Here is a 56,350-nt window from a genome sequence, read left to right as displayed (position 1 = left end):
GGCAAAGATAAATAACGAAACAACGTTCCGTTTTCGTGATGAACACATATTATCCCCTGACAACGGGGTTTTCAATTGCATTTAAAACAACGTTTCATTTTTTCTGCCTGTTTATGCCAGAAATGGAGTTTCGATCACGATAAATCTTTAAGACCCTCAATCTGGTTAATGAAAATGAGAAAGTGCGCTGTCAGTCACAAATAATGAAACAACGTTTTGATAATTTATCACCTAGTTTTCAACCTACATTACGCGTTCAAAGGAGTGCATTATGGCTAAAGGTATGCGGGTCAAGCTGAACTATGAGGTCAGCCGCGATCCGGATACAGGCGTGGAAGTCACCCGCCTGACCCCACCGGAAGTAACCTGTCATCGCAACTACTTTTACCAGAAGTGCTTCTTTAACGATGGCAGCCACCTGCTGTTCGCCGGGGAGTTCGACGGTCACTGGAACTATTACCTGTTGGATCTGAAAAACGCCGAAGCGGTACAGTTGACCGAAGGCGCGGGCGATAATACCTTTGGCGGGTTCCTCTCTCCGGACGATAAATCCCTCTACTATGTGAAGAACGATCGCACCCTGCTGGAGGTGGATTTACAGACGCTGGCAGAGCGCGAAGTGTACCGCGTTCCGGAAGAGTGGGTCGGCTACGGCACCTGGGTCGCGAACAGCGACTGCACCAAACTGGTGGGTATTGAGATTGCCAGATGTGACTGGACGCCACTCAACGACTGGAAAATTTTCCACGACTTCTTCCACAAAGGGCCGCACTGCCGCCTGCTGCGCGTTGATCTGAAAACGGGTGAAAGCACCACCATTCATGACGAGAAGATCTGGCTGGGACATCCGATTTATCGCCCGTTCGATGACAATACCGTGGCCTTCTGTCATGAAGGGCCGCACGACCTGGTCGACGCCCGCATGTGGCTGGTCAACGAAGATGGCAGCAACGTGCGGAAAGTGAAAACGCACGCGGAAGGTGAAAGCTGTACACATGAATTTTGGGTGCCCGACGGGTCCGCGCTGATCTACGTCTCTTATCTGAAAGGTCAGCAAGGGCGTACCATCTCCCGCTTCAACCCGGACACCGGCGTGAATGAAGCGGTAATGAACATGCCCGCCTGTTCACATCTGATGAGCAACGTTGACGGCAGCATGCTGGTTGGCGACGGTTCCGGTACGCCTGTTGACGTGAAAGACACCGGCGGCTACACCATTGATAACGATCCTTATCTGTATGCCTTTGACGTGGCGAAGAAAGCTTATTACCGCATCGCCCGTCATGACACCTCATGGGCTACGGTGGCGAACAGCCGCCAGGTAACCCACCCGCATCCGTCCTTCACGCCGGACGAAAAAGCGGTGCTGTACAGTTCCGATAAAGACGGCAAACCGGCCCTCTATATCGCGAAACTCCCCGAGCAACCTGAAATGTTGCATGCCTGAATGAGTTAGTGTTTCTGTAACTGGCCTTGCCCTCCGATTCGGAGGGCTTTTTTTTGGGTGATTGCGCGGCGCTTTTTGCCGGGTGGCGCTTCGCTTACCCGGCCTACGAAAAAATGGATTGGAAAGAATGTGTAGGCCGGGTAAGCGTTAGCGCCACCCGGCGGTTTTTAGCGAAGGAACTGAATTATCAGAAGGAGTACGCCACACCTAAACGGAAACGGGTCTGGCGTTCGTCCGTGTCTTTAACCCCCACGTTCCCCACCTCCACATACGGTGCCCAGTTTTTATCCCATTTGTAGGCCAGCTTGGCGTTATATTCGTTGGAATAATCTTTATTATTATTTCGGGCCACGCCTTCAGAACTTTTCGCGTAAACATAGTTCAGCTCGGTACGCCAGTCACCTAATACCCAACCGACCCACGCATCGCCACGGTTAACTTTATCATCGTCCTTATTTGAGCTTGACGGGTAGCGAGTATATTCGTAACGGTAACGCGCAGCCACGTAGAAGCCATTATCGAAGCTATATTGCACATGCAGATTCGGTTTATAAATGGTGCGACTGTCTGTGCTTTCAATCGTAAACGCAGGGGTCAGGGCGATATTGTCTGTCGCTTTCCAGCGCCAGCTAATCTGATCTTCGTGACCGTTCCCCACTACATCCGCGAATGGCTGATCTGCCTTGTCCCCGCCTGATTTCCACTTCGCCTCGACTGAAAAACCGAAGCCATTATCAAAGCGGTGCGAGACGGCAACACGGTCGGCATTCGAGCCGCTGTCAATATATTCGTGACGCAGATCGACGGTAACGGCGCTAGCCGCAAAAGAGGCACTAATAAGGGAAGCAAGGAGCAGAGATTTCTTAAACATGAAAAAACCCTCAATTAAAATAACGTTTCGTTTTTATGAAACTTGAGTTTATTTTTTATGCACCGTTATTTTAGTGACAAGGATCGAAATTATTTGTTTCATTTTTTTTGGCAAAGATCGACGTGAACCCCATCAACAAAAAAAGGGCATTAACCGTAAATTTCAGGGGGAAGATCACATTAAGCACTTCACAAAGCAAATAATTAACCGCGCAATAATTATTGCGGGCTTCAGAAAGAACGCAGAAGTGTTAAAAAAGGATTCTGCGGACACAAAAAAACCTCCCGTGGGAGGTTTTCTGTGCACAGAGAGGGGAAACTACCGTTCGATAGCCAGGGCCACCCCCTGCCCTCCGCCAATACAGAGCGTTGCGATCCCTTTTCGGGCGTTACGCTTTTTCATTTCGTGGACCAGCGACACCAGAATGCGGCAGCCGGAGGCGCCAATGGGATGACCCAGCGCAATTGCACCGCCGTTGACGTTGACCCGCAGCGGATCCCATTCCAGCATTTTCCCGACCGAGATCGCCTGTGCAGCAAAGGCTTCGTTGACCTCAATCAGATCCACATCGCTCAGCTCCCAGCCCGCCCGCTCCAGGCAGCGGCGCGTGGCATAGACCGGGGCGATCCCCATTAACGCAGGATCAACACCCACGCTGGCAAACGCTTTGATGCGCGCCAGCACCGGCAGCGCCAGCTCCTGGGCTTTGCTTTCACTCATCATCATCACCGCCGCCGCACCGTCGTTAATGGATGAGGCGTTGCCTGCCGTTACAGAACCGAGCGTTTCAAAGGCCGGATCGAGTTTTGCCAGCCCTTCTGCGCTGGCATCGGTGCGCGGCTGCTCGTCGGTATCGACGATGAGCGCTTCGCCGTTCTGGCGCTGGGTACTGACCGGGACAATTTCATCGCGAAAACGCCCGGAGTCGATCGCTGCACGCGCTTTTTGCTGTGAGCTGAGGGCATATGCATCCTGAAGCTCGCGGCTGATACCGTATTCCCGCGCCAGGTTTTCCGCCGTTACGCCCATATGGTAGTCGTTGAAGGCGTCCCACAGCCCGTCGTGAACCAGACTGTCAAGCAGCTGACTGTTCCCGAGCTGCGCGCCGGTCCGGCTGTCGGTCAGGACGTGCGGGGCGCGGCTCATATTCTCCTGCCCGCCGGCAATAACCACGTCCGCTTCACCGCACTGGATGGCCTGCGTCGCAAGATGGAGCGCTTTCAAACCTGAACCACAGACGTCGTTGATGGTAATTGCCGAAACGGTATTGGGCAGGCCCCCCTTCAGCGCTGCCTGGCGCGCAGGGTTTTGTCCCGCGCCAGCGGTCAGCACCTGGCCAAGTATCACCTCATCAATTTCATGTGCGGCAATCCCGCTGCGTTCCACCAGCGCTCTTACCACCACGCTGCCGAGATCAACCGCAGAGTGACGCGCAAGCGCTCCCTGAAAACAGCCGATAGCCGTACGTAACGCACCCACTATAACGACATCTTTCATCACGACCTCTGTGCAAAATGACATGACGATAGTAGAGGATTGTTATCAACAATTGACGCAAATGTTTAAAATTAGTGAGTTTAGTCACAGGATTATCGTGCGTCCTGCAAGTACTGGCGCAGCCAGCTTCCGGCGACGCCGGGCGGGGTTCGTTTGTTCCATACCAGATCGATGGCAATCGACCTCGGCCAGCCCGGCACGTTCAGCTGCACCAGCGATTTCGACGCGGCAAATTCGTCGACCAGCGCGCAGGGTAACGCGCACCAGCCAAAGCCCTGTACCGCCATACTCAGCAGTAACAGGTAATTCGGCGCAGACCAGACCGGCCCGCGCGCAAGGGGCGCTTCCCGTTCAAGATAGGTACTCAGCCGCAGCTCGCGCCAGCCATGCAGCTCGTCCGCCTGCGTCTCATGTTGCCCTGCCAGAGGATGTCCGGCAGAAACGTAAATAGCCATCCTTGTCTGCATAGGCAGACGGGTCGCGCCAATATCGGTCGGGTAGCTGTCGCGCGCTTCCGTCAGGCCAATTTGCGCCCGCTCCTTTTGCAGCAGATCGATCACGTCCTCCTCTTCACCAATCAGGCACTCAAATTCCGTGTGCGGAAAACGCTGGTCGAACTGGCTCATCATCTGTTCCAGCACGGCCGGGTTAAGCGTATCGGAGAGAACAAAGGTAAAACGCGCCTCCGTTTGCGCGGTTAAAGATACGGCCAGCTCATCCAGGCGCGCGCTGGCGGCGAGTATCGACTGGACATAGCCCAGCACCTGTTCACCCTGGGCGGTCAACACCGGGTGACGCGCCGAGCGATCGAACAGCTCAAAGCCAAGGTCAGCTTCAAGGTTGGCGATGGAGGTGCTGATGGTGGACTGGCTTTTACGCAGCCGCCGTGCCGCAGCAGAAAACGAACCTGCGGCGACAGTTTCAACAAACGCGGTCAGTGCTTCGGGAGAATAACGCATGATGTATCTACTTTATCGATGGATACCATCTTTTATATATCACCTTAAACGATAAGAATAGACCGCATCAACGCCCATACTGGCGTCAATATGAGGTAAATATGCAACATCAGGATGCACTCCAACGTAAATTGCCGGAGCGGATCTTCCATGCCGTCTGTTTTGAAGGCATTGCTACGGCGATCCTCGCCCCGACGGCCGCGTGGCTAATGCAGCGCTCGGTGGTTGAAATGGGGGGTCTCACCATAATTCTGGCGACCACGGCAATGCTCTGGAACATTATCTATAACTTTGGCTTCGACCGTTTCTGGCCCGTCCAGCGGGTGAAGCGCACGGCGAAAGTGCGCGCCCTGCATGCGCTGGGTTTTGAATGCGGTTTTATTGTGATTGGCGTAACCATCGTTGCCGCCGTGCTGGGCGTGACGCTGCTCCAGGCCTTTACGCTGGAAATTGGTTTCTTCCTGTTCTTCCTGCCGTACACCATGCTCTACAATTGGGCGTACGACACCCTGCGGGAGAAAATCATCAAGCGCCGCCAGCAACGCCGCGCCCTGGCAAGCGAATAACCTTCCGGCCGGAGACCTGCTCCGGCCCACCCCTGCGAAGCAACGGCGACCTCAACGCATAATTATGGTAAATTGCACTCCTTTTTGTTCGTTTTATAGTTGATACGTTGCTCTAATGTCGAAAATTTGGTCAAAAGAAGAGACTCTCTGGAGTTTCGCCCTCTACGGCACTGCCGTGGGCGCAGGAACCCTGTTCTTGCCCATTCAGCTCGGCTCTGCTGGCGCGATTGTCCTGCTGATCACCGCCCTTGTGGCGTATCCCTTAACCTACTGGCCGCATAAAGCGCTGGCGCAATTTATTCTGTCGTCGAAGACGAAAGGCAACGAAGGGATCACTGGTGCCGTTTCCCATTACTACGGCAAAAAGATCGGCAACCTCATTACCACGCTCTATTTTGTGGCTTTCTTTGTGGTGGTTCTGATTTACGCGGTGGCGATAACTAACTCACTCACTGAACAGCTGGCGAAACGGATGACGGTGGATACCGGCATGCGGATGCTGGTGAGTTTTGGCGTGGTGCTGATTCTGAATCTGATCTTCCTGATGGGGCGGCACATCACCATTAAGGTGATGGGTTTCCTTGTTTTTCCGCTGATCGCCTATTTCCTGTTTGTCTCGCTGTATCTGACGGGCAGCTGGCAGCCGTCGCTTCTGACGAGCCAGATGGCCTTCGACCAGCATACGTTGCACCAGGTGTGGATTTCGATCCCGGTGATGGTTTTCGCTTTTAGCCATACTCCGATCATCTCGACTTTCGCCGTGGACCGTCGCGAGAAATACGGTGAAGAGGCGATGGGTAAATGCAAAAAAATCATGAAAGTGGCGTATCTGATCATCTGCCTCAGCGTGCTGTTCTTTGTGTTCAGCTGCCTGCTTTCGATTCCACCGTCGTATATCGTGGCGGCAAAAGAGGAAGGGGTGACGATCCTGTCCGCGCTGTCGATGATGCCTTCGTCCCCGGCATGGCTGGGCATTTCCGGCATTATCGTGGCAATTATAGCGATGTCGAAATCGTTCCTCGGCACCTATTTTGGCGTGATTGAAGGGGCAACGGAAATTGTGAAATCGTCTCTGAATCAGGTGGGTGTGAAAAAAAGTCGCGCCTTTAACCGCGCGGTTTCGATTCTCGGCGTGTCGCTGATTACCTTTGCGGTCTGCTGCATCAACCCGAATGCGATCTCGATGATTTACGCCATCAGCGGTCCGCTTATCGCCATGATCCTGTTCATCATGCCGACGCTGTCGACGTACCTGATCCCGTCGTTAAAACCGTACCGCTCCATCGGTAACCTGCTGACGCTGATTGTGGGTGTGCTGTGTGTGTCGGTGATGTTTGTCGGTTGAGTGTGCTGCCCGGCGCAATGCCGGGCATCTGTTTTACGCCCGAATATCGTCATACTCCCGCGTATTATCAAACTCATGCTTCGCAAACGGACACAGCGGGATAATTTTACGGTTCTCCCCGCGCATCTTCTCTACCACCTTCGCCACCAGCTGTTTACCCACACCCTGCCCTTTCAGGCTTGGATCTACATCGGTGTGCTCAATGATGCTCAGATGCTCGCCGGTTGGGACAAAGACAATCTCCGCTACCTGATTGCCTTCGGCGTCGTTGACGTAAAACTTGTTATGGCCTTCAAGAATTTCCATGGTTCATCACTTATTTTTGGCGGTACTTCAGCGCACCGCTCGGGCAGGTATCAATTACGCGCACAACCGTTTCTGCATCTACTTCATCCGGCGCGATCCATGGTTTACGCTTCAGGTCGAACAGCGCCGCGCTGCCGCGCACGCAGTTGCCCGAGTGTTTGCAGATCCCGGTATTGAAGTAAACATCAATTTTCTCACCGGTGTAGGCCCGGTACCCCGCATCCAGTAGCTCCTGATCCATGATATTGCCTCTGTAATTATTGTGGTGACAAAAGAAGCATACCCTCAGCCGATCCGCCTGACCACGTCAAAAACGAGGTTTGGCCACCCTCTTTTCAACACGTTATTTCGCCAGACACTTAAGATTATTCCGAATACAGAAGCACCCGTTGCGACGATATATTTTTGCGTTGTGTCAACTCTTGTAATAATTCACGCCACGTTCACATTATGATTATTAGCTAAGCGAACTCCCAACATCCAGATTTATTTCTCCCTAACCAGTGGATTTACCGTCCGTTTTTAAAGTTCGTAACGAAGCGGTATTTCCTGAACACCTGCAAAACTACCGCAAAACAACCCAGACATGAAATTTGACTCTTCTCACATAACGACTAATGTTAATTCCTGAACGACAACTGATACGAATTACTTATCGTATCTCCTGACATAAACGCAACATGAGGGTTGATATATGGCAGAGCAACATCGTGGTGGTTCCGGTAATTTCGCTGAAGACCGTGAAAAGGCATCAGAAGCTGGACGTAAAGGCGGCCAGCACAGCGGCGGTAATTTCAAAAACGATCCGCAACGCGCATCTGAAGCGGGTAAGAAAGGGGGCCAGAACAGTCACGGCGGAGGCCGTAAATCTGATAACTCCTGATCTTATTTAAAGCTCTTATAAATATACCGAGAGCATGCTGCGGGCCCGTCGGCTCGCAGTACCTTCCCTTTATTTCACTGGAGCGAAAATATGAATATGAAAACTGTTGAAGATGTATTTATTCACCTGTTATCCGACACCTACAGCGCTGAGAAGCAGCTGACCCGCGCTCTAAGCAAGTTAGCTCGCGCCGCATCCAGCGAGAAGTTGAGTGCCGCGTTCACGGCCCACCTCGAAGAGACTCAGGGACAAATCGAGCGTATCGATCAGATTATTGAGCAGGAATCCGGCCTCAAACTGAAGCGCATGAAATGCGTTGCGATGGAAGGCTTAATTGAAGAAGCCAACGAAGTTATTGAGAGCACTGAAAAAAATGAAGTGCGTGACGCTGCATTAATTGCCGCAGCACAAAAAGTCGAGCATTACGAGATTGCCAGCTACGGCACCCTGGCCACCCTGGCTGAACAATTAGGCTATAAAAAAGCCGTTAAACTTCTTGCCGAAACGCTGGAAGAAGAAAAAGAAACCGATCTCAAATTAACCGATCTGGCTGTCGGCAATATTAATCAAAAAGCCCAGAAAGGATAAATATTAATTTGATGAGCATCAGCAACAAAAATTAACCAGATAATAAATCACAGGAGTTAATTATGAATCATGTAGAACACTACCATGATTGGCTACGCGATGCCCATGCGATGGAAAAGCAAGCCGAATCCATGCTGGAATCTATGGCCAGCCGTATTGATAATTATCCCGACTTACGTGCACGAATTGAACAACACGTTAATGAGACTAAACACCAAATTACCGTGCTGGAAGAAATTCTCGACCGCAATGATATTTCCCGTTCGGTCATAAAAGATTCCATGAGCAAAATGGCGGCGCTCGGCCAGTCCATTGGCGGCATGTTCCCTTCCGACGAAATTGTTAAAGGCTCCATCAGCGGCTACGTTTTTGAGCAGTTTGAAATTGCCTGCTACACCTCTCTGCTGGCTGCGGCCAAACAAGCGGGCGATACCGCCTCCATTCCTGCCATTGAGTCCATTCTGGAAGAAGAGCGCCAGATGGCTGACTGGCTGCTCCAGCATATTCCACAGACGACGGAACAGTTCCTGCTGCGCTCCGATGCGGACGGTGTTGAAGCGAAAAAATAACGAAAGAGGGAGAAACTATGTTTCGACACGTAAAACAGCTGCAATACACGGTACGCGTAGCCGAACCGAATCCGGGCCTGGCCAATCTTCTGCTTGAGCAGTTTGGCGGGCCACAGGGCGAACTTGCCGCGGCATGTCGTTACTTTACGCAAGGATTGAGCGACGACGATCCCGGTCGTAAAGATATGCTGATGGATATCGCGACCGAGGAATTAAGTCACCTGGAAATTATCGGCACCCTGGTGGGTATGCTGAATAAGGGTGCGAAAGGTGAACTGGCGGAAGGCGTTGAAAATGAAGCGGAATTGTACCGCTCCATGACCGAGAACGGCAACGACAGTCATATCACCTCCCTGCTCTACGGCGGTGGTACTCCACTGACCAACTCCGGGGGCGTACCATGGACGGCGGCGTATGTGGATACTATTGGCGAGCCCACCGCCGATCTGCGCTCTAACATTGCGGCCGAGGCGCGCGCCAAAATTATCTACGAACGGCTTATTAACGTAACGGACGATCCGGGTGTTAAAGATGCGCTGGCGTTTTTAATGACGCGTGAGGCAGCACACCAGCTCTCATTTGAGAAGGCGCTCCAGTCGATCCGTAACAATTTCCCACCGGGTAAATTGCCGCCAATCGAAGAGTACACCAACAAGTACTACAATATGTCTGAGGGGGGAGAAGTTCGCGGCAGCTGGAACAGCGATAAGCACTTCGACTACGTGGAATCTCCTCAGCCAGCGGTCGATGGCGGTGACGGCGGCGCAAGCGTAACGCTCACGACAGAGCAGGAAACGCTGGTCAAAGCGATGTGCGCACGTACGAAATCCGACCCTAACGCCGATCCGCTTACCGGTGCCGAGCTTGGCGCAGGTAAGAAAAAACCGTAACCGGTTTTGCCAGGCAGCCTGAGGCTGTCTGGCAATGCCTTGTGCGCTATCAGTTCCAGAGGTACGGAGCATGTTCGAGCTTGATGCGTTTCATCTGGCCAGGATACAGTTCGCCTTTACCGTCTCTTTTCATATTCTCTTCCCGGCGATCACCATCGGGCTTGCGAGCTATCTGGTGGTTCTCGAAGGCATGTGGCTTCGCACAAAAAATGATGTCTGGCGCTCGCTATACCATTTCTGGCTAAAAATTTTCGCCGTCAACTTTGGTATGGGCGTGGTTTCCGGGCTGGTGATGGCTTACCAGTTTGGGACTAACTGGAGCGGCTTTTCCCAGTTCGCGGGCAGCATAACCGGCCCTTTGCTCACCTATGAAGTCTTAACCGCCTTCTTCCTCGAAGCCGGATTCCTGGGTGTGATGCTGTTCGGCTGGAACAAGGTTGGCCCCGGCCTGCACTTCTTTGCCACCTGCATGGTGGCGCTGGGCACGCTGATGTCCACCTTCTGGATCCTCGCCTCTAACAGCTGGATGCACACCCCGCAGGGCTTCAGTATTCAGAACGGTCAGGTCATTCCCGAAGACTGGCTGGCCATTATCTTTAACCCCTCATTCCCTTACCGCCTGATCCATATGTCCATCGCCGCCTTCCTGTGCAGCGCCTTGTTTGTGGGCGCGTCCGGGGCATGGCATCTGCTGCGCGGTAACGATACGCCCGCGATCCGCAAGATGTTCTCCATGGCCATGTGGATGGCGCTGCTGGTCGCGCCCATTCAGGCCGTGGTTGGGGATATGCACGGGCTGAATACGCTTGAGCACCAGCCTGCCAAAATCGCCGCGATTGAAGGCCACTGGGAAAACCCGCCCGGCGAGGCCACCCCGCTGCTGTTGTTTGGCGTACCGGATATGGAAGAGGAACGCACCAAATACGGGCTTGAAATTCCCGCGCTCGGCAGCCTGATCCTGACGCACAGTCTGGATAAACAGGTCCCGGCGCTGAAGGATTTCCCGAAAGAGGACCGCCCTAACTCGCTCATCGTCTTCTGGTCCTTCCGCATTATGGTCGGCATGGGGCTGCTGATGATTACCCTTGGCGTACTGAGCGTCTGGCTGCGCTATCGCCGTCGACTCTATCACTCACGGCCATTCCACTGGTTTGCCCTCTGTATGGGGCCTGCCGGATTACTCGCGCTGCTCGCCGGGTGGGTCACCACCGAAGTGGGCCGCCAGCCGTGGGTCGTTTACGGCTATCTGCGCACGATAGATGCGGTGTCTCTGCACAGCACGTTGCAGATGAGCATCAGCCTGCTGGCCTTTATCGTGGTCTACTGTTCGGTATTTGGCGTGGGATATGTGTATCTCGCCCGGTTGATTAACAAAGGTCCGCAGCCTGTGGGCACGCTAACGTCTAATACATCGGGCACCCCTGCCCGTCCGCTGTCCGCCGCCGAGTCTGTTCCGGAAGAGGAGAAGATCTGATGGGCGTCGATATCCCGGTCATCTGGTTTGCCATTATTGTCTTCGCCACGCTGATGTACATCATCATGGACGGTTTCGATCTCGGTATCGGCATGCTGTTCAGCTTTGTGGGTGATGCCAAAGAGCGCGACGTGATGGTGAACAGCGTCGCCCCGGTCTGGGACGGAAATGAAACCTGGCTGGTTCTCGGCGGCGCAGGGTTGTTCGGCGCGTTTCCGCTGGCCTACGCGGTAATAATCGATGCCCTGACCATCCCGCTGACGGCCATGCTGATCGGGCTTATTTTCCGCGGCGTGGCATTTGAGTTTCGCTTTAAGGCGACCCCTTCCCACCGCAAATTCTGGGACTATTCTTTTGCTGGCGGTTCCCTGCTCGCAACCTTCAGCCAGGGGATCGTGGTTGGCGCGATGATCAACGGCTTTGACGTGGAAGGGCGTCGCTTTGTGGGCTCCTCGCTGGACTGGTTCACCCCGTTTAACCTGTTCTGCGGGCTGGGCTTAATTGTCGCCTATACCCTGCTGGCCACCACGTGGCTGATCATGAAAAGCGAAGGCGCGCTGCAAAACCGGATGCGCGAGCTGACCCGCCACGTTCTGCTGGCGCTGATTGCCGTCATTGCGGTGGTAAGTATCTGGACCCCGCTCGGCTGGCAGTTTGTCGCCGAGCGCTGGTTTACTCTGCCTAACTTCTTCTGGTTCCTGCCGGTTCCGGTTCTGGTGGCGGTATTCAGCCTGTGGATCTGGCGGCTGACGCGTAATCCCGACAGCCATGCCCGTCCGTTCCTGTTAACGCTGGGCCTGATCTTCCTCGGCTTTAGCGGCCTGGGCATCAGCCTGTGGCCACACATTATTCCGCCGCACATCACCTTGTGGGAAGCCGCCGCGCCGCCTGCCAGCCAGCTGTTTATGCTGATCGGCACGCTGTTAATCATCCCGGTGATCCTGGTTTATACCGCCTGGAGCTACTACGTCTTCCGGGGCAAAGTGTCTGATACCGAAGGTTATCACTAAGGATTACTATGGCAGGCTGGCATACACGCGCCATTATTTACCAGATAGATACTGCCCTGTTTTACGATCTGAACGGCGATGGCTGTGGCGACATCGCCGGGATCGCCGCGAAGCTACGCTACATCCGCCGGATGGGCGCGACGGTTATCTGGATCACTCCGTTTTACCTCACGCCTTTTCTCGATGAAGGCTATGACGTGAGCGACCATTTGCAGGTCGATCCCCGCTTCGGCAAGCTCAACGATATCATCGCCTTTATTGAACAGGCGCGGGAGCTGGGGATGCAGGTCATTATTGAGCTGCTGATCCAGCATACCTCGGATGCGCATCCCTGGTTTCAACAGGCCCGCCGCAACCCTCAGTCACCCTATCGTGACTATTACCTGTGGTCCGACACGGACGACGACGATACGCCGCCGATGTTCCCCGGCGTGGAGAAGAGTATCTGGACATGGGACGACGAGGCGGGGCAATACTATCGGCATATGTTTTATCACCACGAGCCGGATCTCAATCTGGCCTCCCCTGCGGTGCTGAAGGAGGTTGAGAACATCATCATCTTCTGGCTAAAGCTCGGGGTGTCGGGCTTTCGCCTGGATGCGGCGTCGCACCTGACAAAACAGGCCGGACGTGGGGATGAAAAACGCGGCCTGTGGATCCTGGAGCATCTGCGCCGTCTTATCGAGCAGCGTAACCCGGATGCGATCCTGCTCGGCGAAGTCGACGTGGAGGTCGAGGCCTACAAAGATTATTTTGGTCAGAACGACCGGCTCAACCTGGTGCTGAATTTCTGGCTCAATAAGTACTTCTACGTCAGCCTTGCGGAGAAAAGCGCACGACCGCTGCGCAACGCGGTAAAGAAGATGATTGTGCCGCCTGACTCCTGCTGCTTCGCCAACTGGCTGCGCAATCATGATGAGCTGGATCTGGAAGGGATAGGAAAAAAAGCGAAGCAGACCGTCATTGATGCCTTTGCCCCTGACAAAGAAATGAGTGTGTATCAGCGAGGTATCCGCCGCCGTCTGGCGCCGATGCTTAATGGCGATCGTAAGCGGCTGGCCTTTTGCCATGCGGTCTTGTTTTCGCTGCCGGGCGTACCGGTCATGCGCTACGGGGATGAGATTGGCATGGGAGATGATTTGGAACTGGAGGAGCGTTACGCCGTACGCACCCCGATGCAGTGGGCCGGATCGCAAGGCGGCGGTTTCTCAGACGCCGACCCGGAAACTTTTATCGCCCCGATGATTGACCGCGGCCCGTACCGCTATCAAAAAATCAACGTGGCGGATTCGCTGTTGCACCGCAACTCACTCCTGCACTGCATTATCGATATCGCCAATACGCGCTCGGAGTTCCCTGAGATCGGCGTCGCGCCGTTTCGTCTTATTAATATCGACAGCGATGCGGTGCTGGGGATCTATTACGAAACCGACACGCGCAGCATTCTGACCTTCGTTAACTTCAGCGATAAGCCCGTTAATTTTACTGCCAGAGGGATCCGGCATGCGACCTGGACCGCCTGCCTGGCGGACAAACGCTACAACGACGCGCTGGTGTGCGGCAAAACCGTCGCGCTTAACCTCAGCGGCTATGGCTACCGCTGGTTCTGGACCGATCGTACCGCACTGCGCTGATTATCGTCTCCGCGAGAGCAGAAGACGCGCCACGATCGCACCCGTGACGGCGAGGGAGCCGAGCAGCACTTTCCCCGGCATGCCGGAGGTAACGGTGGTGGCGCGCTCTTTTGCTTCGTCGGTGAAGTGCCCGTGGATTTTATGCAGATCGTTAACCGGCTGATCCAGATAGTCCTGACGGTCATCCGCATTTAGCGTATCGGTCATCTGCCCTTCCCAGGCCTTTTTAACCATCAGCCGATCCAGAAAGCCGGGGAAAAGGAATTGCCCGACAATCGACTGGACGGTGCTGCTGCCCACCCACAGTTCCCGCACCGGTTTCTGGGCCACCTTAAAAATAGCGCTGGCAGCCACTTCCGGCTGAAACACGGGAGGAACCGGGCGCATCGCCCAGGCAAATTTATTCCTCGCCCACTCGAACTGCGGCGTGTTGAGGCCCGGCATCTGTACCATTGCGATCTGCACCCGGCTGTTTTCATGCATCAGCTCGGTGCGCACGGCGTCGGTAAACCCGCGGATCGCGGCCTTCGCCCCACAGTAGGCTGACTGCAAGGGAATGGAGCGGTAGGCCAGCGCGGAGCCAACCTGAATAATCGTTCCGCGATCGCGTGGGGTCATTAACTCCAGCGCGGCGCGGGTACCGTTAACATAGCCCAGATAGGTCACCTCGGTGACGCGGCGAAACTCCTCAGGCGACATGGTGCGAAACGGCGCCAGCATCCCGCCCATGGCGTTATTCACCCACACATCGATGGCCCCAAGCCGGTATTCAATCTCGTTAGCAGCATCGGTCACCGCCTTGCTGTCCGCCACGTCGGCCTGAACGGCACAGGCGTTGATCCCGAAACGGCGCAACTCCTCTTCTGTGGAGCGCAGACTCTGCTCATCGCGGGCAATGATGCCCACATCGTAGCCCGCTTTGGCAAAGTGCAGCGCCGTGGCCTTCCCCACGCCCGCCGTACCGCCGGTAATAACGATGACAGCCATAGCCTTTCCCCTTGTTTCAGACGTTATCCCAGCCGGAGAGTATTTCGATCAGTTCAGACAGGGAATAACGCACCGCTTTATCCACCACATCCTGACATTCACCGGAAAACAGCACGGTGCGGGTTTCCGTCTGTCCGCGAATATTCCAGCCGAAGCAGACCGTACCGGCTGCGGTGCCATCGTCTCCGCCTTCCGGTCCCGCATAGCCGCTGATGGCAAGGCCAATATCCGCCTCGGCGATTTCGCGAATTTTAGCGGCCATCTCGGTCACCGTTTGTTCACTGACGGCGGTGAAGCGCTCAATGGTTTCGTGCCGCACGCCGAGGATCCTCTCCTTCGCCGCATCGCTGAACACCACCATGCCAACGTCATAAAATTCCGCCGTGTTCTCTTCGGCACAAAGCGCAACCGCGAGATTGCCGCCGGTACAGGACTCTGCGGTAGTTAACCGCAAACCTCTGTCCGTAAGCTGAGTGGCGAGCTTTTTCGTCAGCTCGCTGATGGTGCTGTTACTGTCGTGAATAAGATTGCTCATCGCGTTGCCCTTAATTTTCGTCAGGAATAATAGAAATATGACCATTACGCTCAAGAATAGCGTATTTTATCTTCTTCAATTCTGTAATACCGTGATTCTGGCGGGCTGATACCAATATATCATCACAGGATACATCGACCTTTTTCAGTTTATCGGCAAGGGGGACACCGTTCTCCACCAATATCACCGGCGTGCCATCAAGAATATTCTCAACAGTGGAAAAATATTTTTTCAGGAGGCCAAATATAATATCCACCACCACCAGCGTTGTTATTGTAATCATCGCACCGGTGATGGAAAAATCTTCGCCAAGCAGCGCCTGCTGTGTCGCCTCACTGATAATTAAGAGCAAAATAAGGTCAAAACTGGTCATTTGTAGCAGGGCGCGCCGCCCGGCAACTTTAAACACAATGACCAGAAACAGGTAAATTGCCAGGGCACGAAAAACCATGTCCATATTCGACTCCTAGGGGTAAATAAACTGCCAGAAACGGATATCTGGCTCGTTGTTTACGCGGATGCTGTTTGTCCACTTCCCTGCTTTTGACGGCGTGATGAATAATAGAACGGTAAATTTATCGGTCTGTTGTAAACGATCGTAGACGAGAAACAGGGTATTCCCCCGGCTGTACATGCTGTCCGGTTGTGGCCAGACGCTGCCGGGCTCATACGCGTCGCTGCTTTCGCTGGTCAGGCTGAGGGTATATTTCCCCTCAGACGTCACCGGAAACGTCAGCGCCATCCGCGATTCGGTCTGGCGGCGACCGAAGCGCTCATAGCTCAGGGCCAGGGTTTTTGCATCGTTTGTTTTCTCCACGTCGCTGACCACACCGCTTGAAAACAGCCCGGCAATTGCCGCCACGATAATAGCTAACAGCACAATAAAACCCACCTGACGAAATGCGTACTCAAACGTCAGTAAACGATAACTCTCTTTTATCCCAGGCACTTTTTCATTTTTTGGTTCCATGGCAGTCGTCACCGTTTCGCTTAATTGCCGAAATTTTTGATTTCTCTGTGAAAATGCTTTTAAGACTTATCACATTTGCCACATAAAGAAATAGCAACAATACTTCATAAGTCAAGACATCCAAAATGAAGGATATCAGATGAAATTATCAGTGATTTCAGCTTTGTTAATATTAATTATCCCTACTGCCTGGGCAGATAATAACGGCGGGTTACAAAAGGGTGACGCGCCGCCACCGCCGCATGCGTTGGACAGCGGTTATCGTGGTACCGATGATGCGCGCATTATGACCATTACTCAGGCGAAAGAGATGCATGATGGCGCCTCTATTTCACTGCGCGGCAATCTTATTGATGGCAATGGCGATAAATACGTATTCCAGGATAAAACCGGGAAAATCGACGTTATTATCCCGAAAGCCGTATTTGACGACAGAACCGTGGAACCTGACAACATGATCAGTATTAGCGGCTCGCTCGATAAAAAATCATCCCCACCCGTAGTCCGGGTCAGCCACTTGCAAAAATAATTCAGCGAAGCGTTAACGCTGTAACTATCCATCAAATCTCACCCCTAACAAGGAGTTAGCTATGAGTGATAATGAACAACGTACGAACGCTTACCCAACGCCACCTTTCCCGAAGCAACCCCAGACGCCGCCGGGCCTGTCCTCAGAAATGGAACCCGTACCCGACCACGGCGAGAAGAGCTACAAAGGGCATGGACGTCTTGCCGGTAAGAAGGCGCTAATTACCGGGGGCGATTCCGGCATCGGACGCGCGGTAGCCATTGCCTATGCCCGCGAAGGGGCAGATGTCGCCATTAACTATTTGCCGGAAGAGGAAGAAGACGCAGCGGAAGTCATCGCCCTGATTAAAGCGGAAGGACGGAACGCCGTCGCGCTTCCGGGCGATGTGCGCGACGAAACTTTTTGTCAGAACCTGGTGGAGCAGGCCGTCTCAAAACTGGGCGGGCTGGATATCCTGGTGAATAACGCAGGCCGCCAGCAGTATCGTGAGTCGCTGGAAGAACTGACTACGGAAGATTTTGACGCGACCTTTAAGACCAACGTCTATGCGCCTTTCTGGATCACAAAGGCGGCGTTGCGCCACATGAAAGCTCCCGCTTCCATCATTAACACCTCCTCCGTTCAGGCGGTAAAACCGAGCGCCGTACTGCTTGACTATGCGCAGACCAAAGCCTGTCTCGCGGTGTTTACCAAAGCGCTGGCGAAACAGCTGGGTCCGAAAGGGATCCGCGTGAACGCGGTAGCGCCCGGACCTTACTGGACCGTGCTCCAGCCCAGCGGTGGGCAGCCACAGGAGAAAGTGAAACATTTTGGCAAGAGTACCCCTCTGGGACGCCCGGGACAGCCCGTGGAGATCGCACCGCTGTATGTCACTCTGGCCTCGGATGAGTGTTCATACACCTCCGGGCAGGTCTGGTGTTCAGACGGCGGCGACGGCGTCATTTGACGAAAAAGGCTGCGAAAGCAGCCTTTTTTACTTTTAAGGGGTGACGACAGGAAACCAGAAGCTGAAGCTCTCCATGCAGCGCAGCATTTCGTTCACCTTCGCGGCGTTGCCGACGATCGTCACCTCTCCTGCCTGTTGCGCCTTTTTCAGCGTGGTTTCCTTAAGGATGATTTTGTTCAGCGTTTCGCGGCTGAGCGTAATGGTTGCATCCGGATCTTCTGCCTGAGCGTTGGCGCTATGGTTCAGCACGCCATTCTCCAGCTCCAGCTTGTGCCTGCCGCCCTCGCGGCCTAAATCAACGTTAAAAATGCCTCTGGCATTCGCCGCTCTGACGCCGTTAAGGTGAACGCCGAAGTAGTCAAAAATCATCTCAGTTGACATGGCACGGACCGCATCCGGGCTGGCGTTTTTGGGCGTCGGCTTTATCTTCACGCCGTTACGCAACTCTTGCGCACCGGTGAGGTAGGCGTTACGCCACGGCCCTGACTCCGCATGGTATCCCAGCTGTTCAAACGCATCGGCTACCAGTTCGCGCGCCGCCTTATTATTCGGATCGGCAAAAACGACTTTACTGACCACCTGAGCCACCCAGCGATAATTCCCCCGGGCATAATCAACCCGGGCTTTTTCAAGGATCGCGCGGGCTCCGCCCATGTAATCGACATACTTTTTCGCCGCCTCGACCGGAGGCAGTTCATCGAGCGTCGCCGGATTGCCGTCGAACCAGCCAAGATAGTAGACATAGGTGGCTTTGACGTTGTTGCTTACCGAGCCGTAATAGCCACGGCCTGCCCAGGATTTAGCCAGTCCGTAAGGCAGGGCGAAATTTGCGGCTATTTCATCCCTCGTCAGCCCCTTATTCGCCAGTCTGAGCGTCTGGTCGTTGATATAGCGGTAGATATCACGCTGGCTTTTCATCAGCTTCACCACTTTTTTGTTACCCCACGTGGGCCAGCGGTGCTGCGCGATAATGATTTCCGCTTTATCACCCCAACGATCGAGAGCGTTATTGATGTACTTTGACCATGCCAGCGGATCGTGTATTTTCGCCCCGCGCAGCGAGTAGGTATTGTGCAGGGTGTGAGTGACGTTCTCTGCTGCTTGAATCAGCTTTTTCTCTTCCACATACCAGAGCATTTCAGACGGCGCTTCCGACCCCGGCGCCAGCATAAAATCATAGGTGAGACCGTCGATGATCTCTTTCTGCCCGTCTTTGGTAATGGCGTGAGTGGGCGCGATAAGCGTGACCGTCCCCGCTGAGGTGGTCGTCCCCAGACCCGCTCCTATCTGACCTTTTACATTGGCCTTTAACAGGTTTCCGTAGATATAACTGGCACGGCGGCTGATGGCATTTCCGGCCATGATATTTTCCGATACCGCCTCTTCCATAAAACCTGCTGGAGCATAGACTTTCACTTTGCCGGTCATCACTCCCGCTTCATCGACTACGCCACGCACGCCACCATAATGATCGACATGACTATGGGTATAAATAACGGCAACAACCGGGCGTTTGCCGCGATGCTTAACGTAAAGATCCATGCCCGCTTTGGCCGTTTCCGCAGACACCAGCGGATCGATAACCGTGATCCCCTCTTTGCCCTCTATAATCGTCATATTCGACAGATCGAGGTTGCGGATCTGGTAGACGCCTTCCGTGACCTCAAACAGACCGCCAATATTATTCAGCTGCGCCTGACGCCACAGGCTCGGGTTGACGGTATCCGGCGCTTTTTGCCCTTCTTTGATAAAAGCGTATTTCTGGGGGTTCCAGATAACGGCGCCTTTTTCGTCTTTAATCACCGCGGCTGGCAGCGGGGCAATAAAGCCTTTGTGCGCATTTCGGAAATCGGTCTTATCAAAGAAGGGCAGTTGACCATAAAGTGCATCATTCATCTCTTTCGTATGGGCAGTGGCTCCCTTCCCTTCCTTTTGTGCCAGGACAGGCAATGAGGTCAACGAGACTAATAGCAGACCAGCAACGGCCATCGCACTAACGAGAGTTTTAAATTTCATACTTCCTCGAGGAGTTATATTTACGCTGGCGGTACATGGGGGGAAAGGAGGCTATCACCAGGCTTATCTTTAACCTATGAAATTAACGTTTATAAATAAATAAGTTAATTCTTTCGTCGCTGCGGCCTTCAGGGATAATGCTGAGTCCAGTTATTTCCCCGGAGTGATTCGATGAAGAGCCTGCCGTTCTTTTTCGCTGTATTAACCCTCAGCACATTAACAGCCTGTAGTTCTCCCCAACCAGACAATGTTGAAAAAATTAATCATCTGCAAATTCCACTGGTGTTGCCGGGGGAAAAACCGCCGCAGGTACAGATATCGCATATCGCGTCTCTTTATCAGGAAAATAAACAGCAGATCGAGACCCTAACGCGCAGCGTAAAATCACAGTATCTACAGGACACCACCGCAAAAGAAATTTTTGTTGCGGACAGTGCCGTTCAACGCGTCTATGCCTCGCTGACCAAGCTGGAACAGCTAGATATGGTTAATCAGCAATATCTGAAAGATAATAATGTCACGGGTCTGCAAAATATTCATATCGTTCTTGAACCGTTATTCACCAGCTGAAAACAAAAAACCCGGCAACTTAAGCAGCCGGGTTTTTATTAATGGGCATATCACGGGCATCAGTCGTACTGACCAAAGCGATAGCTAAGCCCTGCGGTGACGGAACTCAGGTCGCTGCTCACGCCGATCTGGTTAACATTGCCCACGTTGCTTACCCACTGATACTCCAGGCGGCCCGCCCAGTTTTTATTGAAGGCGTATTCAGTACCCACGGCAGCAAGCGGGCGCACACCGGTTTCAAAACGATTGTGGCCACTTACATCGGATTCAGCGCGATAGCCCATTGCACCGGCACGGCCGTAAATATCCCAGTCATTGGCCAGGGCATAACTGGCCTTCAGAGACAGTTGCAGGCCCTGAGTTTTCATTTGCGCCCCTGCGCCATGCTGGCCTTTAATCTGCATGTTGCCTAAATAATCATAACCGCCTTCTACCGCAAGCCATGGGGTAATCTGATAACCCGTATAAACACCCCCGCCGACATTATCATGGTCAAAATCGAAGTGGTCGGAATGCGTGTTCTCAAACGCTTTTGAACCCATATTGGTATCAAAATAGTGAGACCAGCCGAATTTCGCCCCGCTATACCAGGTGCCCGCATCCGCGGCGGCGAAGGCGGAAGTGGCGGTAAATACATTAGCCACAATTAATGCGATAACTGTCTTTTTCATAAAAATACCGTTTACTTGATAAAGTTAAATCTGAGAAAGCAAACGATATAGAAAATTAACGGCAGCGTTAATTCCATTTCTGTTTAATTTTAAACTTCCGCTAGAATGATTCGGGTAAATGTCTGACTTCAAGCAGGTATCCGCCGCGCTTAAAGGAGATATATTCTCCCTGCTTAAGGGCGGATAATACATTGAGTATACTGCTGCGAGAGAGCAGTGTACGATCCTGAATATATTCCAGAATCGTGGTACGCAGACGCGTCTCTTCCGGGAGCAAAATCATTTCCTGAAGGTGGTTACGAATAACGGAATAGGTACGCTGCTGGAGTACCTGTGCATCACGAAATATTAAATAGGCCGTATGGTATGAAAGCAGCGCGGCGACATCCTCCCAGACGCCCTCGGCGCGAAACAACTCAGCCGCCTTGTCCGCATCGAGACGTAAAATAGTCGACTCCCTTTCCGCACGGAGAAGATGCCCCTGCGTAGGCTGGATCATCTCTGCAATACCAAACAAATGCGGCTCGTAAACGGTCACTACCACCAGTCCATCCGAAGCCCGCAGCAGGGATAACTCCCCTTCCAGAAAGAGGTACATCTGCTGTTTCCCCTTCCGTAACCAGGTGAGTCGCTTACGCGGAACAACGTGCACTTTCTCCGCTATCGGCTCAAGGATAGCGGTCAGTCGTTCGATGGATTTTTCGGGTCGAACAGGCGGTAAAATATGCATGGTACAACCTTCTGACATTCAATATCTGCCATTATAGACCATATATTTTAAGCGGTTAGCCGATCAAAACTGATAGCTGTAGTTGACGCTGGCAAACCAAAGATAAGGATGGTCGTAACTTCCGGCAAACGCCACCGGCGATTTCACATGCGACGACTGCATATGAAGATACGACACGGCAATACCAATATTGCTGGCCGGGGTGATCTGATACTGGGCCCCCGTGCCAAATCGCCACTCATCGCCGGTAGGTAAGGTTAAGGCCACATCGCTCTGGCTTTCATACGGCGAGCTGTCGAACGCCACACCGGCATTCAGTCGCCACTGAGGCGTTGGACGATACTGCACGCCCACCGCACCGTGCCACGTGTCCTTCAGGCGGCTGACGTTGTTCAGCTGCTGGTCCCCGACGACGATTTGCGGCGCGCCGAACTGGCTCCAGTCCTGCCAGCCGAGATCGCCCATAACCGACCACCGCGGGTTAATATCATGCACCAGACTGAGCATGATTTGCTGCGGCGCGCTGATCTGTGCCGACAACGGCAGGTCGTAGGTGCCGTTCTGTAGACGCGCGTTGCCGTCAATATTGAAGCTGAAGTCCGTTTCGCTGTTCCAGGTAATACCGGCTCGGGTCTGGTCAGTTAGCTGCATCAGCAGCCCAAGCCGATAGCTCATGGCCAGGTCTTCATCGCGTCGCTGGTAGTCATCATCGTTAACGCTGCGAGTCAGCGAGAAGTAACCGTAGTTAACGTTGGCGGACGCGCCAATCGAAAGACGGTCGTTAAGCTTATAGGCCAGCGAGGGGCTGAGCGTCATGGCTACCATGGTACTCTTTTTAATCAACCTGTCGCCCGCCCAGCTGCCGTAGTCGATCCCCAGGCCGTAATTACCGTAAAGCCCGATCCCGGCATAAAGATCATCGTTTATCTTCTGGCTATAAAAGGCGCTGGCATTCGGGATGGTTTTCATCACATCGCCGGGGCTTTGATGGGCATCGTTATCCAGCTGGTTGTCGATGGAGCCATCCATAACCTGTAACCCACCGGTGACCATATGATCCGGTAAGCGCGTCATGCCAGCCGGGTTGGTCATGATTGTCGAGGCGTCCTTCGCACGAGCCGCCTGCCCTGCTCCGGCAAGCGCGGTATCTTCGGTGCCGGCTTCATAAAAATAGAGGGCGCTGGCATGGGCACTGGAGACAGCTAATACGCCAGCGCACAGGAGGAGTCGTGTTTTCATCTGTGGTCCGGGAAATAAAAAATTTGCCGACAGATATAACAGGGGCGATTGATTACGTAAAAAGAAAGAGGGTTTAATTTTAAATTATGCGCGGTTCAGCCCCTCTTAATATCTCTGACAATTCAGCGACGTCCGGAATACGACGCCGCTACGTCCTGCACCTGTAATACGCTCAGGTACAGGACGATAAAATCCAGCAACTTTTATACATGTTTATTAGGACTTACTTATAATGCTCCAGATTGGTTTCCGGGCCCGTTCTGGCAATTTCCTGAGCTTTGCCGAAACTTTCAATCAGGCACTTATATTCCGGACAGACATGCTCTGCCAGGATCTCAGCAAAGCGAGAACCTTCCTCGCGGTTCCAGGTTCTCATTAATTCAGCGACAATGGCAAACGTATCGGTAGGGATCGCCCCCGCCTGAGCCACGCGCGCGATGGTGGTATCGGTCGCGATTTTGGACCAGTTCCCCGAGGCATCCACAACACAGTAAACCTTATACCCCTCGTGGACAGCGCTAACCGCAGGGAACGCCATGCAGACGCTGGTGAGCGTGCCGGCAATAATCAGGGTCTTTCTGCCCGTCTTTTCCACTTCCTTCACAAACGCCGGATTATCCCAGGTATTAATCTGCCCGGTGCGTGGAACATACACGGCATGGGGTGCATATTTGTGAATTTCCGGGATGAGCGGGCCATTGGGACCGTCAGGAACAGAGGCCGTGGTGATCACCGGGATATTTAAAAGCGTGGCAACTTTGGCTATCGCTGTCACATAATTACGAAGGTCTGGTACAGGCACATCACGTACCGTGTTGAATAAGCCACTCTGATGGTCGATGAGTAAAATTACAGCGTCATCAGTATCAATCATACCGTTTGTAGCAGCCATATTTCTTTCCTCATGATTTCTTTTACATTGCCGTCAACTCTCCCGGCTCCGCGATTTTACATGCACATGGTCAGGGTATAATGCATTGATAAATCATAATGAATAGTAGTTCGATCCGGTCTGAATACCGCATCATTTCAGGACAATTTCTGGCACGGTACGCTGAGCCATCGACGCTGACGGAAAGCCCTCGTGAGGAGAAAAAATCTTTACAATGCCGTTATGCGGCCATTCGTATTCGTTCGGCTGAAGGCAAGCGTTACTCACTACTGGGATCGCCCTTATCCTCCCGCATGGATTCGATAAACTCCCGTTGCTCCTCTGTGAGTTCAAGCTCATCCAGCAAGCGATCTAACTCTTCTTCAGGTGATTCCTTTTGGTTCTTTCTCTTCCCGGTAGCCATACTCACCCTTGAGTTATTAGGATTAATCTCAGGGTATCCAGGGTACAGGAAATGTGCAACTTAGCGTGTTATGCCATGGGTGATTCCTTGTTTAACAAAAGAAGGCTTTTTACTACGAAAAGAGAGCTTTGTGCCTGTTGCAATAAAGCGAGGCAAATTGCAGCGTAAGCAAAGCGGTGTGACGCAGTGGCAACACCAGAATATTTCATGCAGATCCAGTGAAATTATTAGGCGGTTAATCGTTCCACTCAGCGGATCTATAATAGAGCCGGGGATATTTTAAGCAGGAGGAAGTAAACTGGGAGGATAAAGAGACGGGACACCCACGGGGGTGGGTTGTGAAAGTATTTCCTATGGTCTTCGACCTTATTGCACCTAAAATGACCAGACACATTTTGGGAAGGAGTCTTTAATGGATATTGCGTTGCTTAACAGGGGCTGGAACAGAACATGGTCAGATACCATGGGTGAATCTAGAGGCCCGGAAACTCGTCGAAACAGCAAACCGGCTGTCAGCATTCTATTTGCAAGATGGTCTTACACGTATCAAGTTTGTCGAAGAGATAAAACAGGTTGTAGATAAAGAATTTGAAACAGCACGACGAGCTAAAACCGATGAAGAATGCATTGCATGCATCAAAAATCTGCGTGCTGAAACAGATAATCTACACGAACAAGAACGCCTGTTAAGAACCAGAGCCGCACAGCTTTACGCGAAGGTCGAGTTTGTTAAGGAAAATAATAAAATCGTCGGTTATGTTATATCCGCCGTAAACGTGGTGCTATCAGGCGTGGTTCTCTTTGGTGGCTTTATGATGTTATCCACTATGGGGCCGATTGGTATGCTGGCTGGGGCAGTCCTGATTGCCGATGGAATGAACGGATTAACGAAAGAAGTGCTCAACTTTGATCAGCCAGAAGGACATAAACCCTCGCAAGGTATCATTGCTGACTCCGCGATGCATACGGCCCAGTTCATGGGATTTAATCCTAACACGGGCTTGGCTCTCTATAATGGTGTTACTCTCGGTGCCAGTGTGTACAGCATTGTAGGACTCGCTCGAAAAACTGGAGCCTGGAGATTATTTCGCTGGCTTCCACACGATTACTATCGCAAAGTCAGCACAATGAGCACTCCTAAGCTAACAATGAAGATTGTCGGTTATGGTGTTAAAGCAAAAGTGATTTTCGATCTATTGACAACCGAAAATGGAACCAGTTAATCCTTGATAGTTTTTCGGTAACGCCAGGATTTATAGGAAATTACCGGCGGCTGCGCGAAGGACATAATGGCAACCCCAAAGATCATCGCCAGCCCCCATGCAACTGCTCTATCAGGTGAGCTGAAGACGATAAGTAGCAGTAGGATTAAGGCACACACAGCCACCACTCCCGCCAAGGTAACAAATCGCCTAGCGAGGTCATTTATGGCCTCTCCAAGCGTTCCTCCATATTTTTCAATGTTGCTTTTTATCTTCTGCAATTCGGGCTGCGTAAACCCTGAACGTAACAAAGCCTCATCAGTCACTTTCATATCGTCTCGTCCCTTATCTCCCAGAAGTGTTTTCCCAATCGCTGATTGTGCAAGCAATCATACTGATGAACTTTACAGCAATCCACATGATGTTTGTCCAATGAATCAGATTTCAGACAATAGAAGCCATAAAGCCCCGTTGGTGATACAGCAACAAGTGGAGCCGTTAGGCGACAACATCAGACTGTCAGAGGGATCACACCTTATCAGGATAACCGTGTACCCTTGCGGGAGCGTGGCTGAAACGCTGATAGATCCTACATGTCGTTTGTAGGTACGTTATCACCATAAACCTGTTTTCGGGAGTTATGCCAGATATGCGGCTTTTAGTTCGTTGTTGTGCTGTCGCGGTAAGAAACTGGAACCACCGCCAGCGTGGATGATATGTTTCCTTGTACTACAGACCCTGTCACGCGACGCCAGATACGGGCATAGAACATTGGGTAGTTTTAGTTGTACCTGCTAAAGCGGAGCAAAGTAACTAACTGATAAATTATAACTTGTTAATTTATGAGGAGACTGGAGCGGGCGAAGGGAATCGAACCCTCGTATAGAGCTTGGGAAGCTCTCGTTCTACCATTGAACTACGCCCGCTTTGAGGTGCGTAAGGCATTATAGACCTTACGCCTCTTCATACAAGCCTTTACCCCACTAAGTGGCGATTAAATAATCACTTAGCATTTCGGCTTACTGCCCTGCGCCGGAAGATAACGCTGCGGATCGATGGCTGTGGCCTTATAGCGGATCTGGAAGTGCAGCTTCACCGTATCCGTCCCGGTACTGCCCATGGTCGCAATCTTCTGCCCCGCCTTCACGTTCTGCCCGTTATTGACCAGCATCGTGTCGTTATGCGCATAAGCAGTAATGTAGTCCTCACCATGCTTAATCATGATCAGGTTACCGTATCCACGAAGCTGGTTACCGACATAGACCACCTTCCCGGCCCCTGAAGCGTAAACCGGCGTGCCGCGTGCGGCAGCGATATCAATACCTTTATTGCCACCTTCCGAGAGCGAGTACGGCGCAACCACTTTTCCGCTTGCAGGCCAGATCCAGCAGCGCTGACCGACCGGCGGCCAGGATGATTTAGGCACCTGATAGGATGGCGTGACTTTGGCTGTTTTACGCGTTGAGGACTTTTTCCCTGAGGAAGAACCGCCGTTAACCTTGAGCTTCTGCCCTACCTCAATAGTATACGGTGGAGAAATATTATTCAGGCGCGCCAGCTCCTTCACGCTGGTTCCCGTGGCGCGTGAGATGCGGTAGAGCGTGTCCCCGCGCTTAACGGTATAGACTGCACCGGAATAACTGCCCATATCCGAAGATTTACTCCCCGAGCATCCTGCTACAAGTAGCGTCAGCGTCAGGCAGAAAACGGCAATGATCGGGTTTCTCGTCAGGCTTCCTGCAAACAAAACAGCTCCTCGGTCAGCGTGAATGGCGCACTATGATAGCAGCCCAAACTGATGCGGGTCATGCCCTTTTCCGCTCTGTGGGCCAAACCGTGCGCATAAGAATGCAGTATAATAATTCCGCTGATGGTGCTGAACCATTAAGCATTTTGGCACTGGAGCATCAATGAGTATTCAAGAACACGTTATTTTGGTAAATGACCAGGGAAAAGTGATTGGCACTCAGGAGAAGTACGCCGCGCACACGTCACACACCCCGCTACACCTGGCCTTCTCTTCATGGCTGTTTAACGCTAACGGAGAATGTCTGATCACCCGTCGCGCCTTAAGTAAAAAAGCCTGGCCCGGCGTATGGACCAACTCCGTTTGCGGTCATCCACAGGCCGACGAAGCGACAGAGCAGGCGATTATCCGCCGCTGCCGCTTTGAAGTCGGCGCCGAAATCACAGACATCACCCCCATTGCCCCGGAGTTCCGCTACCGTGAAGCCGACCCGTCAGGGATCGTTGAAAACGAAATCTGCCCGGTCTATGCCGCCCGCGTAACGAATACCCTCGCAATCAATGACGATGAAGTGATGGAATATCAGTGGGTGGAGCTGGACGCGCTATTCCGCGCGCTGGACGCCACACCGTGGGCATTTAGCCCGTGGATGGTGCAAGAAGCGAACACTGCGCGTGAAAAACTCAGCGCCTTCGCGGCGCAATAAAAAAGCCCCGGCGATAAACGCACGGGGCTTTTTTTACGTCTTAACGGCTTATTTCACCGGACGCATCGCCGGGAACAGGATCACGTCGCGGATGGTGTGGCTGTTGGTGAACAGCATCACCATACGGTCGATACCAATACCCAGGCCAGCCGTCGGCGGCAGGCCGTGCTCCAGCGCGGTCACGTAGTCTTCGTCGAAGAACATCGCTTCGTCATCGCCTGCCGCTTTCGCGTTAACCTGATCCTGGAAGCGCTGCGCCTGATCTTCTGCATCGTTCAGCTCGCTAAAGCCGTTACCGATTTCGCGGCCCCCGATGAAGAATTCGAAGCGGTCAGTGATTTCCGGGTTCTCGTCATTACGACGCGCCAGCGGAGACACTTCCGCCGGGTATTCGGTGATGAAGGTAGGCTGAATCAGGTGCGCTTCGGCCACTTCTTCGAAGATCTCGGTCACGATACGGCCCAGGCCCCAGCTCTTCTCAACCTTAATACCGATGCTTTCAGCGATCGCTTTCGCAGAGTCGAAGTTATCCAGATCCGCCATATTGGTTTCAGGACGGTATTTCTTGATCGCTTCGCGCATGGTCAGTTTTTCGAACGGCTTGCCGAAGTCGAACACCTCTTCACCGTAAGGTACCTGGGTGGTGCCCAGAATGTCCTGCGCCAGGGTGCGGAACAGGGATTCGGTCAGCTCGATCAAATCTTTGTAATCCGCATAGGCCATATAGAGTTCCATCATGGTGAACTCGGGGTTATGACGTACGGAGATACCTTCGTTACGGAAGTTACGGTTGATCTCGAACACGCGGTCAAAACCGCCGACCACCAGACGCTTCAGGTACAGTTCCGGCGCGATACGCAGGTACATGTCCAGGTCCAGGGCGTTGTGATGGGTGATGAACGGACGAGCGGAGGCTCCACCTGGGATCACCTGCATCATCGGGGTTTCTACTTCCATAAAGTCGCGGTTAACCATGAACTGGCGAATGCCGGCCATGATCTGGGAGCGAATTTTGAAGGTCTTACGGGATTCATCGTTAGAGATGAGATCCAGGTAACGCTGACGATAGCGCGCTTCCTGATCCTGCAAACCGTGGAACTTGTCCGGCAGCGGGCGCAGGGCTTTGGTCAGAAGACGCAGCTCGGTGCAGTGGATAGACAGTTCACCGGTCTTGGTTTTGAACAGTTTACCTTTAGCGCCCAGGATGTCGCCCAGGTCCCACTTCTTGAACTGCTCGTTGTAGATGCCTTCCGGCAGGTCGTCACGAGAGACGTACAGCTGAATGCGGCCGCCAACGTCCTGTAAGGTCACGAAGGACGCTTTACCCATGATACGACGGGTCATCATGCGGCCCGCCACGGACACTTCAACGTTCAGCGCTTCCAGCTCTTCGTTCTCTTTACCGTCGAAGTCTGCGTGCAGTTGGTCTGAGGTGTGGTCACGACGAAAATCGTTCGGGAACGGCACGCCCTGCTCGCGCAGCGCTGCCAGCTTCTCGCGGCGGGTTTTCAGTTCGTTGTTAAGATCGACTACCGCGTCAGCGCCCTGTGCTTGTTGTTCAGACATGTTGGTTCCTCATAACCCTGCTTTCAAACTTGCTTCGATAAATTGGTCCAGGCTGCCGTCCAGCACCGCCTGCGTGTTACGGGTTTCAACCCCGGTGCGCAGGTCTTTGATGCGGGAGTCATCAAGGACGTAAGAACGGATCTGGCTGCCCCAGCCGATATCGGACTTGTTGTCTTCCATCGCCTGCTTCTCAGCATTTTTCTTCTGCATCTCCAGCTCATAAAGCTTCGCTTTCATCTGCTTCATGGCCTGGTCTTTGTTCTTATGCTGGGAACGGTCGTTCTGGCACTGTGTTACCAGCCCGGTTGGAATGTGGGTAATACGCACCGCAGATTCCGTACGGTTAACGTGCTGACCACCCGCGCCGGATGCGCGGTAAACGTCGATACGCAGGTCCGCCGGGTTGATGTCGATATCGATATCTTCATCCACTTCCGGGTAGACAAACGCGGAGCTGAAGGAGGTGTGACGACGGCCGCCGGAATCGAACGGGCTCTTACGCACCAGGCGGTGAACGCCGGTTTCAGTACGTAGCCAGCCGTAGGCGTAATCGCCAATAATCTTGATGGTGACGGATTTGATACCCGCCACTTCACCTTCGGATTCTTCGATAATCTCGGTTTTGAAACCGCGCGCTTCCGCCCAGCGCAGGTACATGCGCATCAGCATGCTCGCCCAGTCCTGTGCTTCGGTACCGCCAGAACCTGCCTGAATATCGAGATAGCAGTCAGCGCTATCGTATTCGCCGGAGAACATGCGACGGAATTCCAGCTGCGCCAGCTTCTCTTCCAGCACGTCGAGCTCTGCCACGGCTTCGTTAAAGGTTTCTTCGTCGTCGGCTTCGACAGCCAGCTCCAGCAGCCCAGAAACATCTTCCAGACCCTGCGCCATTTGATCCAGCGTATCTACGATGGCTTCGAGGGAAGAACGCTCTTTACCCAGCGCCTGCGCGCGCTCAGGTTCGTTCCAGACGTCCGGCTGTTCCAGCTCGGCGTTTACTTCTTCGAGACGCTCTTTCTTGGCATCGTAGTCAAAGATACCCCCTAAGAACGTCAGAGCGCTCCGTGAGGTCCTGAATGCGGTTTTTTACCGGATTAATTTCAAACATGGTCTGTTTTCTTTTATGAGCTTGTCAAAATGCGGTGATAAGAGCGGGATTGTACCGAATCCACGCCCTTTTTTATAGAGATTACTGACGCTAAATTGGCCAGATATTGTCGATGATGAGCTGAAGGGAGCGGTTACCGCGGAACTCGTTAATATCCAGCTTATAGGCCAGCTCAACCTCGCGCACGCCGTTGTCCGGCCAGATGGAGGTATCAACGTTAAAGGCGATGCCGTCGAGCAGCGGTCCGCCGCTGACCGGTTCCACCATCACTTTGAGATGGCGTTCGCCCACGATGCGCTGTTGCAGCAAACGAAAACGTCCGTCGAAAAGCGGCTCCGGGAACATCTGCCCCCACGGGCCGGCATCGCGCAGCATCTGCGCCACCTCCATGGTCATTTCAGCCGGTGAAAGCTCACCGTCAGAAACCACTTCACCCTGCAACAGAGCCGGATCGATCCACTCGGTGACCAGTTCGCCAAACAGACGCTGGAACTCGTCGAACTTCGCCTCTTCCAGCGACAGGCCTGCCGCCATCGCGTGACCGCCGAACTTAATCATCAGGTTCGGATGCAGCGTATCCAGACGCTCCAGCGCATCGCGCATATGCAGCCCCTGAATGGAACGACCGGAGCCTTTCAGCGTGCCGTCCCCGGCGGGGGCGAACGCGATCACCGGGCGGTGGAAACGCTCTTTAATACGCGACGCCAGAATGCCCACCACGCCCTGGTGCCATTCGGGGTGATACATCGCCAGCCCGCCCGGCAGGGTGTCACCGCTGCGCTCCAGCTTTTCGCACAGGGTCAGTGCTTCGGCCTGCATCCCCTGCTCAATCTCTTTACGGGTCTGGTTGAGTGCGTCCAGCTCACTGGCCAGCACGCGCGCTTCGCCGATGTTGTCACACAGCAGCAGCGCGACGCCAACCGACATATCGTCCAGCCGCCCCGCCGCGTTCAGGCGCGGGCCGAGGGCAAAACCCAAATCGCTTGCCGCGAGCTTCAGCGGATCGCGGTTGGCAATTTCCAGCAGCGCCTTAATCCCCGGACGGCATTTACCTGCCCGAATGCGGCTTAAGCCCTGCCAGGTGAGAATACGGTTATTGGTATCGAGCGGTACCACGTCCGCCACGGTTCCCAGCGCCACCAGATCGAGATACTCCGCGAGGTTCGGCACGGCAATCCCGCGCGATTCGAACCAGCCCTTATCACGCAGCAACGTGCGTAACGCCAGCATCAGATAAAACGCCACCCCTACTCCGGCCAGCGATTTCGACGGGAAATCGCAGTCGCGCAGGTTCGGGTTAATGATGGCTTCGGCGGCAGGCAGGGTTTCTCCTGGCAGGTGGTGATCGGTGACCAGTACCGGGATCCCCAGCGCATGGGCATGATCGACCCCCGCATGAGAAGAGATCCCGTTATCCACGGTCATGATCATCTGTGCGCCACGGGCATGGGCCTGATCGACCACTTCCGGGCTGAGGCCGTAGCCGTCTTCAAACCGGTTCGGCACCAGGTAAGTCACGTTATCACAGCCCAGCGCACGCAGGCTGAGCACGCTCAGCGCGGTACTGGTTGCGCCGTCGGCATCGAAATCGCCCACCACGACAATCCGCGTGCCTTCCCGGAACGCGTTGTAGAGCATTTCAGTCGCTTGTTCGATGCCACTCAGCGCTTGCCAGGGCAGCATGCCTTTGACGCTGCGCTCAAGATCGCTTGCCGTACGCACGCCACGGCTGGCGTACAGCCGCTTTAGCAGCAGCGGAAGCGTGTCTGGTAAATCCGCGGTTTCACCCGCATCGCGGCGGCGCAGTTTTATCGGGGCTTTCACGCGAATTATTTACCACCCATCTGTTTCTGGTGCTCGTCGAGGAACGCTTTCATCTCTTTTGGCCCCTGGTAGCCCGGCACCACATAGCCGTTACTCAGCACAATGGCTGGCGTACCGCTCACGCCAAACTGTACGCCCAGCGCGTAATGGTTAGCGATGTCGATATCGCAGGACGCGGGCTTCACGCCTTTGCCGTTCATCGCGTCATCAAAGGCCTTGTTGCGGTCTTTCGCACACCAGATCGCTTTCATATCCTGCTCAGGCTGGCTCTGCACGCCAGCACGTGGGAAAGCCAGGTAACGCACGGTAATGCCCAGCGCGTTGTAGTCTTTCATCTCTTCATGCAGCTTGTGGCAGTAGCCGCAGGTGATGTCGGTGAAGACGGTAATAACGTGCTTTTCCTGCGCCGCTTTGTAGACAATCATCTCTTTTTCGAGCGCGTTCAGGTTTTTCATCAGCAGCTGGTTGGTGACGTTCACCGGCTGCGCGCCGCTCACGTCGTACATGGGTCCCTGAATGATGTGCTTACCGTCTTCGGTCACGTACAGCACGCCGCTGTTGGTCAGCACCGTTTTCATGCCAGCCACCGGCGCTGGCTGGATCTCGCTGCTGGCGACGCCGAGTTTCGTCAGAGACTGTTTAATGGCGGCATCATCCGCATGGGCAAAACCGGAAACCGAAGCTGCCAGCAGGGTGAACAGCGCTAAAGACTTTTTCATATATGTTCCTGTAACAATTCGTCGGCACTCACGCGCGAGGGTGGTGCTGTTGGTGTAGCTGCCGCAGGCGTTCCGTCGCGACATGGGTGTATATTTGCGTCGTTGAAAGATCGCTGTGTCCAAGCAACATCTGCACCACGCGTAAATCAGCGCCGTGGTTTAACAGATGCGTCGCGAAGGCGTGACGCAAAACGTGCGGCGACAGCTTCTCACTGTCAATACCCGCCAGTGTGGCGTAATGTTTAATGCGATGCCAGAACGTTTGTCGCGTCATCTGCTGCGCGCGCTGGCTCGGGAACAATACATCTATGGAGACGCCGTTCAGCAGCCACGGACGCCCGTGTTCCAGATACGTCTCCAGCCAGTAGACCGCCTCTTCACCCAGCGGCACCAGCCGTTCTTTGTTCCCTTTACCGATAACGCGCACCACGCCCTGACGCAGGCTGATATCGCTCATCGTCAGGCCCACCAGCTCGGAAACGCGCAAGCCCGTGGCATACAATAGTTCAAGCATGGCTTTATCGCGTAACTCCAGCGGAAGGTCAACTGCGGGCGACTGTAATAATCTCTCAACTTGTGCTTCGCTGAGATCTTTTGGCAGCCGCTGAGGCAGTTTAGGCGATGCCAGCAGTGCGCTGGGGTCATCCGCGCGGATCTTCTCGCGGTACAGGTGCTGGAACAGGCGGCGCATGGCGCTCAGCAGACGCGCGGAGCTGGTGGCTTTGTACCCCCCTTCCATCCGCTCAGCCAGCAACCCTTGCAGGTCATCGCTTTGCGCGCTTTCAAGCGTCAGCCCCCGATGCGCCAGCCACTCGACCAGCAGCGTGAGATCCCGACGATAGGCGCTGAGCGTATTTTCAGCGAGGTTTTTCTCCAGCCACAGCGCGTCGAGAAACTGTTCGATGAGTGCGAGATCCTTTTCCACATCAGCCCCTTTGGTTCTGCAATCTGGCCATTATGCCTGATTGCCATCGGTTTCTGGTACACTACGCGCAAAGTCATAGCAAGAATTGAGATAGTTACGCGATGAATATTGGTCTGTTCTATGGTTCCAGCACCTGCTACACCGAAATGGCGGCGGAGAAAATTCGTGACATCATTGGCCCGGAACTGGTGACGTTGCATAACCTGAAAGATGACGCGGTTGCCTTGATGGAGCAGTACGATGTGCTGATTCTGGGTATCCCTACCTGGGACTTTGGTGAGATTCAGGAAGACTGGGAAGCCATCTGGGATCAGCTCGATTCGGTCAATTTTGAAGGCAAAATCATTGCGATGTACGGCATGGGCGACCAGCTGGGCTACGGGGAGTGGTTCCTCGACGCGCTCGGCATGCTGCATGACAAACTGGCGCCAAAGGGCGCGACGTTTATCGGCTACTGGCCTACGGAAGGCTATGAGTTCACCAGCCCAAAACCCGTCATTGCCGACGGCCAGCTGTTTGTCGGGCTCGCGCTGGATGAAACCAACCAGTACGATCTCAGCGACGAGCGCCTCCAGACCTGGTGCGAACAAATTCTGGGTGAGATGGCCGAGCAGTTTAGCTGATTTATTCCTGCGTTGGCTGTTGCACGATTAGCCGGCGCAGATCCCGCCACTCCGCGGGATCCATACTGTCTGCGGCCAGCCACAGGTGCTGGCGACGGTTATCCTCGACCCGACGCAGCCGTAGCATCATCCCGGTGTTGAGCATCCACGGCGTCCCTATCATTTCCCACTCTTTTCCCTGCCAGCGCAGGCGAGAATCCATCAGCAGCTTAATTTCACCCTGACGGGCGTTGATTCGACGCTGGCTGCGCACGCTATCAAACACCACAAACGACAGCAAAAGCAGCCACAGAGGGGTATAGCTTAGCGGCCACGGCACCAATAACACCATTGCCGCGACCAGACCGTGGAGCAGTAAGGACATCCACTGTGAGCGCCACGAGACGCGAAGATCAGATTGCCACAGGACCACGTTCCTGATTCCGTGTTTGAATTAATTGCACCATCCGTTGCAACTCGGTGTCGGCGGGCTTGCCGTGATTCATCAGCCAGTTGAATAAATCCGGATCGTCAGACTCAAGCAGACGGACAAACAGGCGCTTATCGTCATCGCTTAAGCTGTCGTACTCATACTCGAAGAAAGGCATGATGGAGATATCAAGTTCACGCATGCCGCGACGGCACGCCCAGTGAATACGGGCCTTGTTGTTAATATCCATGTTCTGTTTCCTGCATTACGTTTGGCACAGTCGGTATCCCGTTTGGTATTCATTATTGCTCTCCGGGAACACCTGCTAGTGTAACGTGTTTTTGACCGTTTCTTTACTGGAATATTGCGAACCTCGAGCAGGCTTCCTGAATAATCCTTATAAAGACAGCGGATTACACTATTTTGCGTAGCGCCACGCATAACCGCGTAATGGCACGAATGGCCTGCTGAAAGCGCTTGCATTGAATACAGTCTCTTTTACCATTAGGTATTATCAAAGCGTTAAGCAATTCAGGACATCACTATGGCATTTACACCATTTTCTCCTCGCCAGCCCGCCGCCTCTGCGCGTCTGCCGCTGACGCTGATTACTCTTGATGACTGGGCACTGGCGACACTGACCGGTGCGGACAGCGAAAAATACCTGCAAGGCCAGGTCACGGCGGACGTGGCGCAGTTGACTGAGCACCAGCATCTGCTGGCCGCGCATTGCGATCCAAAAGGCAAAATGTGGAGCAACCTGCGTCTGTTCCGCCGTCAGGACGGATTCGCCTTTATTGAGCGCCGCAGCCTGCGTGACGCCCAGCTTAAAGAGCTAAAAAAATACGCGGTCTTTTCTAAAGTCACCATCGCCCCGGACGATGAACACGTTCTGCTGGGGGTCGCGGGTTTCCAGGCGCGTGCAGCGCTGAAAAACCTGTTTGCCGAGCTACCGGATGCTGAAAAACAGCTGGTCAGCGAGGGAGCGACCTCCATTCTGTGGTTCGAACACCCGGCGGAGCGCTTCCTGCTGGTAACCGACGAAGCAACGGCGGAACGCGTCACTGACGCCCTGCGCGGTGAAGCACAGCTCAACAACAGCCAGCAGTGGCTGGCGCTGAACATCGAAGCGGGCCTGCCGGTCATTGACGCGGCAAACAGCGCGCAGTTTATCCCGCAGGCGACAAACATCCAGGCGCTGGGTGGTATCAGCTTTAAGAAGGGCTGCTACACCGGTCAGGAAATGGTGGCGCGTGCGAAATTCCGCGGCGCGAACAAACGCGCCCTGTGGACGCTGGCTGGTCACGCCAGCCGTGTGCCGGAAGCGGGTGAAGATCTTGAAATGAAGATGGGCGAAAACTGGCGCCGTACCGGCACCGTGTTAGCCGCCGTCCAGCTCGATGATGGCCGCCTGCTGGTGCAGGTTGTCATGAATAATGATATGGAGCCCGACAGCGTGTTCCGCGTGCGTGATGATGCAAACACGCTCAGCATTGAGCCGCTGCCGTATTCACTGGAAGATTGATGCTGTATCGCCCGGTGTTGATATTCACCCTCTCCCTGTGGGAGAGGGTCGGGGTGAGGGCATCAGACCGCACCTTACAAAAAAACTACACCTGCCCAACATACAGATAAATTGCCAGGAAGTGACACACGCTGCCGCCCAGCACAAAGCCGTGCCAGATGGCATGGTTGTACGGAATACGCTTGCAGACGTAGAAAATCACGCCCAGCGAGTAGACCACACCGCCCACCGCCAGAAGCGTCACGCCCCCCACCGCCAGCTTAATGGCTAACTGATACACCACAATCAGCGACAGCCAGCCCATTGTCAGATAGGTAACCAGCGACAACACTTTAAACCGGTGCGCAATGGTCAGCTTAAACAGGATCCCCAGCAGCGCCAGGCTCCAGATCACAATCATCAGGCCACGCGACAGCGGTGAGTTGAGCCCCACCAGCAAAAACGGCGTATAGGTACCCGCAATAAGAAGATAGATAGCGCAGTGGTCAAATTTCTTGAGCCATATCTTCGCCCGTTGATGCGGAATCGCGTGATACAGCGTTGAGGCAAGGAAAAGCAGGATCATACTCCCGCCATACAGGCTGTAGCTGGTAATGGCCATCGCGCTGGCGTTGGTATCCACTGCCTGTACCAGCAATAACACTAAGCCGACAATCCCAAAAACCAGGCCAATGCCATGGCTTATACTGTTGGCTACTTCCTCAGCCAGCGAATATCCCTGTGCGATTAATGGTCTGCTCACCATACTTAACTCCGGGAAAACAAAAGATGATTATTCATCGCCAGTCTATGCTAACTGAGAATGATTCCAGTGAACACCTGTTAGCTAAAATAAATCTATAATCAAGATTTATCCTTATAAATCAGTGTAATGAAAAATAAATCCACCGCACAGGTGTAAATGATTTCATTAACACCTGAGTAATCAAGGAGATAAATCCGTCTCCCGCCCTTCGTCATCATGGTATGCTTCAGGAATAGTGTCCGACAGCGAGTTTAGCCATTGTGAGTATGTTCAGCCATTCCGCCATTGCCAGCCTCAACAATCTGGAAATGATGGTCTACAACTATGTCATTAAGAACCGCGATAAAGTGATGTACATGACCATCCGCGAGCTGGCGGATGCTGCTGGGGTCTCCACTACCACTATCCTGCGCTTCTGCCGCAAGCTCAACTGCGATGGTTACTCGGAATTTCGGGTGCGCTTTAAACTCTATCTGGAGCAGAACGAGCCGCAGCAGGCGAATTTTGGTGCCAGTGAAATTATCAGCTTCTTTAAAAGCGTAAATAACGAAGAGTTTGATGCGCTATTAGATAAAGCCGTCGATATTATTTTATCATCTGAACGAATTATTTTTGTCGGTGCGGGCACCTCCGGATCGCTGGCAAAATATGGCGCACGTTTCTTTTCAAATATCGGCAAATTCAGTAACCATATCGACGATCCTTATTTCCCGGTCACTAACGACATGGCTAAAAATGCGCTGGCCATTGTACTCTCCGTCTCCGGCGAAACCGAGGAGATCCTGCGCTTCGCCAGCCAGTTCAGCCTGCACCACTGCAAGGTGCTCTCCGTCACCAGCCATGAACATTCTCGTCTCGCAAAGCTGGCGGACTTTAACCTCTCCTGGCATGTCCCGCAAACGCGTATTGGCGGCGTTTACGATATCACCACGCAAATTCCCGTCATCTATATTCTGGAATCATTAGGCCGAAAACTGGCGAAGAAATTAACAGAATAAAACATCTTGTTTTTTTGATGTGACAAATTACAATTTCCACAAATTGTTATATCGTGACATTTAATTCCGCTTTGCTAGACTCGAAATCAATAAGTCCTGAATTGAGAATAGCAAAGATGAAAAAACTCACCTTACCGAAAGATTTTTTATGGGGCGGCGCGGTGGCGGCGCACCAGGTTGAAGGCGGCTGGAACAAAGGCGGCAAAGGGCCAAGCATCTGCGACGTGCTAACCGGCGGCGCACACGGCGTTCCGCGTGAAATCACGCAGGAAGTGATTGAAGGCAAATATTACCCGAACCACGAAGCCGTCGACTTCTATGGCCATTACAAAGAAGACATTAAGCTGTTTGCCGAGATGGGCTTCAAATGTTTCCGTACCTCCATCGCCTGGACGCGCATCTTCCCGAAAGGCGACGAAACTCAGCCAAACGAAGAGGGGCTGAAGTTTTACGACGACATGTTCGATGAACTGCTGAAGTACAACATCGAGCCGGTGATCACCCTCTCCCACTTTGAAATGCCGCTGCATCTCGTTCAGGAATATGGCGGATGGACCAACCGTAAAGTGGTCGATTTCTTTGTGCGCTTCTCGGAAGTGGTATTTGAGCGCTACAAAAATAAGGTCAAATACTGGATGACCTTCAACGAAATCAACAACCAGCGCAACTGGCGTGCGCCGCTGTTCGGCTACTGCTGCTCTGGCGTGGTCTATACCGAGCACGACAACCCGGAAGAGACCATGTACCAGGTGCTGCACCACCAGTTCGTGGCCAGCGCGCTGGCGGTGAAAGCCGCACGCCGCATTAACCCGGAGATGAAAGTCGGCTGCATGCTGGCGATGGTGGCGCTCTATCCTTACTCCTGCAAGCCAGAGGACGTCATGTTTGCTCAGGAATCCATGCGCGAGCGCTACGTCTTTACCGACGTGCAGCTGCGCGGCTACTACCCGTCTTACGTGCTGAACGAGTGGGAGCGCCGTGGGTTCTCCATCAGGATGGAAGCGGGCGACGAGCAGATCCTGCGTGAGGGCACCTGCGACTACTTAGGCTTCAGCTACTACATGACCAACGCGGTCAAAGCGGAAGGCGGCACCGGTGACGCCATTTCCGGCTTCGAGGGCAGCGTGCCGAACCCACACGTCAAGGCGTCCGACTGGGGCTGGCAGATTGATCCGGTAGGCCTGCGCTATTCGCTGTGCGAACTGTACGAACGTTATCAGAAGCCGCTGTTTATCGTCGAAAATGGTTTCGGCGCCTACGACAAGGTGGAAGAGGACGGCAGCATCAACGATGACTATCGCATCGACTACCTGCGCGCCCACGTGGAAGAGATGATGAAGGCGGTGACCTGGGATGGGGTGGATCTGATGGGCTACACGCCGTGGGGCTGCATCGACTGCGTCTCCTTCACCACCGGCCAGTACAGTAAGCGCTACGGCTTTATCTACGTCAACAAGCACGACGACGGTACCGGTGACATGTCCCGCTCCCGTAAGAAGAGCTTTGAGTGGTATAAAACCGTCATTGCCAGCAACGGCGAAACGCTGTAATGGCTCGCCCTCTCTGCAAGCGGAGAGGGCAAACCGCTTATCTTCCAGACACTTCTTTACAGCTTTTGCGTTGCCAAAATATGTTCGCCCGATAATATAGGCGTCCTGAATATTTGAGGCGAACATGATCAAGCGACAACGCAACGCTATCCTGCTTGTAGCCCTGGCCTGCCTGGTGGTGCTGATATGCACCGCCCAGCGGATGGCCGGGATGCACGCGCTTGTCATGAACGTCACCGCCACGAGCCAGTCTGTCCAGCAGGGGCAGGAGAGTACCGACGCACCGGTAACCCCGTGTGAGCTTAGCGCCAAGTCGCTGATGTCGGTCCCGCCTGTTTTGTTTGAAGGCGCCCTGATTGCCGTCACCCTGCTGCTGGCGTTGCTGGCAGCCAGCCCGCCGCGCCGCGAACGGCAGTGGCCTCCCCGCGTTATCTCCCCGCCCCGGTTAAGGGTGCATCTGCGATTATGCGTCTTCCGTGAATGAGCCTTCGCCTGTTACTTCAGGTTAATTCATCATTTACGGAGATAATTTATGTTTACTGTATTCAGGCGACTGCTGGTCTGCCTGCTTTGGCTATGGCTGCCCCTCAGCCAGGCTGCCGACAGCGGCTGGCTGCGCGCCGCCGATAATCAGCACGCCAGCGTCAGGCTGCGTGCGCAACCCGAAAGCACTGGCGAAACCCGCCTGCTGCTGGACGTCGCCCTGCAAAAAGGCTGGAAAACCTACTGGCGCTCGCCGGGCGAAGGGGGCGTCGCACCCGCGATTAAATGGCATCAGCCCGTCGAGGCGAACTGGCGCTGGCCTGTGCCGCAGCGTTTCGACGTCGCGGGCATCACCACGCAGGGCTACCACGGCGATGTCAGCTTTCCCATCACTCTGCGGGGCGACGTCCCGAAGATCCTGAGCGGCGTACTGACGCTCTCCACCTGTAGCAACGTCTGTATTCTTACCGACTACCCGTTTTCGCTGAACATGACCGCATCCGCAGGCGCCGGTTTTGATTACGATTTTAGTCGGGCCATGGGCACCCTTCCGCTCAGCGGCGGGTTGACCTCAACGCTTAACGCCACCTATGCCCCAGGCAAGCTGACCGTAACGGCGCAGCGTGACGCAGGCTGGCAGGCGCCGTCCCTGTTTATCGACGGTATGGATGATGTTGATTTCGGCAAACCGGCCCTCACCGTGCGCGGTGATTCGCTGGTCGCCACCGTGCCCGTGACGGACAGCTGGGGCGAGGCAGCGCCCAACCTCAGCGGCAAAACCCTGTCGCTGGTTCTGGCCGATAGCGGGCAGGCGCAGGAGTCCAGCCTGAGCATTCAGCCGGGGAACGCCGCGCCGACGCTCTCGTTAGGCTGGGTGCTGCTGATGGCGCTGGCTGGCGGTCTGATCCTTAACGTCATGCCCTGCGTACTGCCCGTGCTGGCCATGAAGCTGGGCACGCTGATGCAAACCGAACGGCAGGCGCGGGGTCAGGTACGCCGACAGTTTCTTGCATCGGTAGCCGGGATCGTGATCTCGTTCCTCGCGCTGGCGCTGATGATGACGGTTTTACGCTTAGGCAATCAGGCACTCGGCTGGGGGATCCAGTTCCAGAACCCGTGGTTTATTGGTGCGATGGCGATGGTGATGGTGCTTTTCAGCGCCAGCCTGCTGGGGTTATTTGAAATCCGTCTCCCTTCCGTCGCCAGCACCTTCCTCGCCACGCGCGGCGGTAACGGGCTTGCGGGTCATTTCTGGCAAGGCGCGTTTGCCACGCTGCTTGCAACGCCCTGCACCGCGCCGTTCCTGGGTACGGCGGTCTCGGTCGCGCTGGCGGCGCCGCTTCCCCTGCTGTGGGGGATCTTCCTGGCGATGGGTATCGGCATGAGCCTGCCGTGGCTGCTGGTGGCGGTCTGGCCGGGGCTGGCCCAGCGCTTGCCGCGTCCGGGACGCTGGATGAACGTCGTACGCGTAGTGCTGGGGATGATGATGCTCGGCTCATCGCTGTGGCTGCTGAGCCTGCTGACGGTGCACATTGGCAGCCTGCCCGTCATCACGCTGGGCGTGCTCCTGATCCTTACGCTGCTGCTGGTCACCGCCTGGCGCTACCGCTGGCAAACGGCACTGCGCGCCGGGGTATTAGCTGTAGTGGTGGCCGGAGCAGTCGCGTTTGTATCCGGCTCCGGCGGCGAGGGTTCCCGCCGCGATCGTATCCACTGGCAACCGCTCAGCGAGCAGGCCATTGCCCGCGCGCTGGCGGAGAACAAACGGGTGTTCGTCGACGTGACCGCCGACTGGTGCGTGACCTGTAAAGCCAATAAATACAACGTGCTGCTGCGCGACGACGTGCAGGATGCACTCTCCGCCCCGGACGTTGTCGCCCTGCGCGGCGACTGGAGCCGCCCCTCAGATACCATCAGCCAGTTCTTAACCACGCGCGGCAGCGCCGCCGTGCCGTTTAACCAGATCTACGGACCGGGATTACCGCAGGGCCACGTGCTGCCTGCGTTGTTAAGCCGCGAAGCGGTGCTGAGCACCCTGTCCGATGCAAAAGGAAAATAACATGAGAGCCTTAATAGCCTTACTTCTGCTGTCGTTATCAACGTTCGGTTTCGCCGCACCGTCAGATGACGCTTCCAGCGACCAGCTGGCAAAACTGTTGTTTAACGACCCCAACAGCCCGCGAACCGGCGCGGCATCGCCGAAGCTCACCATCGTCTCCTTTACGGACTACAACTGCCCGTATTGCAAGCAGTTCGACCCAATGCTGGAGAAAATCGTGCAGGAAAATCCCGACGTGCAGCTCATCGTCAAACTGCTGCCGTTTAAGGGACAAAGCTCGGTAAATGCCGCGAAAGCGGCGCTCTCGACGTGGCAGCAGGCGCCGGATAAATTCTGGGCGCTGCATCAGCGGCTGATGATGAAAAAGGGCTATCACGATGACGCCAGCATCGCCGCCGCGAAGGTCAAGACCGGAACGGACGGCATTAAAACGGATGATAAAACCATGGACAGCCTAAAGATGAACCTCATCCTGGCGCAGGTGCTGAATATTCAGGGTACCCCGGCGACCATTATCGGCGACCAGATGGTGGCGGGCGCAATTCCGTATGACGACCTGGAGGGGCTGGTCAAAGAACAGCTGGCAAACGTCCGTGGCAAGTAAGCTTCCGCGCCTGCTGCGCGAGCTGGGCGTGTGGCTGCTGATTGGCGTAGCCGTGAGCCTGGCGGTGGACTATTTCCGCCAGCCCGCGCTGCCGCAGAATTTCTCCGCGACGGCACTGCACACCCTCGACGGTCAGCCCGTCGATCTTATCGCCATGAGTAAGGAGCGACCGCTGCTGGTCTACGTCTGGGCGACATGGTGCGGCGTTTGCCGCTACACCACGCCGTCGGTGGCGGCGCTTGCCGCGGACGGGGGTAACGTGATGTCGGTTGCGCTGCGCTCGGGCGATAACGCGACGCTCGAAACATGGATGAGGAAGAAGAAGGTGATGATGCCCACGGTCAACGACGCCAGCGGAGAACTGGCGCGTGAGTGGGACGTTAAGGTGACGCCAACGCTGGTGGTGATCTCTCACGGTGAGGTGAAGTCGATCACCACCGGCTGGACCAGCGGCTGGGGAATGCGCCTGCGGCTGTGGCTGGCGTCTTAGCGTTACTTCCCGCCAGCCAGCTCCAGGAAGCTACCGGTAACATAGGAGGCTTTGTCGCTCAGCAGCCAGGCAATGGCCTGGGCGACCTCCTCCGGCTGACCGCCACGCTGCATCGGTAACATCGACTTCACCCGATCCACACGCCCCGGCTCGCCGCCGGAGGCGTGAATATCGGTATAAATCAGGCCTGGCCGCACGCCGTTAACGCGAATGCCCTGTGCCGCCACCTCCAGCGCGAGGCCGGTAGTCAGGGAATCCACCGCCCCTTTGGAGGCGGCATAATCCACATATTCCCCCGGCGCTCCCAGCCGTGATGCCGCCGAGGAGACATTCACAATCGCGCCGCCCTTGCCGCCGTGTTTATGCGACATGCGCTTCACCGCTTCACGGCAGCAGAGAAAATAGCCGGTGACGTTGGTAGCCAGCACGCGGTTAATACGTTCAGCGGAGAGGTTTTCAATGGTGGATTGTTCAAACAAAATTCCGGCGTTGTTCACCAGTGCGGCGAGCGGCTCACCTTCGCGATCGAGGCTGGCGAACATCGCCATCACCTGCGCTTCATCGCTGATGTCCGCGCGCATGGCAAAGGCTTTACCGCCCGCGTCCACGATCTGATTAATGACCTCTGTCGCGGCTTTGATGTTGTGATGAAAATTCACCGCAACGGTGTAGCCTTCGCTTGCCAGCTGTAGCGCGGTGGCTTTACCAATACCCCGGCTGGCGCCGGTGACCAGTGCAATTGCCATTCTTTTCTCCCAATAAAAAAGCCGGGTAGCGGCTTCGCTTTACCCGGCCTACGTTACTACAGGAACAACGTTACTGGTATTCGCTCATCGGTACGCAGGAGCAGAACAGGTTACGGTCGCCGTAAACATCATCAAGACGTTTCACGGTTGGCCAGTATTTGTTTACCACACCTGCCGGGAAGACAGCCAGTTCGCGGGTATAACCGTGGTTCCACTCTGCCACCAGTTCGTTCTGGGTATGCGGCGCGTTAACCAGCGGGTTATCTTCCAGCGTCCACTCCCCGCCTTTCACGCGGTCGATTTCGCTGCGGATCGCCAGCATGGCGTTGATAAAGCGATCCAGTTCCACCTTGCTTTCAGACTCGGTCGGCTCAACCATCAGCGTTCCCGCAACCGGGAAGGACATGGTTGGCGCGTGGAATCCGTAGTCGATCAGGCGCTTGGCAATATCCAGCTCGCTGATGCCCGTCTCTTCTTTCAGAGGACGAATATCGAGGATGCATTCGTGCGCCACGCGACCGTCGCGGCCGGTATAGAGCACCGGATAGGCGTCCTTCAGACGCGTTGCGATGTAGTTGGCGTTGAGGATCGCCACCTGGCTGGCCTGCTTCAGCCCTTCCGCGCCCATCATGCGGATATACATCCAGCTGATTGGCAGGATAGAGGCGCTGCCGAACGGTGCCGCGGAGACCGCGCCCTGACGGGTCAGCATGCCTTCAATCTGCACCACGCTGTGGCCCGGCACAAACGGTGCCAGGTGCGCTTTCACGCCGATTGGGCCCATCCCCGGGCCGCCACCGCCGTGCGGAATGCAGAAGGTTTTGTGCAGGTTCAGGTGCGACACATCCGCGCCAATAAAGCCCGGAGAGGTGATGCCCACCTGGGCGTTCATGTTTGCGCCGTCGAGGTAAACCTGGCCGCCGAACTGATGCACCACTTCACACACTTCACGGATAGTTTCTTCGTACACGCCATGGGTGGATGGGTAGGTCACCATGATGCAGGAGAGTTTATCGCCCGCCTGCTCGGCTTTGGCGCGCAGGTCGGCCAGATCGATGTTGCCGTTTTTGTCGCACGCCACAACCACCACTTCCATTCCTGCCATCTGGGCAGAAGCCGGGTTGGTACCGTGGGCAGAGCTTGGGATCAGGCAGATATCACGGTGGCCTTCGTTGCGGCTTTCGTGATAGTGACGGATTGCCAGCAGACCGGCGTATTCACCCTGCGCGCCGGAGTTCGGCTGCATGCAGAGCGCGTCATAACCGGTCAGCTTCACCAGCCAGTCGGAGAGCTGGTTGATCATCATGTGATACCCTTCCGCCTGCTCAGCCGGGCAGAACGGGTGCAGCTCAGAGAATTCAGGCCAGGTAATTGGGATCATCTCAGCCGCGGCGTTCAGCTTCATGGTGCAGGAGCCCAGCGGGATCATCGCCTGGTTCAGCGCCAGATCTTTACGTTCCAGCGAGTGCATGTAACGCATCATCTCGGTTTCGCTGTGATAGCGGTTGAACACCGGATGAGTCAGGATCGCGTCGTCGCGCAGCATGCTTTCCTGAATGGAGCGGCTGTCGAGCGCAACCTCTTTGTCGAGCGTATCAACGTCCAGACCGTGTGCGTCACCCAGCAATACGTTGAACAGGGTCAGGATATCGTCACGGGTGGTGCTTTCGTCCAACGTAATGCCGACCGCATTGTGAATGTCGCTGCGCAGGTTGATTTGCGCTGCCTCGGCGCGCGCCAGCACGGCCGCTTTGTCTGCCACCTCGACGCACAGGGTGTCGAAATAGTGTTCATGACGCAGTCTGAGATCTTTCTGTTGCAGACCGCAGGCCAGGATATCGGCCAGACGGTGGATGCGGCTGGCAATACGCTTCAGGCCTGCCGGACCGTGGAACACCGCGTACAGGCTGGCAATGTTAGCCAGCAGCACCTGCGAGGTACAGATGTTGGAGTTCGCTTTCTCGCGGCGGATATGCTGCTCGCGGGTCTGCATCGCCATGCGCAGCGCGGTGTTACCGGCGGCATCTTTCGATACGCCGATAATACGGCCTGGCATGGAACGTTTAAATTCATCTTTCGCGCCAAAGAACGCCGCGTGCGGGCCGCCGTAGCCCATCGGCACGCCGAAACGCTGGGCTGAGCCGAAGACAATATCCGCGCCCTGTTTACCTGGCGCCGTCAGCAGCACCAGTGCCATAAAATCAGCGGCGACGCTAATAATAACCTTACGGGATTTCAGCTCGGCGATCAGTGCGCCGTAGTCGTGTACTTCCCCGGTGGTGCCCACCTGCTGCAACAGCACGCCGAAGACGTCCTGGTGATCCCGCACTTTTTCAGCGTCGTCGACAATCACCTCAAAGCCGAAGGTTTCCGCACGGGTGCGCACCACGTCCAGCGTCTGGGGATGCACGTCCGCCGCGACGAAGAAACGGTTGGCGTTTTTCAGTTTGCTCACGCGCTTCGCCATCGCCATCGCTTCGGCGGCGGCGGTGGCTTCATCCAGCAGCGAGGCAGAGGCGATATCCATACCGGTCAGATCCAGCGTCACCTGCTGGAAGTTCAGCAGCGCTTCCAGACGGCCCTGGGAGACTTCTGGCTGATATGGGGTATAAGCGGTGTACCAGCCCGGGTTTTCCAGCATGTTACGCAGGATCACCGGCGGTAACTGCACGTTGGTGTAGCCCATGCCAATGTAAGACTTATAGCGCTTGTTAAGGCTGGCGATGGCCTTAAGCTCCGCCAGCGCGGCGAACTCCGTCGTGGACTCGCCTACCTGCGGCGGCGTGGCAAGCTGGATGTCCTTTGGCACGATCTGGCCGATCAGTGCGTTTAATGAATCCGCGCCAACTGTCTTCAGCATCTCCTGCTGTTGCTGAGCATCCGGCCCAATGTGACGTTCAATGAAGGCGCCACGGTTTTCAAGCTGGCTTAAAGTCTGTGTCATGAGCGATGGTTCCTGAAACGTGCAGTGAATGTGTTTTCTCCCTCTCCCTAAGGGAGAGGGCTGGGGTGAGGGTATCGTCTGTTCCCCTCACCCTACCCTCTCCCCAAAGGGGAGAGGGAAATGGCTTATTCGTCTTCCAGTAGTGCTTCGTACGCGGTCGCATCCAGCAGCGCGGCAACCTGCGCTTCGTCGCTGGCTTTGATCTTGAAGATCCAGCCGCCTTCATACGGTTCGCTGTTCACCAGCTCCGGGGAGTCGCTGAGCGCGTCGTTCACGGCAACAATTTCACCGCTTACCGGGGCGTAGATGTCAGAGGCCGCTTTAACGGATTCCGCCACCGCACAGTCATCGCCTGCGCTCACGGTTGCGCCCACTTCCGGCAGGTCAACAAACACCATGTCGCCCAGCAGCTCCTGTGCGTGCTCGGTGATCCCAACGGTGTAAGTGCCGTCCGCCTCTTTGCGCAGCCACTCGTGTTCTTTGCTGTATTTCAGTTCTGCTGGCACATTGCTCATTGAAGTTCTCCTGATAAAAATAGTTAGGCGACCGGCTTACCGGCGCGAACAAAAATCGGTTTGGTCACGTTGACCGGCATTTCGCGGTTGCGGATCTGCACCACCGCCGTTTCGCCAATCCCCGCCGGCACGCGTGCCAGGGCAATACTGTAGCCGAGCGTCGGGGAGAACGTTCCGCTGGTGATCACGCCTTCGCGATGATTGCCATCGGCATCGGTGAAGCGCACCGGCAGCTCGCCGCGCAGCACGCCTTTTTCTTTCATCACCAGGCCTACCAGCTGTTCAGTGCCCTTCTCGCGCTGCATCTCCAGCGCTTCACGACCAATAAAATCACGGTCAGCCGGTTCCCATGCGATGGTCCAGCCCATGTTGGCGGCCAGCGGAGAGACGCCTTCGTCCATCTCCTGACCGTAGAGGTTCATCCCCGCTTCCAGACGCAGCGTATCGCGCGCGCCCAGGCCCGCAGGCTTCACACCTGCCTCCACCAGCGCACGCCAGAAATCAGCGGCCTTCTCGTTTGGCATGGCAATTTCATAGCCCGCTTCACCGGTGTAGCCGGTGGTGGCGATAAACAGATCCCCCGCCTGCACGCCGAAGAATGGCTTCATGCCTTCGGTGGCTTTGCGCTGCTCGTCGCTGAACAGAGACGCGGCTTTCGCCTGGGCGTTTGGCCCCTGTACGGCAATCAGCGACAGATCGTCACGGACAGTGATGTCAATGGCGTAAGGTTCAGCGTGTTGGGAAATCCAGGAGAGGTCTTTTTCGCGGGTGGCGGAGTTTACAACGAGGCGGAAGAAATCTTCGGTGAAGTAGTAGACGATGAGGTCGTCAATCACGCCGCCAGAGGCATTGAGCATACCGGTATAGAGCGCTTTGCCCGGCGTCTTCAGTTTGGCGACGTCGTTTGCCAGCAGATAACGCAAAAACTCCCGGGTGCGGCTACCGCGCAGGTCGACAATCGTCATATGAGACACGTCGAACATACCGGCATCGGTGCGCACCGCGTGGTGCTCATCAATCTGCGAGCCGTAGTGCAGCGGCATCATCCAGCCGTGGAAGTCCACCATGCGGGCACCGCATAACACGTGCTGTTCGTACAAAGGAGTCTGTTGAGCCATCTTTTCCTCGTTGAAAAATTCACCGTGAAACCCGGTGTCGGCCTCGCGTTCGGGGGCCGACGCAAACGTTCTCTTTTACCTGAACTTACCACCGAAACCGGCGGTTAACCATAAGGTAAAACGGGTCATCACATTAGCTTATGACCAAAAATCGCTGAAAAGCCTACAGAGTTATTCACTGTGAAAATGCGATTAAACCCGCATAAAATTAACATTGATCTAACAGGATTTAGCAGATGCTGATATTTCATGCGGAAAAATGGGCCGAATTTCCGTAACATAAAAATAGTAAGATTAGATTTTCTAATGCGAAAAATGACGTGAAATTAGATTATTTCAAACGAGGAAATTTCCCCGGCGCGCAGGCCGGGAAAATAAAGTGTGACGGGGATCGAGATTAACGTAACCAGTCGGGAAGATCGTTGAGGCCCATTGCCTGACGAAGAAGCTGCGGTTTTACGCCGGGAAGGGTGTCGGCCAGTTTGAGGCCAATATCGCGCAGCAGTTTTTTCGCCGGGTTCGCTCCGGCAAACAGCTCGCGGAAGCCCTGCATACCCGCCAACATCATAGCCGCACTGTGTTTGCGGCTGCGCTCGTAGCGACGCAGATACAGATGCTGACCAATATCTTTGCCTTCCCGATGCAGGCGACGCAGCTCTTCAACCAGCTCAGCCGCGTCCATAAAGCCGAGGTTCACTCCCTGCCCGGCCAGCGGATGAATGGTATGCGCCGCATCCCCCACCAGCGCCAGACGGTGCGCGGCAAACTGACGCGCGTAGCGACCGGTTAACGGAAACGTCTGGCGTTCGCTTTCAAGCCCGCACAGGCCCAGACGGTTATCAAACGCCACGCATAGCGCCTGACTGAAGGCATCCGGCGTCGTCTCCTGCATCTGCTGCGCTTTCTCCGGCTCTAAGGACCAGACGATGGAGCAGAGATGCGGATCGGCAAGCGGCAGGAAGGCCAGAATGCCGTCATTATGGAAAATCTGGCGCGCCACGCCGCCATGCGGCTCTTCGGTGCGGATTGTGGCCACCAACGCGTGATGACGGTAATCCCAGAAGGTCAGCGGAATATCCGCTTTGTTACGGAGCCAGGAATTGGCGCCGTCGGCACCCACTACCAGACGCGCAGTCAGCATATCGCCACTTTCAAGAGTGATAAACGCGTCGTTTTCGCCCCACGCCACCTGATGAAGTTTCGCCGGTGCGATCAGCGTGACGTCGCTGCACTGCTGCGCTTTCTGCCACAGCGCGTGGTGGATCACCGCGTTTTCAACGATATGTCCAAGGTGGCTGTAACCCATGCTTTCATCGTCAAACGCGATACGGCCAAAGCTGTCTTTGTCCCACACTTCCATCCCGTGATAGCAACTGGCACGGAGCGCCACGATTTCAGACCAGACGCCAAGGTGCGTCAGTAGCTTTTCGCTGGCGGCATTGATCGCCGAGACGCGAAGCTCTGGCGGTGCATCCTGCGCCACAGGCTGCGGCGCTTTTTGCTCAAGCACGGCCACGCGCAGGCCGCTGCCCTGTAAACCACAAGCCAGCGCCAGTCCTACCATTCCGCCGCCCACAATGGCGACATCAACATTTTGCACGGTCAATACTCCTTAACGCGCGACCCAACCCAAGGTCCGCTGCGCCAGCACGTCACGTGCCGGAATGAACAGTTCCATCGCCATAAGCCCAAGGTTGCGACCCGCAACCAGCGGTGCCCAGCGATTGGCAAACAGGTGGACTAAACCGTCGGTGACGCCAATGGTCGCCGCTTTGTCCGCCTGGCGTCGTTTCTGGTAATGGCTCAGCACTGAGTATGCGCCACAATCCTGTTGTTCGCTCCACGTTCGGGCCAGGAGCTCGGCCAGGCTCATCACGTCACGGAGGCCAAGGTTGAAGCCTTGCCCGGCGATGGGGTGTAGCGTCTGCGCGGCGTTGCCGACCAGGGCGACGCGATGGGAGACAGTCTGCGATGCGGTCGTCAGCGCAAGCGGATAGGCCACGCGTTTTCCGGCGTGGGTGATGCGCCCAAGCCGCCAGCCGAAGGCCTTTTGCAGCTCGGAACAAAAACGTTCGTCGGACCAGGAGAGAAACTCATCGGCCCGATCCTGCGCATGGCACCATACCAGCGAGCAGCGCCCGTTCGACATCGGCAGCATGGCCAGCGGGCCGTGCTCCGTGAAGCGCTCAAATGCCCTGCCGTTATGCGCGCCAGCCGTAGAGACATTAGCGATGACCGCCGCCTGTCCATAGGGTTCAGAGCGCCATTCGACGCCGCACTGCGTGGCGATCGCGGAGCGTGAACCATCTGCCGCCACCAGCAGTTGCCCCTCCAGCGTGGTGCCGTTGTCCAGCGTCACGCTGACGGCCTCGTCACGGCGGCTGAAGCTGGCGACGCGCGCTGGACAGTGCAGTGTAACGCCAGGGGCATCCTGTAACAGACGGAACAGCCGCAGCCCCACGTCATGCAGCTCGACGACCTGCCCCAGTGCCTCAATTCGGTAATCGTGGGCATCCAGCGTCACAAACCCGGCGTGGCCGCGATCGCTGACGTGAACGGTGCCGATGGCCGTCGCGCAGTCCGCTATCGCCTGCCAGATGCCAATGCGCGCAAGCTGCTGGCAGGTTCCCTGGGCCAGCGCGATGGCGCGGGCATCGAAGCCGGGATGATCGGCCGCCTGCGGCGCAACCGCCTCAACAAGATGCACCGGAAGCTGGCCTTTGGTTAACTGCGAAATGGCCAGCGCCAGAGTAGCGCCGGTCATGCCTCCGCCAACGATGATCACGCTCATACGCGTGCCGCCGCCATCAGCGCCTCGATGTCGTCGGCTTTTTTCACCACGGTCGCGGTCAGGTTTTCGTTACCGGTTTCGGTGATGACGATGTCATCTTCAATGCGAATGCCGATCCCGCGGTACTGTTCTGGCACGTCGGCATCCGGCGCGATGTACAGCCCAGGCTCAACGGTCAGCACCATGCCTGGCTCCAGCACGCGCGAACGTTCCGGACCGTATGCCCCGACGTCATGCACATCCAGCCCCAGCCAGTGGCTCAGGCCGTGCATAAAGTACGGACGATGGGCGTTTTCGGTTATAAGGGTGTCCACATCGCCTTTCAAAATGCCGAGCTTCACCAGCCCGGTAATCATGATGCGCACCACCTCGCCCGTAACCTCCTGGATGGAGGTGCCAGGGCGGAACAGCGTCAGCGCGGTCTCCAGAGACTCAAGCACGATGTCATAGATTTCACGCTGCGCGGTGGTGAATTTACCGTTCACCGGGAAGGTACGGGTGATGTCGCCCGCGTAACCCTGATATTCACAGCCCGCGTCAATCAGCACCAGATCGCCGTCGCGCAGTTCACTTTCGTTTTCGGTGTAGTGCAGAATGCAGCCGTTTTCACCGCCGCCTACGATGGTGTTATAGGACGGGAAGCGCGCGCCGTGACGGTTAAATTCATGGTGAATTTCGCCTTCAAGCTGGTACTCGAACATACCGGGACGGCACTTTTCCATGGCGCGGGTATGCGCCAGGGCGCTGATTTCGCCCGCGCGGCGCATCACATTCAGCTCTTCTTCAGACTTAAACAGGCGCATCTCATGCACCATCGGTCGCCAGTCCGTCAGGGTGGCGGGTGCAGACAAATTCTGACGTGAGCCTTTACGCAGCTTATCCAGCGCGGTGAAGACAATGTCATCCGCATACGCGTATTCGCCCTGCGCGTGATAGAGCACGTCCAGGCCATTCAGCAGTTGGTAAAGCTGCTGGTTGATTTCGCTGTAGGCCAGCGCACGGTCCACGCCCAGTTTTTCCGGCGCCGCCTCCTGCCCTAAGCGGCGGCCAAACCAGATTTCCGCGGTCAGATCGCGCACGCGGTTAAAAATCACGCTGTGGTTGTGGGTGTCATTGCTTTTAATCAGCACCAGTACCGCTTCCGGCTCGTTAAACCCGGTGAAGTACCAGAAATCACTGCTCTGGCGATAGGGGTATTCGCTGTCGGCGCTGCGCGTCACTTCCGGCGCGGCGAAAATCAGGGCAGCGCTTCCCGGCTGCATTTTTGCCAGCAGCGCCTGACGACGGCGAGAATACTCTTGACTGGAGATAACCATGACACCCTCCTGTGCGTTATTTTTCTTAGTGTAATGTTGGCTTGCGAACTTCCGGCGCGGTCGGCTGCGAGCGCGTAAAGTTGTCGTGGCACAGCAGAGACGCCACGCGCACGTACTCGATAATCTCTTCGAGAGACATTTCCAGCTCTTCCTGGTCTTCGTCTTCATCGTAGCCGAGCTGGGCGATATTACGCAGATCGTCGATCGCTTCACCCGCTTCGCCGGTCACTTTATCCAGTTTAGGCTGGGTTACGCCCAGGCCAAGAAGATAGTGGTTTACCCAACCCGCGAGCGCATCGGCGCGATCGAAGACGCTGACATCGTCGCCTTCAGGCAGATAAAGCTGAAAAAGAAAGCCATCGTCTTCCAGGGAATCGCTGGTTGCGGCGTGCATTTTACGCAGCGCTTCCGCCAGTTCGTGGCCAAACGCCAGCCCTTCGTTGGTGAGGTCGTGGATCAGCGGCTGCCATGAGCTGTCGCTGTTTCCGCCGCACAGTATGCCGCTGATCAGACCGTGCATTTCGGCAGGGGTCAGACCGACTCCCTGCTGGTTCAGTAACTGGTTTAAATCCTTGTAACCAGGCATTTCGTTCTGTATAGACATACGCATTCGTCATCAAAGGGAGGATATTCATGATATGCTACCACTTTGGACCCTGGTGATACCAGAAAAGGGCTTGTATCTTCACATCAGGGTAGCTATAGTGTCGCCCCTTCGCAGCCCCCGGGGCAGTAAGCGAAGGCAGCGCAGTCAATCAGCAGGAAGGTGGCATGTCTGCACAACCCGTCGATCTCCAGATTTTTGGCCGTTCACTGCGAGTGAATTGTCCGCCTGAACAAAGGGATGCCTTGAATCAGGCTGCGGACGATTTGAATCAGCGGTTGCAAGATCTAAAAGAACGCACTAGAGTCACAAATACTGAGCAGCTGGTTTTCATCGCCGCGTTGAACATCAGCTATGAACTGACTCAGGAAAAAGCGAAGACCCGCGATTACGCGGCAAGCATGGAGCAGCGCATTAAAATGCTCCAGCAGACCATAGAACAGGCATTGCTTGATCAAGGTCGCAGTCCCGAAAGACCGGGACCAAAGTTTGAATAACACTTCTCAGTTGACTATGGTAGAGTAACTGTGAAGACAAAATTTCTCTGAGATGTTCGCAAGCGGGCCAGTCCCCTGAGCCGATATTTCATACCACAAGAATGTGGCGCTCCATGGTTGGTGAGCACGCTCGGTCCGTCCGAGAAGCCTTAAAACTATGACGACACATTCACCTTGAACCAAGGGTTCAAGGGTTACAGCCTGCGGCGGCATCTCGGAGATTCCCTCTCTTTTCTTCTACCGACTACCATGACTCAATTCCCTGAAGTTTCTGCTTCACGCCAGGACATCCGTCAGCTTATTCGCCAGCGTCGTCGCGCCTTAAGCGCCGAGCAACAGGCACATTTTGCCCAGCAGGCCGCCGCCCGCATGATGGCCTATCCGCCTGTGGTGATGGCAAACACCGTCGCCCTGTTTCTCTCGTTTGATGGTGAGCTGGATACCCAACCGCTTATCGACCAGCTCTGGCGCGCCGGGAAAAAAGTTTATCTGCCGGTGCTACATCCCTTTAGCCGAGGCAATCTGCTGTTTCTGCACTACCATCCGCACAGCGAGCTGGTGGTAAATCGTCTGAAAATCACAGAACCCAAACTCGACGTGCGCGATGTGCTCCCGCTTTCCGGGCTGGATGTGCTGATTACGCCGCTGGTGGCGTTTGACGAGCAGGGCCAGCGATTAGGCATGGGCGGGGGGTTCTACGACAGGACGCTACAAAACTGGCAGCAGTACGGATTGCAGCCGGTGGGGTATGCGCATGATTGCCAGGGCGTGGAGGTATTACCCGTAGAGAAATGGGATGTGCCGTTGCCGGCGGTGGTGACGCCCAGTAAAACCTGGACCTGGTAGAATAAAGCCGGGTGGCGGCTACGCCTTACCCGGCCTACATAAATCATCGAACATTGTAGGTCGGGTAAGCGTAAGCGCCACCCGACATCACAGACCGCACCATCAGTACAGCAGACGCGCGCGAATCGTCCCCGGAATGGCCTTCATGCTCTGCAATGCTTTCTCGGCGATGTCTTCATCCGCTTCAATATCAATAACCACATAACCCATCTGCGAGTTAGTTTGCAGATACTGCGCAGCAATGTTAACGCCCTGCTCGGCAAAGATCTGGTTGATGGCGGTCAGCACGCCAGGACGGTTTTCGTGGATGTGCAGCAGACGACGCCCACCGTGCAGCGGCAGAGACACCTCCGGGAAGTTCACCGCAGAGAGCGTTGAACCGTTATCGGAATATTTGCTCAGTTTACCCGCCACTTCCAGGCCGATATTCTCCTGCGCTTCCTGAGTAGAACCGCCGATGTGCGGCGTCAGGATCACGTTGTCGAACTCGCACAACGGAGAGGTGAACGGATCGCTGTTGGTGGCCGGTTCCGTCGGGAACACGTCAATCGCCGCACCCGCCAGATGTTTACGCTTCAGCGCGTCGCACAGTGCAGGAATATCGACCACCGTACCGCGCGCGGCGTTGATCAGCAGAGAGCCCGGCTTCATCAGCGCCAGCTCTTCCGCCCCCATCATGTTTTTGGTGGACGCATTTTCCGGCACGTGCAGGCTGACCACGTCGCTCATGTTCAGCAGGTCAGAAAGATGCTGCACCTGCGTCGCGTTACCCAGCGGCAGCTTGCTTTCGATATCGTAGAAAAACACGTGCATGCCGAGGGATTCCGCCAGAATACCGAGCTGCGTACCGATATGGCCGTAACCGATAATCCCGAGCTTTTTCCCACGGGCTTCGTAGGAGCCCGCAGCCAGCTTATTCCACACGCCGCGGTGCGCTTTGGCGTTAGCCTCCGGAATGCCGCGAAGCAGCAGCAGCAGCTCGCCAATTACCAGCTCCGCCACGGAACGGGTGTTAGAGAACGGCGCGTTAAAGACCGGGATACCGCGTTTTGCGGCGGCATTCAGATCAACCTGGTTGGTGCCGATGCAGAAACAGCCAATCGCCACCAGCTTTTCCGCCGCAGCAATAACGTCTTCAGTCAGTTGGGTACGGGATCGCAGGC

Annotated in this window: 58 protein-coding genes, 1 tRNA gene, 1 other RNA gene and 1 pseudogene (1 of these 61 only partly in view); 26 read left to right on the top strand and 35 right to left on the bottom strand. The window is 55.1% G+C overall.

Features of this window, described 5'->3' with window-relative positions:
• Positions 1–271: 271 nt before the first annotated feature.
• Positions 272–1,447 carry an oligogalacturonate lyase family protein gene (locus AM329_RS23125; protein ID WP_003862840.1) on the top strand — a complete coding sequence of 392 codons (1,176 nt, stop codon included), beginning with the start codon at positions 272–274 and terminating at the stop codon, positions 1,445–1,447.
• A 187-nt stretch (positions 1,448–1,634) separates the two neighbouring features.
• Here AM329_RS23125 and AM329_RS23120 read toward each other — a convergent pair whose 3' ends face one another.
• The 3 genes from AM329_RS23120 to AM329_RS23110 form a co-directional block, all read right to left on the bottom strand.
• A complete protein-coding gene (locus tag AM329_RS23120; protein WP_003862842.1) occupies positions 1,635–2,318 on the bottom strand; it encodes an oligogalacturonate-specific porin KdgM family protein in 684 nt (227 codons plus the stop codon).
• A gap of 318 nt (positions 2,319–2,636) precedes the next feature.
• Positions 2,637–3,815, bottom strand: coding sequence for an acetyl-CoA C-acetyltransferase (locus AM329_RS23115; protein ID WP_003862843.1), 1,179 nt, complete (start codon positions 3,813–3,815; stop codon positions 2,637–2,639).
• Positions 3,816–3,907: 92 nt separating this feature from the next.
• Positions 3,908–4,774 (bottom strand): LysR family transcriptional regulator, encoded by an 867-nt coding sequence (locus AM329_RS23110; RefSeq protein WP_003862845.1) that lies wholly within the window; start codon positions 4,772–4,774, stop codon positions 3,908–3,910.
• Between the two features lie 101 nt (positions 4,775–4,875).
• Between AM329_RS23110 and AM329_RS23105 the strand changes: the two genes are divergently transcribed.
• Both AM329_RS23105 and AM329_RS23100 read left to right on the top strand, forming a co-directional pair.
• Positions 4,876–5,340, top strand: a complete 465-nt coding sequence (locus tag AM329_RS23105) for a multidrug/biocide efflux PACE transporter (protein ID WP_022651793.1) — start codon at positions 4,876–4,878, stop codon at positions 5,338–5,340.
• 115 nt (positions 5,341–5,455) lie between these two features.
• The gene (locus AM329_RS23100; protein WP_003862847.1) at positions 5,456–6,685 is read left to right on the top strand and encodes an amino acid permease; all 1,230 of its coding nucleotides are present in this window, start codon (positions 5,456–5,458) and stop codon (positions 6,683–6,685) included.
• 33 nt (positions 6,686–6,718) lie between these two features.
• Here AM329_RS23100 and AM329_RS23095 read toward each other — a convergent pair whose 3' ends face one another.
• A complete protein-coding gene (locus tag AM329_RS23095; protein ID WP_003862848.1) occupies positions 6,719–6,991 on the bottom strand; it encodes a GNAT family N-acetyltransferase in 273 nt (90 codons plus the stop codon).
• Between the two features lie 10 nt (positions 6,992–7,001).
• Complete coding sequence (gene yjdI, locus AM329_RS23090; RefSeq protein ID WP_003862849.1) at positions 7,002–7,232, bottom strand: 4Fe-4S mono-cluster protein YjdI; 231 nt, start codon at positions 7,230–7,232, stop codon at positions 7,002–7,004.
• Between the two features lie 453 nt (positions 7,233–7,685).
• Between yjdI and AM329_RS23085 the strand changes: the two genes are divergently transcribed.
• The 7 genes from AM329_RS23085 to AM329_RS23055 all read left to right on the top strand — a co-directional run bounded on the left by AM329_RS23085 (position 7,686) and on the right by AM329_RS23055 (position 14,039).
• On the top strand, positions 7,686–7,874 hold the full coding sequence (locus AM329_RS23085) for a general stress protein (RefSeq protein WP_022651794.1): 189 nt from the start codon (positions 7,686–7,688) through the stop codon (positions 7,872–7,874).
• A gap of 90 nt (positions 7,875–7,964) precedes the next feature.
• On the top strand, positions 7,965–8,462 hold the full coding sequence (locus tag AM329_RS23080; protein ID WP_003862851.1) for a ferritin-like domain-containing protein: 498 nt from the start codon (positions 7,965–7,967) through the stop codon (positions 8,460–8,462).
• A 62-nt stretch (positions 8,463–8,524) separates the two neighbouring features.
• Positions 8,525–9,031, top strand: coding sequence for a ferritin-like domain-containing protein (locus tag AM329_RS23075; RefSeq protein ID WP_003862853.1), 507 nt, complete (start codon positions 8,525–8,527; stop codon positions 9,029–9,031).
• A 17-nt stretch (positions 9,032–9,048) separates the two neighbouring features.
• The gene (locus AM329_RS23070; protein ID WP_032610071.1) at positions 9,049–9,921 is read left to right on the top strand and encodes a manganese catalase family protein; all 873 of its coding nucleotides are present in this window, start codon (positions 9,049–9,051) and stop codon (positions 9,919–9,921) included.
• 70 nt (positions 9,922–9,991) lie between these two features.
• Positions 9,992–11,395, top strand: a complete 1,404-nt coding sequence (locus AM329_RS23065) for a cytochrome ubiquinol oxidase subunit I (RefSeq protein ID WP_032610072.1) — start codon at positions 9,992–9,994, stop codon at positions 11,393–11,395.
• Entirely contained in the window at positions 11,395–12,405 is a 1,011-nt protein-coding gene (gene cydB / locus AM329_RS23060) for a cytochrome d ubiquinol oxidase subunit II (RefSeq protein ID WP_015571779.1), read from the top strand. Before AM329_RS23065 ends, cydB begins: the two co-directional genes overlap by 1 nt.
• Positions 12,406–12,413: 8 nt before the next feature.
• Positions 12,414–14,039, top strand: a complete 1,626-nt coding sequence (locus tag AM329_RS23055) for an alpha-amylase family protein (RefSeq protein ID WP_032610073.1) — start codon at positions 12,414–12,416, stop codon at positions 14,037–14,039.
• Here the strand turns inward: AM329_RS23055 and AM329_RS23050 are convergent, their stop codons facing one another.
• The 4 genes from AM329_RS23050 to AM329_RS23035 are packed head-to-tail and all read right to left on the bottom strand — an operon-like array spanning position 14,040 to position 16,531.
• On the bottom strand, positions 14,040–15,026 hold the full coding sequence (locus tag AM329_RS23050) for an SDR family oxidoreductase (RefSeq protein ID WP_022651797.1): 987 nt from the start codon (positions 15,024–15,026) through the stop codon (positions 14,040–14,042).
• A gap of 16 nt (positions 15,027–15,042) precedes the next feature.
• Positions 15,043–15,561: a 2-oxo-tetronate isomerase gene (locus AM329_RS23045; protein WP_003862863.1), complete on the bottom strand. Its 519-nt coding sequence runs from the start codon at positions 15,559–15,561 to the stop codon at positions 15,043–15,045.
• A gap of 10 nt (positions 15,562–15,571) precedes the next feature.
• Positions 15,572–16,018 (bottom strand): DUF421 domain-containing protein, encoded by a 447-nt coding sequence (locus AM329_RS23040; RefSeq protein ID WP_003862865.1) that lies wholly within the window; start codon positions 16,016–16,018, stop codon positions 15,572–15,574.
• Between the two features lie 9 nt (positions 16,019–16,027).
• Entirely contained in the window at positions 16,028–16,531 is a 504-nt protein-coding gene (locus tag AM329_RS23035) for a hypothetical protein (protein WP_032610074.1), read from the bottom strand.
• Between the two features lie 139 nt (positions 16,532–16,670).
• Here AM329_RS23035 and AM329_RS23030 point away from each other — a divergent pair, with 139 nt between their 5' ends.
• Both AM329_RS23030 and AM329_RS23025 read left to right on the top strand, forming a co-directional pair.
• Complete coding sequence (locus AM329_RS23030) at positions 16,671–17,060, top strand: YdeI family stress tolerance OB fold protein (protein WP_003862868.1); 390 nt, start codon at positions 16,671–16,673, stop codon at positions 17,058–17,060.
• A gap of 61 nt (positions 17,061–17,121) precedes the next feature.
• Positions 17,122–18,006, top strand: a complete 885-nt coding sequence (locus AM329_RS23025) for an SDR family oxidoreductase (protein WP_032610075.1) — start codon at positions 17,122–17,124, stop codon at positions 18,004–18,006.
• Positions 18,007–18,039: 33 nt separating this feature from the next.
• On the opposite strand, the gene AM329_RS23020 is transcribed toward AM329_RS23025, so the two are convergent.
• Positions 18,040–20,022 carry an alkyl/aryl-sulfatase gene (locus tag AM329_RS23020; protein ID WP_032610076.1) on the bottom strand — a complete coding sequence of 661 codons (1,983 nt, stop codon included), beginning with the start codon at positions 20,020–20,022 and terminating at the stop codon, positions 18,040–18,042.
• Positions 20,023–20,193: 171 nt separating this feature from the next.
• Here AM329_RS23020 and AM329_RS23015 point away from each other — a divergent pair, with 171 nt between their 5' ends.
• Complete coding sequence (locus AM329_RS23015) at positions 20,194–20,592, top strand: hypothetical protein (RefSeq protein WP_023314790.1); 399 nt, start codon at positions 20,194–20,196, stop codon at positions 20,590–20,592.
• Between the two features lie 59 nt (positions 20,593–20,651).
• Here the strand turns inward: AM329_RS23015 and AM329_RS23010 are convergent, their stop codons facing one another.
• From AM329_RS23010 to AM329_RS25920, 5 genes are all read right to left on the bottom strand, one after another.
• Positions 20,652–21,263, bottom strand: coding sequence for an outer membrane beta-barrel protein (locus AM329_RS23010; protein ID WP_032610078.1), 612 nt, complete (start codon positions 21,261–21,263; stop codon positions 20,652–20,654).
• 100 nt (positions 21,264–21,363) lie between these two features.
• Complete coding sequence (locus tag AM329_RS23005) at positions 21,364–21,993, bottom strand: winged helix-turn-helix transcriptional regulator (RefSeq protein ID WP_003862875.1); 630 nt, start codon at positions 21,991–21,993, stop codon at positions 21,364–21,366.
• A gap of 63 nt (positions 21,994–22,056) precedes the next feature.
• Positions 22,057–23,232: an OmpP1/FadL family transporter gene (locus AM329_RS23000; protein ID WP_032610079.1), complete on the bottom strand. Its 1,176-nt coding sequence runs from the start codon at positions 23,230–23,232 to the stop codon at positions 22,057–22,059.
• A 223-nt stretch (positions 23,233–23,455) separates the two neighbouring features.
• Positions 23,456–24,124 (bottom strand): isochorismatase family protein, encoded by a 669-nt coding sequence (locus AM329_RS22995; RefSeq protein WP_032610080.1) that lies wholly within the window; start codon positions 24,122–24,124, stop codon positions 23,456–23,458.
• 259 nt (positions 24,125–24,383) lie between these two features.
• A complete protein-coding gene (locus tag AM329_RS25920) occupies positions 24,384–24,527 on the bottom strand; it encodes a hypothetical protein (protein WP_015571788.1) in 144 nt (47 codons plus the stop codon).
• Positions 24,528–24,939: 412 nt separating this feature from the next.
• Here AM329_RS25920 and AM329_RS22985 point away from each other — a divergent pair.
• Positions 24,940–25,750, top strand: a pseudogene (locus tag AM329_RS22985) (DUF4225 domain-containing protein).
• Here AM329_RS22985 and AM329_RS22980 read toward each other — a convergent pair.
• The 3 genes from AM329_RS22980 to actS all read right to left on the bottom strand — a co-directional run bounded on the left by AM329_RS22980 (position 25,747) and on the right by actS (position 27,476).
• Positions 25,747–26,061 (bottom strand): hypothetical protein, encoded by a 315-nt coding sequence (locus AM329_RS22980; protein WP_003862882.1) that lies wholly within the window; start codon positions 26,059–26,061, stop codon positions 25,747–25,749. The pseudogene AM329_RS22985 and the gene AM329_RS22980 overlap by 4 nt on opposite strands.
• Positions 26,062–26,581: 520 nt before the next feature.
• Positions 26,582–26,655 (bottom strand) — tRNA-Gly (locus AM329_RS22975).
• An 80-nt stretch (positions 26,656–26,735) separates the two neighbouring features.
• The gene (actS, locus tag AM329_RS22970) at positions 26,736–27,476 is read right to left on the bottom strand and encodes an amidase activator ActS (RefSeq protein WP_022651807.1); all 741 of its coding nucleotides are present in this window, start codon (positions 27,474–27,476) and stop codon (positions 26,736–26,738) included.
• A gap of 163 nt (positions 27,477–27,639) precedes the next feature.
• Here actS and idi point away from each other — a divergent pair, with 163 nt between their 5' ends.
• On the top strand, positions 27,640–28,182 hold the full coding sequence (idi, locus tag AM329_RS22965; protein WP_003863454.1) for an isopentenyl-diphosphate Delta-isomerase: 543 nt from the start codon (positions 27,640–27,642) through the stop codon (positions 28,180–28,182).
• A 48-nt stretch (positions 28,183–28,230) separates the two neighbouring features.
• On the opposite strand, the gene lysS is transcribed toward idi, so the two are convergent.
• The 5 genes from lysS to xerD form a co-directional block, all read right to left on the bottom strand.
• Positions 28,231–29,748, bottom strand: a complete 1,518-nt coding sequence (gene lysS / locus AM329_RS22960) for a lysine--tRNA ligase (RefSeq protein ID WP_003863452.1) — start codon at positions 29,746–29,748, stop codon at positions 28,231–28,233.
• Positions 29,749–29,757: 9 nt separating this feature from the next.
• A protein-coding gene (prfB, locus tag AM329_RS22955) for a peptide chain release factor 2 (RefSeq protein ID WP_096147815.1) occupies positions 29,758–30,856 on the bottom strand; the annotation gives its coding sequence in 2 pieces (ribosomal slippage) (positions 29,758–30,780 and positions 30,782–30,856; 1,098 coding nt in all).
• 90 nt (positions 30,857–30,946) lie between these two features.
• The gene (gene recJ, locus AM329_RS22950) at positions 30,947–32,680 is read right to left on the bottom strand and encodes a single-stranded-DNA-specific exonuclease RecJ (protein WP_032610082.1); all 1,734 of its coding nucleotides are present in this window, start codon (positions 32,678–32,680) and stop codon (positions 30,947–30,949) included.
• A gap of 5 nt (positions 32,681–32,685) precedes the next feature.
• Complete coding sequence (dsbC, locus tag AM329_RS22945) at positions 32,686–33,399, bottom strand: bifunctional protein-disulfide isomerase/oxidoreductase DsbC (protein WP_003863443.1); 714 nt, start codon at positions 33,397–33,399, stop codon at positions 32,686–32,688.
• Between the two features lie 28 nt (positions 33,400–33,427).
• Positions 33,428–34,324 carry a site-specific tyrosine recombinase XerD gene (gene xerD, locus AM329_RS22940; RefSeq protein WP_003863442.1) on the bottom strand — a complete coding sequence of 299 codons (897 nt, stop codon included), beginning with the start codon at positions 34,322–34,324 and terminating at the stop codon, positions 33,428–33,430.
• A gap of 101 nt (positions 34,325–34,425) precedes the next feature.
• On the opposite strand from xerD, the gene fldB reads away from it, so the two are divergent.
• Positions 34,426–34,947: a flavodoxin FldB gene (fldB, locus tag AM329_RS22935; RefSeq protein WP_003863440.1), complete on the top strand. Its 522-nt coding sequence runs from the start codon at positions 34,426–34,428 to the stop codon at positions 34,945–34,947.
• Position 34,948: 1 nt separating this feature from the next.
• On the opposite strand, the gene AM329_RS22930 is transcribed toward fldB, so the two are convergent.
• Together AM329_RS22930 and sdhE are read right to left on the bottom strand one after the other, a co-directional pair.
• Positions 34,949–35,359 carry a protein YgfX gene (locus AM329_RS22930; RefSeq protein WP_022649305.1) on the bottom strand — a complete coding sequence of 137 codons (411 nt, stop codon included), beginning with the start codon at positions 35,357–35,359 and terminating at the stop codon, positions 34,949–34,951.
• Complete coding sequence (sdhE, locus tag AM329_RS22925; RefSeq protein WP_003863437.1) at positions 35,340–35,606, bottom strand: FAD assembly factor SdhE; 267 nt, start codon at positions 35,604–35,606, stop codon at positions 35,340–35,342. The genes AM329_RS22930 and sdhE overlap by 20 nt, the downstream gene beginning before the upstream one ends.
• Positions 35,607–35,900: 294 nt before the next feature.
• Here sdhE and ygfZ point away from each other — a divergent pair, with 294 nt between their 5' ends.
• Complete coding sequence (gene ygfZ / locus AM329_RS22920; RefSeq protein ID WP_022649306.1) at positions 35,901–36,881, top strand: tRNA-modifying protein YgfZ; 981 nt, start codon at positions 35,901–35,903, stop codon at positions 36,879–36,881.
• A gap of 85 nt (positions 36,882–36,966) precedes the next feature.
• On the opposite strand, the gene AM329_RS22915 is transcribed toward ygfZ, so the two are convergent.
• Positions 36,967–37,626, bottom strand: coding sequence for a hemolysin III family protein (locus tag AM329_RS22915; RefSeq protein ID WP_003863433.1), 660 nt, complete (start codon positions 37,624–37,626; stop codon positions 36,967–36,969).
• Between the two features lie 266 nt (positions 37,627–37,892).
• Between AM329_RS22915 and AM329_RS22905 the strand changes: the two genes are divergently transcribed.
• From AM329_RS22905 to AM329_RS22880, 6 genes are all read left to right on the top strand, one after another.
• The gene (locus AM329_RS22905; protein ID WP_023314798.1) at positions 37,893–38,624 is read left to right on the top strand and encodes a MurR/RpiR family transcriptional regulator; all 732 of its coding nucleotides are present in this window, start codon (positions 37,893–37,895) and stop codon (positions 38,622–38,624) included.
• A gap of 116 nt (positions 38,625–38,740) precedes the next feature.
• Positions 38,741–40,174 (top strand): 6-phospho-beta-glucosidase BglA, encoded by a 1,434-nt coding sequence (gene bglA, locus AM329_RS22900; protein WP_003863430.1) that lies wholly within the window; start codon positions 38,741–38,743, stop codon positions 40,172–40,174.
• A gap of 124 nt (positions 40,175–40,298) precedes the next feature.
• Positions 40,299–40,658 carry a hypothetical protein gene (locus tag AM329_RS22895; RefSeq protein ID WP_003863427.1) on the top strand — a complete coding sequence of 120 codons (360 nt, stop codon included), beginning with the start codon at positions 40,299–40,301 and terminating at the stop codon, positions 40,656–40,658.
• A 48-nt stretch (positions 40,659–40,706) separates the two neighbouring features.
• A complete protein-coding gene (locus tag AM329_RS22890; protein WP_003863425.1) occupies positions 40,707–42,716 on the top strand; it encodes a protein-disulfide reductase DsbD in 2,010 nt (669 codons plus the stop codon).
• A gap of 1 nt (position 42,717) precedes the next feature.
• Positions 42,718–43,320: a DsbA family protein gene (locus AM329_RS22885; protein WP_032610083.1), complete on the top strand. Its 603-nt coding sequence runs from the start codon at positions 42,718–42,720 to the stop codon at positions 43,318–43,320.
• On the top strand, positions 43,310–43,810 hold the full coding sequence (locus AM329_RS22880; RefSeq protein ID WP_032610084.1) for a protein disulfide oxidoreductase: 501 nt from the start codon (positions 43,310–43,312) through the stop codon (positions 43,808–43,810). The genes AM329_RS22885 and AM329_RS22880 overlap by 11 nt, the downstream gene beginning before the upstream one ends.
• Positions 43,811–43,812: 2 nt before the next feature.
• On the opposite strand, the gene AM329_RS22875 is transcribed toward AM329_RS22880, so the two are convergent.
• From AM329_RS22875 to AM329_RS22840, 8 genes are all read right to left on the bottom strand, one after another.
• Complete coding sequence (locus AM329_RS22875) at positions 43,813–44,556, bottom strand: SDR family oxidoreductase (RefSeq protein WP_032610085.1); 744 nt, start codon at positions 44,554–44,556, stop codon at positions 43,813–43,815.
• Positions 44,557–44,626: 70 nt separating this feature from the next.
• Positions 44,627–47,500: an aminomethyl-transferring glycine dehydrogenase gene (gene gcvP, locus AM329_RS22870; RefSeq protein WP_032610086.1), complete on the bottom strand. Its 2,874-nt coding sequence runs from the start codon at positions 47,498–47,500 to the stop codon at positions 44,627–44,629.
• 125 nt (positions 47,501–47,625) lie between these two features.
• Positions 47,626–48,015 (bottom strand): glycine cleavage system protein GcvH, encoded by a 390-nt coding sequence (gene gcvH, locus AM329_RS22865; RefSeq protein ID WP_006811885.1) that lies wholly within the window; start codon positions 48,013–48,015, stop codon positions 47,626–47,628.
• Positions 48,016–48,038: 23 nt separating this feature from the next.
• A complete protein-coding gene (gene gcvT / locus AM329_RS22860; protein ID WP_003860107.1) occupies positions 48,039–49,133 on the bottom strand; it encodes a glycine cleavage system aminomethyltransferase GcvT in 1,095 nt (364 codons plus the stop codon).
• Between the two features lie 397 nt (positions 49,134–49,530).
• Positions 49,531–50,733, bottom strand: a complete 1,203-nt coding sequence (ubiI, locus tag AM329_RS22855; protein ID WP_022651816.1) for an FAD-dependent 2-octaprenylphenol hydroxylase — start codon at positions 50,731–50,733, stop codon at positions 49,531–49,533.
• Positions 50,734–50,745: 12 nt separating this feature from the next.
• A complete protein-coding gene (gene ubiH / locus AM329_RS22850; protein ID WP_032610087.1) occupies positions 50,746–51,924 on the bottom strand; it encodes a 2-octaprenyl-6-methoxyphenyl hydroxylase in 1,179 nt (392 codons plus the stop codon).
• Positions 51,921–53,234 carry a Xaa-Pro aminopeptidase gene (gene pepP / locus AM329_RS22845; RefSeq protein WP_086527952.1) on the bottom strand — a complete coding sequence of 438 codons (1,314 nt, stop codon included), beginning with the start codon at positions 53,232–53,234 and terminating at the stop codon, positions 51,921–51,923. Before pepP ends, ubiH begins: the two co-directional genes overlap by 4 nt.
• Positions 53,235–53,265: 31 nt before the next feature.
• Positions 53,266–53,844 carry a YecA family protein gene (locus AM329_RS22840; RefSeq protein WP_003860099.1) on the bottom strand — a complete coding sequence of 193 codons (579 nt, stop codon included), beginning with the start codon at positions 53,842–53,844 and terminating at the stop codon, positions 53,266–53,268.
• Between the two features lie 167 nt (positions 53,845–54,011).
• Here AM329_RS22840 and zapA point away from each other — a divergent pair, with 167 nt between their 5' ends.
• The 3 genes from zapA to AM329_RS22820 all read left to right on the top strand — a co-directional run bounded on the left by zapA (position 54,012) and on the right by AM329_RS22820 (position 55,187).
• Positions 54,012–54,341: a cell division protein ZapA gene (gene zapA, locus AM329_RS22830; protein ID WP_003860096.1), complete on the top strand. Its 330-nt coding sequence runs from the start codon at positions 54,012–54,014 to the stop codon at positions 54,339–54,341.
• 41 nt (positions 54,342–54,382) lie between these two features.
• A non-coding RNA gene (ssrS, locus tag AM329_RS22825) (6S RNA) lies at positions 54,383–54,566 on the top strand.
• A gap of 24 nt (positions 54,567–54,590) precedes the next feature.
• Complete coding sequence (locus AM329_RS22820) at positions 54,591–55,187, top strand: 5-formyltetrahydrofolate cyclo-ligase (protein WP_032610088.1); 597 nt, start codon at positions 54,591–54,593, stop codon at positions 55,185–55,187.
• Positions 55,188–55,289: 102 nt separating this feature from the next.
• On the opposite strand, the gene serA is transcribed toward AM329_RS22820, so the two are convergent.
• Positions 55,290–56,350, bottom strand: partial view of a phosphoglycerate dehydrogenase gene (serA, locus tag AM329_RS22815; RefSeq protein WP_032610090.1) — the 3' portion only. 172 nt of this gene lie beyond the right edge of the window; only the last 1,061 of its 1,233 coding nucleotides appear in the window; its start codon lies beyond the right edge, outside the window; it ends in the stop codon at positions 55,290–55,292.

This window comes from Enterobacter cloacae complex sp. AR_0002 (assembly GCF_001922365.1).
Classification (GTDB): Bacteria; Pseudomonadota; Gammaproteobacteria; order Enterobacterales; family Enterobacteriaceae; genus Enterobacter; species Enterobacter hormaechei_C.
This window is presented reverse-complemented; position numbering and strand designations above follow the sequence as displayed.

Coding starts and splice junctions, on each gene's coding strand:
- AM329_RS23025 (WP_032610075.1), top strand. CDS start 17,122: ATGAGTGATAATGAACAACGTACGAACGCTTACCCAACGCCACCTTTC.
- AM329_RS23115 (WP_003862843.1), bottom strand. CDS start 3,815: ATGAAAGATGTCGTTATAGTGGGTGCGTTACGTACGGCTATCGGCTGT.
- idi (WP_003863454.1), top strand. CDS start 27,640: ATGAGTATTCAAGAACACGTTATTTTGGTAAATGACCAGGGAAAAGTG.
- AM329_RS22840 (WP_003860099.1), bottom strand. CDS start 53,844: ATGTCTATACAGAACGAAATGCCTGGTTACAAGGATTTAAACCAGTTA.
- AM329_RS23050 (WP_022651797.1), bottom strand. CDS start 15,026: ATGGCTGTCATCGTTATTACCGGCGGTACGGCGGGCGTGGGGAAGGCC.
- sdhE (WP_003863437.1), bottom strand. CDS start 35,606: ATGGATATTAACAACAAGGCCCGTATTCACTGGGCGTGCCGTCGCGGC.
- AM329_RS23125 (WP_003862840.1), top strand. CDS start 272: ATGGCTAAAGGTATGCGGGTCAAGCTGAACTATGAGGTCAGCCGCGAT.
- ubiH (WP_032610087.1), bottom strand. CDS start 51,924: ATGAGCGTGATCATCGTTGGCGGAGGCATGACCGGCGCTACTCTGGCG.
- AM329_RS23005 (WP_003862875.1), bottom strand. CDS start 21,993: ATGCATATTTTACCGCCTGTTCGACCCGAAAAATCCATCGAACGACTG.
- AM329_RS23085 (WP_022651794.1), top strand. CDS start 7,686: ATGGCAGAGCAACATCGTGGTGGTTCCGGTAATTTCGCTGAAGACCGT.
- AM329_RS23110 (WP_003862845.1), bottom strand. CDS start 4,774: ATGCGTTATTCTCCCGAAGCACTGACCGCGTTTGTTGAAACTGTCGCC.
- AM329_RS23015 (WP_023314790.1), top strand. CDS start 20,194: ATGAAGAGCCTGCCGTTCTTTTTCGCTGTATTAACCCTCAGCACATTA.
- AM329_RS23120 (WP_003862842.1), bottom strand. CDS start 2,318: ATGTTTAAGAAATCTCTGCTCCTTGCTTCCCTTATTAGTGCCTCTTTT.
- AM329_RS22915 (WP_003863433.1), bottom strand. CDS start 37,626: ATGGTGAGCAGACCATTAATCGCACAGGGATATTCGCTGGCTGAGGAA.
- AM329_RS22895 (WP_003863427.1), top strand. CDS start 40,299: ATGATCAAGCGACAACGCAACGCTATCCTGCTTGTAGCCCTGGCCTGC.
- AM329_RS22820 (WP_032610088.1), top strand. CDS start 54,591: ATGACTCAATTCCCTGAAGTTTCTGCTTCACGCCAGGACATCCGTCAG.
- AM329_RS23030 (WP_003862868.1), top strand. CDS start 16,671: ATGAAATTATCAGTGATTTCAGCTTTGTTAATATTAATTATCCCTACT.
- AM329_RS23095 (WP_003862848.1), bottom strand. CDS start 6,991: ATGGAAATTCTTGAAGGCCATAACAAGTTTTACGTCAACGACGCCGAA.
- AM329_RS22995 (WP_032610080.1), bottom strand. CDS start 24,124: ATGGCTGCTACAAACGGTATGATTGATACTGATGACGCTGTAATTTTA.
- gcvP (WP_032610086.1), bottom strand. CDS start 47,500: ATGACACAGACTTTAAGCCAGCTTGAAAACCGTGGCGCCTTCATTGAA.
- dsbC (WP_003863443.1), bottom strand. CDS start 33,399: ATGAAAAAGTCTTTAGCGCTGTTCACCCTGCTGGCAGCTTCGGTTTCC.
- AM329_RS22885 (WP_032610083.1), top strand. CDS start 42,718: ATGAGAGCCTTAATAGCCTTACTTCTGCTGTCGTTATCAACGTTCGGT.
- AM329_RS23075 (WP_003862853.1), top strand. CDS start 8,525: ATGAATCATGTAGAACACTACCATGATTGGCTACGCGATGCCCATGCG.
- AM329_RS23055 (WP_032610073.1), top strand. CDS start 12,414: ATGGCAGGCTGGCATACACGCGCCATTATTTACCAGATAGATACTGCC.
- AM329_RS23000 (WP_032610079.1), bottom strand. CDS start 23,232: ATGAAAACACGACTCCTCCTGTGCGCTGGCGTATTAGCTGTCTCCAGT.
- yjdI (WP_003862849.1), bottom strand. CDS start 7,232: ATGGATCAGGAGCTACTGGATGCGGGGTACCGGGCCTACACCGGTGAG.
- bglA (WP_003863430.1), top strand. CDS start 38,741: ATGAAAAAACTCACCTTACCGAAAGATTTTTTATGGGGCGGCGCGGTG.
- AM329_RS25920 (WP_015571788.1), bottom strand. CDS start 24,527: ATGGCTACCGGGAAGAGAAAGAACCAAAAGGAATCACCTGAAGAAGAG.
- gcvH (WP_006811885.1), bottom strand. CDS start 48,015: ATGAGCAATGTGCCAGCAGAACTGAAATACAGCAAAGAACACGAGTGG.
- AM329_RS22875 (WP_032610085.1), bottom strand. CDS start 44,556: ATGGCAATTGCACTGGTCACCGGCGCCAGCCGGGGTATTGGTAAAGCC.
- ygfZ (WP_022649306.1), top strand. CDS start 35,901: ATGGCATTTACACCATTTTCTCCTCGCCAGCCCGCCGCCTCTGCGCGT.
- AM329_RS22890 (WP_003863425.1), top strand. CDS start 40,707: ATGTTTACTGTATTCAGGCGACTGCTGGTCTGCCTGCTTTGGCTATGG.
- zapA (WP_003860096.1), top strand. CDS start 54,012: ATGTCTGCACAACCCGTCGATCTCCAGATTTTTGGCCGTTCACTGCGA.
- AM329_RS23035 (WP_032610074.1), bottom strand. CDS start 16,531: ATGGAACCAAAAAATGAAAAAGTGCCTGGGATAAAAGAGAGTTATCGT.
- AM329_RS23070 (WP_032610071.1), top strand. CDS start 9,049: ATGTTTCGACACGTAAAACAGCTGCAATACACGGTACGCGTAGCCGAA.
- AM329_RS23100 (WP_003862847.1), top strand. CDS start 5,456: ATGTCGAAAATTTGGTCAAAAGAAGAGACTCTCTGGAGTTTCGCCCTC.
- AM329_RS23105 (WP_022651793.1), top strand. CDS start 4,876: ATGCAACATCAGGATGCACTCCAACGTAAATTGCCGGAGCGGATCTTC.
- AM329_RS23045 (WP_003862863.1), bottom strand. CDS start 15,561: ATGAGCAATCTTATTCACGACAGTAACAGCACCATCAGCGAGCTGACG.
- fldB (WP_003863440.1), top strand. CDS start 34,426: ATGAATATTGGTCTGTTCTATGGTTCCAGCACCTGCTACACCGAAATG.
- gcvT (WP_003860107.1), bottom strand. CDS start 49,133: ATGGCTCAACAGACTCCTTTGTACGAACAGCACGTGTTATGCGGTGCC.
- AM329_RS23080 (WP_003862851.1), top strand. CDS start 7,965: ATGAATATGAAAACTGTTGAAGATGTATTTATTCACCTGTTATCCGAC.
- AM329_RS22980 (WP_003862882.1), bottom strand. CDS start 26,061: ATGAAAGTGACTGATGAGGCTTTGTTACGTTCAGGGTTTACGCAGCCC.
- cydB (WP_015571779.1), top strand. CDS start 11,395: ATGGGCGTCGATATCCCGGTCATCTGGTTTGCCATTATTGTCTTCGCC.
- AM329_RS23010 (WP_032610078.1), bottom strand. CDS start 21,263: ATGAAAAAGACAGTTATCGCATTAATTGTGGCTAATGTATTTACCGCC.
- AM329_RS23065 (WP_032610072.1), top strand. CDS start 9,992: ATGTTCGAGCTTGATGCGTTTCATCTGGCCAGGATACAGTTCGCCTTT.
- AM329_RS23020 (WP_032610076.1), bottom strand. CDS start 20,022: ATGAAATTTAAAACTCTCGTTAGTGCGATGGCCGTTGCTGGTCTGCTA.
- lysS (WP_003863452.1), bottom strand. CDS start 29,748: ATGTCTGAACAACAAGCACAGGGCGCTGACGCGGTAGTCGATCTTAAC.
- AM329_RS23040 (WP_003862865.1), bottom strand. CDS start 16,018: ATGGACATGGTTTTTCGTGCCCTGGCAATTTACCTGTTTCTGGTCATT.
- AM329_RS22905 (WP_023314798.1), top strand. CDS start 37,893: ATGTTCAGCCATTCCGCCATTGCCAGCCTCAACAATCTGGAAATGATG.